Below are 56,727 nucleotides of genomic sequence, written 5' to 3' on the forward strand. Positions count from 1 at the left end.
TGAACGGGCGGCGCCCGGTGCACAGCTGGTAGAGCACCACGCCGAGCGCGTACAGGTCGGCCCGGCCGTCGATGTGCTCACCGGACCAGCACTCGGGGGCCAGGTAGGCCGGGGTGCCGATCACGATGCCGGTGGAGGTCATCGCACCGCCCTGCTGGGTGAGCAGCCGGGCGATGCCGAAGTCCAGCACCTTGGCCTCGCCGGTCTCGGTGATCATGATGTTCTCGGGTTTGATGTCCCGGTGCACCACGCCGCTGCGGTGCGCGGTGTCCAGCGCCTTGCAGACCTGCCGCGCCCAGCGCAGGGCGACGGCGAGGTCCGGCCGGGCCCCGTCGGCCAGCAGCGCGGAGAGCGGCCGGCCCCGGACCAGTTCCATCACCAGGTAGTGGGTCCAGCGCGCGCCGTCCTGCACCCGCCCGTAGTCGTACAGGGTGACGATGTGCGGATGGGACAGGCCGCCGACCGTCCTGGCCTCCCGGATGAACCGGGCGACCGCGTCCTCGTCGCCGGCCTTCTCCTCGGAGAGCACCTTGAGCGCGACCGCCCGCCCGATGGTCTCGTCGTGGGCGGCCCAGACCACGCCGAACCCGCCCTGACCGAGCTCCCGGTCCAGCCGGTAGCGGCCGCCCACGACATCGCCCGCCTTCATGCCTTCCCCCACAAGTCCGCCGGAACAACCCGCCGTTCATCCTGACCGGGTCAGGGTAGCGGCGGGCAACGGTGTTCGGGTGAACTACCCGGGGCGCCGGGCGGCCGTCACGTCTTCGGCAGACCGACCGGGTTGATCTCGGAGGTCTGCACGGCCTCGGCGTCCAGGCCCCAGCGCTTGAGCACCTGGCCGTACGTACCGTTCTTGATCACCTCGTTGATCGCCCCGTTCAGCGCCGCCACCAGGCCGTTGCCCTTCCTGGTGGTGGCGCCGATCTTGCCGAGCACCTCGGCGCCGGCGCCCGAGTAGGTGCCGATCACCTCGGTCTCGCCGGTCTGCACGGCGTGGAAGGCGGTCACCGGGTTGGGGCCGACGTAGGCGTCGATCCGGCCGGAGGAGAGCGCCAGGTAGTAGTCGGAGGAGGCCTGGAAGTACTTGATGTCGGCGGCCTTCAGGCCGTTCTTCACGTTCTCCTCGTTCCAGGCGATGAGCAGCTTCTCCTGGTTGGTGCCGGAGGAGACCGCGACGGTCCTGCCCGCGATGTCCTTGGGTCCGGTGATCTTCCAGCCGCTGCCCTTCTTGGCCTCGAAGCCGAGGATGTCGAGGCGGTAGGTGGCGAAGTCGTACTTCTCCTTGCGGGCCTCGGTGACGGTGATGTTGGAGATGCCGACGTCGTACTTGCCGCTGTCCAGGCCGACGAAGATGTTCTCCCAGGAGACCGGGTTGAACTCGACGTCGAGGCCGAGCACGTTGCCGATCAGCGAGGCGATGTCCGGCTCCACGCCGATGATCGTCTTGTCGTCGTTGGCGTAGAAGTCCAGCGGCGGCGTGGTGCCGAGCGAGTCGACCACGGTGAGTTTGCCGCGCTTTCTGATCTCCTCCGGCACCAGGGCCGCGAGGGCGTCCACCTTGGGCGTGGTCACCCGGTTCTGCTGGGGCGTCAGGTTCACCGTGGCGCCGTTGGGCGCGGTGCTCCCCTTCGCGGGGGCGAGTTCCGCCGCGGCGTCCGAGGAGCTGCCGCAGGCGGCCAGGGTGAGGGCGGCGGCGAGCGCGGCGGCGGCGGTCACGAGGGCGCGACGGGGTAGGGACATGGCGGGGCTCCTGCCGGTGAGAGGGGTTCGGTGGGTCGTCGGTGGGTCGTCGGCGATGAGTCGTCGGTGAGTCGTCGGTGAGTCGTCGGTGGGTCGTCTTCGGTGGATCCTCGGCGGGGGTCAGAGGACCTTGGCCAGGAAGGCCCTGGTCCGCTCGTGCCGCGGCTCGTCGAGGACCTCGCGCGGCGGGCCCTGCTCGACCACCACACCGCCGTCCATGAAGACCACGGTGTCGGCGACCTCGCGGGCGAAGCCGATCTCATGGGTGACCACGATCATCGTGGTGCCGGCCTGCGCGAGGTCCTTGATGACGTCCAGCACCTCGCCGACCAGCTCCGGGTCGAGCGCCGAGGTCGGCTCGTCGAACAGCAGCACCTTCGGGTCCAGCGCCAGCGCCCGGGCGATCGCCACCCGCTGCTGCTGGCCGCCGGAGAGCTGGCGGGGGTAGGCGGAGGCCTTCTCGGCCAGGCCGACCCGTTCGAGCAGCTCCAGCGCGCGGGCGCGGGCCTCGGCCTTCGGCCGGCCCAGCGCGCTGACCGGCGCCTCGGTGAGGTTCTCCAGCACGGTCAGGTGCGGGAAGAGGTTGAAGTTCTGGAAGACGAAGCCGATGTGGGTCCGCTGCCGCAGGACCTCGCGCTCCTTGAGCTCGTGCAGCCGGTCCCCGGAGCGGCGGTAGCCGATCAGCTCGCCGTCGATCGCGACGAAGCCCCGGTCCACCTTCTCCAGGTGGTTGATCGAGCGCAGCAGGGTGGACTTCCCGGATCCGGAGGGGCCGAGCACCACCGTCACCGAGCCGGCCGGCACGTCGAGGTCGACGCCGCGCAGCACCGCGTTCGGGCCGAAGCTCTTCCACAGGCCGCGCACCTGCACCATCGGCGGCGCCGGCGGCTCCCCGGCGGCGGGCCGCGGGGCGGCGGCTTCCTCGGCGGCGGGTTCCTTGGCCGCGGGTTCCTCGGCGAGGGTGGTCACGAGCGTCCTCCGGTGGCGACGGCGGTGGCGGTGCGGGCGCGCAGGCCCCGGGCGAGCGCCCGGGCGCGCTGGAGCGGGGTGGGCGGCGGGGTGCGGTCGGCGCCGCGGGCGAAGTAGCGCTCGACGTAGTACTGGCCGATCGACAGCACGGTGGTGAGCAGCACGTACCAGACGGTGGCGACCATCAGCATCGGCACCACCCGGCCGGTGCGGCCGTACACCACCTGCACCTGGTAGAAGAGCTCGCCGATGGCCATCACGTAGACCACCGAGGTGCCCTTGAACAGCGAGATCACCTCGTTGGCGGCGGACGGCAGGATGCCCCGCATGGCCTGCGGCAGGACGATCCGCCAGGCCTGGCGCCAGCGCGGCACGCCGAGGGCGGCGGCGGCCTCGCGCTGGCCGGGGTCCACGGCGATCACCCCGCCGCGGATGATCTCGGCGGCGAACGCGGCCTGGTGCAGCCCGAGGCCGAGCACCGCCGCGCCGAGCGCGCCCAGCACGCCGACCGTCTCGAACTCGCCGAAGGTCGGGCCGAACGGGATGCCGAAGCCGAACCGCTTGTAGAGGTAGGAGAGGTTGAACCAGAAGACCAGCTGGACGATCAGCGGGATCGAGCGGAACACCCAGACGTAGCCCCAGGCGACGGTCTGCAGGATGAGGCTGCGGGACAACCGCATCGCGGCCACCACGGCGCCGAGCAGAAAGCCCAGCACGGTGCCGTAGGCGGTGAGTTCGACGGTCCGGCCGACCGCCCGCAGGATGGTGTCGGCGGAGAAGAACACCCGGAAGGTCGCCCAGTCCCAGCCGGGGTTGGTGGCCAGGCCGTGGGCGAACTGGGCCAGTACGACGACGGTGGCGAGGCCGGCCGCCCAGCGCCAGGGGTGCCGGGTGCGGATGGTGCGCAGCCCGGCCAGCTCGCCGAGGTCGAGCGGGGCGGCCGCGCCGGCGGTGTCGGCGGCTCCGGGTCTGCCGCCGGGTTTCGCGAGGGGTTCGGTGGTGGTGGCGGTGCTCATGGGGGACTCCTCCCAAGGGGCCCTGGACAGGGGGTCACTTGTGCTCGGGCGGGCTGATCTGCGACTCCTTGACGGCCGAGTCCGTCACCCCCCACTTCTTGAGGATCCGCTCGTACGTGCCGTCCTTGATCAGCTCGTTGACGGCGGCCTGGAAGGCAGGGGCGAGCGGGGAGCCCTTCTTGAACGCGAAGCCGACGTCGAGGCGGTGGAACTCGCCGAGGAACCGGGTGCCGGAGGCCTCCTGGGCCGCCTGGTAGCGCAGGCCGTTGATGGTGGACATCACGACGTCCACCCGGCCCTGCTGGAGGCTGGTCAGCGTGGCGCCGCTGTCGCTGAACGCCTTGACCTCGTAGGGCTTCTTCCCGGCGTCGGTGCAGACGTTCTTCTTCGCGTTGAGCGTGGTCTCGAAGGTGGTGCCGGCGCCGGTGCCGATGGTCAGCCCGCAGAGCTGGAGCAGGTCGGTGATCGGCTGGACGGAGGTGTTGTCCTTCTTGACCGCGAAGCCCTGGCCGTCGTCGATGTAGGTGACGAAGTCGATCGTCTTCAACCGGGCCTCGGTGACCCCGAAGTTGCCGGTGCCGACGTCGTACTTGCCGCTGCCGAGCGCGGGCAGGATGGTCTCGAAGGCCGCCTCCTCGCGCTGCACGGTCAGGCCGAGCACCCTGGTCACCGCGTCGGCGAAGTCGATGTCCAGGCCGGCCGCCTTCTTGGTGGCCTGGTCGGCGTAGAAGGCGGAGGGCGGGGTGCCGATCGAGGAGCCGAACTTGACCGTGCCGGCGGCGCGGACGTCGGCGGGCAGCAGCGCGGCGGCGGTGTCCGACTTCTTCACGCCGGAGACGAGGTCCTCGGCGGCGGCGGAGACGGCCTGCTGTCCGGGGCCCGCCGCCGCCGGCTTCGGGTCCGAGCCGCACGCGGCCAGCGCCAGGACCGGCAGCAGGGCGGTGGCCGCGAGCAGGCGGCGGCGGACGGTGGTGGTTCTCACGGGTACGGGTGCCTTTCGGGGTGGGGCAGATCGGCGTGCATCAGGGGAGGTGCTTCTCGAACGGCAGCGGGCCGATGGTCAGCGGGTCGGCGGTGACGTCGAACAGCGCGGTGTAGCCGTTGGCCAGGTAGAGCCCCCTGGCCTCGGGCTGGAGCGGGCCGGTGGTGAGGAAGATCCGGCGGTAGCCGGCCGCGACGGCGGCCCGCTCCAGTTCGGCCAGCACCCGGGTGGCCAGGCCCCGGCGGCGGTGCGCCGAGTGCGTCCACATCCGCTTCACCTCGGCCGTCCGCGCGTCGTAGCGCTTGTACGCGCCGCCGGCCACCGGCTCGCCGTCCTCCAGCAGGAGCAGCAGGACGCCACCGTGCGACTCGGCCCAGCTGTCCGCCGGGTAGCGGGTCATCTCCTGGTGCGCCTCGGGGCCGTAGCGGCGGACGTACTCCTCGGTGAGCTCGCGCACCAGCGGCTCGGCGAGCGGGTCGTCGATGCGCACCCGGCGGACCTCGACGTCCAGGGCCGGGGCGCCGGCCGGGCCCGTCACGCCTGGACCGCGATCAGCTGGTGCCGGTCGCGCTCGGCCCGCTCCGCCCCGGCGGCCTCGGCGGCGGCCTTCGCGGCGTCCCGCTTGGCGACCTCCTCGCGGACGATCGGGATCACGTACCGGCCGAAGTCGATCGCGTCGTCGACCAGGTGGTAGCCGCGCGCGGAGAGGATGTCCACGCCCAGGTCGTAGTAGTCGAGCAGCGCCTGGGCGACCGTCTCGGGGGTGCCGACCAGCGCGTTGGAGTTCCCCGCCCCGCCGGTGGCGGCGGCGGTCGGCGTCCACAGCGCCCGGTCGTAGCGCTCGCCGGCCTCGGCGATCTCCAGCAGGCGCTGGGATCCCGTGTTCTCGGGTGTCGCAGCCTCGGGGGCGGCGCCGGCCGGGCGGCCGCGGCGGATCAGCTCGCCGCCCTCCCGGCGCGCCCGGATCGCGTCCACCGTCCGGTGCGCCTTCTCCCAGGCCAGCTCCTCGGTCGGCGCGATGATCGGCCGGAACGCCACCTGGATCCGCGGCACGTCGTCGCGCCCGGCGGCCTTCGCCGCCTCCTTCACCCGCTCGATCTGCTCGGCGGTGCGGGCCAGCGGCTCGCCCCAGAGGCAGAAGATGTCCGCCTCGGCGCCGCCGGCCGCGTACGCCGCCGCCGAGGAGCCGCCGAAGGAGACGCCCGGGCGCGGCTGCTGCACGGGGAAGACGTCGGAGACGAAGTCGTTGAAGCGGTAGTGCGCGCCCTCGTGGTCGAAGGGCTCCCGGCTGGTCCAGGCCTTCTTGACGATCCCGATGTACTCCCGGGTCCGGGCGTACCGCTCGTCCTTGGTGAGGAAGTCGCCCTCGCGCCGCTGCTCGTGGTCGCTGCCGCCGGTGATGAAGTGGACGGTGAGCCGGCCCCGGCTGATCCGGTCCAGGGTGGCGAAGGTCTTCGCGGCGAAGGTCGGGTAGGAGACGTTCGGGCGGTGGGCGAGCAGGATCTGCAGCGTGTCGAGGTGCGAGGCCAGGAAAGCGGCGGCGGGCGCCGGGTCCGGGGCGCCGGAGCCGTAGGCGAACAGCACCCGGTCCCAGCCGTGGTCCTCGTGGGCGCGGGCCAGCCGCAGGGTGTAGTCGCGGTCGAACGCGGCGGTGGTCCTCGCGGCGGTCTCCGTACCGTCGGCGGTGGCGGCGATGCCGAGGAATTCGACGGGCATGGTGGCGGAACCTTTCGGGTCGTGCGCAGTCCGGTGGGCTGCGGGTGGGCAGGCCGGAGAAAGCCCTGGCGGTGAGGCGGGCCGGGCCGTGGTGCGGTGAGGGCGGCGGGCACGTGACGGCCCGCGGGCGGACGGGGCGACTGCCGGAGCGCAGCGCGGTGCGGAGGAGGAAAAGGGGGGCGGCGGCAGCGCGCCGATGACGAACCGTCAGAAGGCGACGGCTCTCCCGGCCCGGGACGGGGCACCGAGGGAGGTCCCTGCGAGGGAGGACGGGGCCGGGCGGACGGCCCGCTGCCGGGTCAGCCGCGACACGCCGCGGACCACACCCGACCGAAGTCGATGTGGTCGCGGGTGACCAGGGGCTGCTCGGCGTACATGGCCTCAAGTTGAGCAGCGAACCGCGCACGGCGTCAACCACCCTCCATTACCGCTCTGTTGCGATCTCCTGTCGCCGTGCGAAGCGTTCCGCGGCCGGGCCCGGAGACCGTTCCCCACCCTTGACACCGGCCGATCGCTCACGCGTACGATCGCGGCCGGAGTGCAGTGCACCGCCGGCCGTGTTGAGGGACGCGGGCCGGCCGCAACGGCCGTACGTGACCACGCCGTACCCCGCCCCGTGCGCCCGCCCGCGCGCATCTCCGCCCTCCCGCCTGGAGCCTGAGCATGGCCACCCCGCCGGACGTCCTGCCCGCCCCCGCCCGCCCCCTCGCCGAGTCCGCCACCCCTCCGCCCGCGACCGCCCCCGGGACCGTTCCCGACGCCGCGGCCGCCACCGCGCGGATCGTCCCGCGCCGCCGCCCCGGCCAGTGGGTCTCCGCCGCCGTCGCCCTGCTGCTCTTCGCGATGGTGGTCAACTCGCTCGCCCGCAACAAGGCGTTCCAGTGGGACGTGGTCGCCGACTGGTTCACCGCCGCCTCGGTGATGAACGGCCTCACCCTGACCCTGTGGCTGACCGCCGTCACCCTCGGCCTCGGCTTCCTGCTCGGCACCGTCCTCGCCACCATGCGGCTGTCCGCCAACCCGGTGCTGCGCACGCTCAGCTGGGTCTACATCTGGATCTTCCGCTCCACCCCGGCCCTGGTGCAGCTGCTGCTGTTCTTCAACATCGGCGCCCTCTACCCGACGCTCGGCCTCGGCATCCCGTTCGGCCCGGAGTTCCTCACCGTCCGCACCGTCAACCTGTTCGGCCCCACCCTCACCGCCGTCGTGGGCCTGACCCTGCTGGAGGCCGCGTACGCCGCCGAGGTGGTGCGCGGCGGCATCCTCTCCGTCGACCGGGGCCAGCTGGAGGCCGCCTCCGCGCTCGGCATCGGCCGGTGGCGGGTGATGCGCCGGATCGTCGTCCCGCAGGCGATGCGCTCGATCGTGCCGACCGCCGGCAACATGCTGATCAGCGCGCTCAAGGGGACCAGCATCATCAGCGTGCTGGCCGTCTCCGACCTGCTCTACTCGGTCCAGCTGGTCTACCTGCAGTCCTACCAGGTCATCCCGATGCTGATGGTCGCCACCATCTGGTACATCGTGATCACCACGGTGCTGTCGATCGGGCAGTACTACGTCGAGCGGCACTACGCGAAGGGCGCCACCCGCGAGGGGCTGCCGCCCACCCCGCTGCAGAAGGCCCGCGCCGGGTACCGGCGGCTGCGCGCCGCCGCCGGTACCCCGGCCGAGGGGGTGGCCCGGTGAGCGCCGTCCTGGTCATCGTCGGCGCCGGGCCGCGCGGCACCGGCGTGCTGGAGCGGATCGCCGCCAACGCGCCCGAACTGCTGCCCGCGGACCGGCCGCTGCACATCCACCTGGTCGACCCGCACCCGCCCGGCGGCGGCCGGATCTGGCGCCACGAGCAGTCCCCGCTGCTGCGGATGAACTCGATGGCCGAGGACGTCACGATGTTCACCGACGAGCGCTCCACCATCGACGGACCGGTGCGCCCCGGCCCCTCGCTCGCCGAATGGGCCGCCGACCCGCGGGCCTTCGCGCCCTACCGGGAGAGCGCCGACCCGGACGTCCGGGCCGAGCTGCGCACCCTCGCGCCCACCGACTTCCCCACCCGGCGGGCCCAGAGCGCCTACCTGGACTGGGTGTTCCGGCGCGCCGTCGCCGACCTGCCGCCGCACGTCACGGTCACCGTCCACCGGGACACCGCGCACCGCGTCGAGGGCCCGGCCGACGGGCCGCAGCAGGTCCACCTCACCGACCGGGTGCTCACCGCCGACCACGTCGTGCTCACCCTCGGCCACCTCGACGCCGCCCCCGACCCCCGGTACGCCGCCGACGCCGCCTTCGCCGCCCGGCACGACCGCTTCCACCTGCCGCCCGCCTACTCCGCCGACGCGGCCGGCGACCTCGACCGGATCGCCCCCGGCGAGCACACCGTGCTGCGCGGCTTCGGGCTGGCCTTCGTCGACCTGGTCTCCCTGCTCACCGAGGGCCGGGGCGGGCGCTTCGAGCCGGACGGCGCGGGCGGCCTGGTCTACCACCCCTCCGGCCGCGAGCCCGTCCTGCACGTCGGCTCGCGGCGCGGCGTCCCCTACCACTCCAAGACCTCCTACCGCCTCCAGGGCCCGCGCCCGCCGCTCCCCCGCTTCTTCGACGCCGCCGCCGTCGACGCCCTGCTCGACCGGCCGGGCCCGCTCGAACTGCGGCGCGACGCCTGGCCGCTGATGGCCAAGGACATCGGCTTCGGCCACTACCACGAGCTGTTCCACGCCCACCCGGAGCGCACCGCGCTGCCCTGGCCGGAGTTCCTGGCCGGCTACGACGCCCACCCCTGGGCGTCCCCGGAGCTGCGCGCCCTGGTCGAACGGGCCGTCCCCGACCCGGCCGACCGGCTGGACCCGGAACGCCTCGACTTCCCGCTCGCCGGCCTCGAACTCGGCTCCACCGAGGAGCTCCAGCACCACCTGCGCCGCTACGTCACCGAGGACGCCGACCGCCGCGCCGACCCCGCCCACAGCGCCGACCTCGGCGCCTTCCTCGCCCTGCTCTCGCTCTTCGGCCAGCTGCCCCGGCTGCTCGGCTCCGGCCGGCTCACCGCCCGCTCGGTGGCCGAGGAGGTCGACGAGTGGTTCTTCGGCTACTTCAGCTACCTCGCCTCCGGCCCGCCCGGCTTCCGGCTGCGCCAGCTGCTCGCGCTCTCCGAGGCCGGGGTGGTCCGCTTCCTCGGCGCGGGCATCCGGGTCGACCGGGACGAGCCCACCGGAACCTGGCGGGCCTCCGGCGCCACCGTGCCCGGCCACACCGTCACCGCCACCGCGCTGGTCGAGGCGTACCTGCCCAAGCACGCGCTGACCCGCACCCGCGACCCGCTGCTGCGCGACCTGTACCGCACCGGGCGGATCACCGAGGAGGTCGTCGCCGACCCGGAGTACACCCACCGCTCGGGCCTGCTCACCATCCGCCCCGGGGACAGCCGGGTCCTCGACCCGGCCCTCGACCCCACCCTCGACGGCGGCGCGCACCCGCGCCGCACCGCCCTCGGCCCGCACACCAGCCTGCGCGCGGCCGCCGCCTTCGCCCGCCCCCGTACCGACTCGCCCGGCTTCCGCCAGAACGACGCGGCCGCCCGCGCCCTGCTGTGCGCGCTCGCCCGCGCGGACTCGGCGGTTCCGGTCTAGGAGCCGCCTCCTGGATCCTCGCCGGGGCCGCGTCACGGCCCGTAGATCTCCTCCACCAGGTCCTCGGCCGTGACGTGGTCCGGTGCGGCGAGGATCCAGTCGCCGATCTGCTTCACCCCGGTGCCGCGCTCCAGCGTGGTCAGGCAGGCGTTGGCCTCCCGGTCGGAGGCGAAGTCCCAGGCCAGCAGGCGGCGGATCAGCACCAGCGCCTCGCCCGGGTGCATCCGCGGCCGCCGGCCGGGCCGGCTCCGCCCGGCCGGGGCCGCCGCCAGCCGCTGCTGGTAGCCGGAGAGGTCGTGCCAGGCCTGGACGGTGGCCGGGTGCTGCTCGCCGAGCGCCCGGGCGAGGTCCGGCAGCAGGGTGCGCAGCTGGAGCACCGCGCCGTCCAGGTCGCCCCGGTTCGCCGTGTACACCGCCAGGTCGTGCCGCGCCTTGAGCACCCGCGGGTCGTGGCCGCCCCAGGCGGTCTGCAGGTCCGGCAGCAACTGGACGAGCCGGCGCAGCGCGCTGACCGTCTCGCCGCTCTCGCCGATGCACCACACCAGGTGGTAGCGGGCGGCGAGGGTGTCCGGGTCGGTCCCGCCGAGGGCGAGCCGCATGTCCTCGGTGACCGTGGAGAGCAGCCGGATCGCGCCGTCGAGGTCGCCGGCCCGGCTCAGGAACCAGGTGAAGTCCCGCCAGGCGGTGAGGGTCTCGCGGTCGGTGGCGCCGAGTGCGGCCACGGCCTCCTGGGCCACCGCCTGGAGCTGCACGGCGGACTCGCCGGCCGTCGCCGCCCGGAACGCGGCGCTGCGGCGCGCGCGCAGGGCGGCCCGGACGGCCTCCTGCGGCGGGGGCAACGGGGGTGCGGCGGGCGGGGCCGGCGCGGGTGCGGGCGCGGGTACGGGCGGTCCTGCGGTCACCGGCGGGGTGGTCAGCGGCGGCAGCACCGGTCCGACGGACAGCGCCGTCGGCGTCGGCGGCCCCGCCGTACGCCCCGCCGTCATCCCCGCCGTCCGCCCCTCCTCCAGCTCCGCCAGCCGCCGCTCCACCGCCCGGGCGTCCGGCGGGCGCCCGGACGGGTCCTTGGCGAGCAGCTCCGCGACCAGTCCGGCCAGCTCCGCCGGCAGCCCGAACGGCGCCGGGTCCAGCACCGGCGGCGGCTCGTTGAGGTGCTGGTACATCAGCACCGGCGTCGAGTCCCCGCCGAACGGCCTTGCCCCGGTGCACAGTTCCACCAGCACGCAGCCGAACGCGTAGAGGTCCGCCCGGCCGTCCACCCGGCCCCCGGTCCAGCGCTCCGGCGCCATGTACGCCGGGCTGCCGATCACCGTCCCGGTGGTGGTCAGCCCGCCCGCCCCGGTGTCGAGCTGCGCGATGCCGAAGTCCAGCACCTTCGCCGCCCCGGCGTCGGTGACCATGATGTTGTCGGGCTTGATGTCCCGGTGCACCATCCCCGCGTCGTGCGCGGCGGCCAGCGCCGAGCAGATCTGCCGCCCCCAGCGCAGGCTGAGCACCGGGTCCGCCGGGCCCTCGCGGAGCACGGCGGTCAGGGTGCGCCCGGTGAGCAGCTCCATCACCAGGTACGTCACCCGCCGGCCGGCCAGCTCGCCCTCTCCGAGGTCGTGCACGGTGACGATGTGCGGGTGGGAGAGGTTCCCGGCCGCGCACGCCTCCCGGACGAACCGCAGCGCCGCCTTCTGCTGGTCCTCGCCGTGGTGGTTGATGACCTTGACCGCCACCGGCCGCCGCATCCGGGTGTCGAAGGCCCGCCACACCACGCCGAAGCCGCCCTGCCCCAGCCGTTCGACCAGCTGGTACCGCCCGTCGAGCACGTCGCCGACCATCGCCCGCCCACCCCCGGCCCATCCGGCCCCATCGAAGCACCTGAACTCTATCCACGCCGCCGATCCCGCCAACCTCCCCCTTCTCCGCCCTGCCGTCCCCGGGCCCCCGGGTGCGAGGATGAGATCAGGCGCCGCGACGAGGCGGCGGCCCCACGCACAGCCGAGGAGCGCAGTCATGGCCAAGCAGGCCCCGCAGAGCGACCCGGCGCAGGACGCTCCCCAGGTGTCCGCGCGCCAGCACGCGGCAGCCGGGCTGCCCGCCGTCGGCCACAGCCTGCGGATGGCCACCGAGCAGATGGGCGCCCGCCGCACCCTGAGCACCCTGCTCAAGGTCAACCAGCCCGACGGCTTCGACTGCCCCGGCTGCGCCTGGCCGGAGCCGGGGAAGACGCACACCGCCGAGTTCTGCGAGAACGGCGCCAAGGCCGTCGCCGAGGAGGCCACCGAGCGCCGGATCCGCGCCGAGTTCTTCGCCGCCCACCCCGTCGCCGAACTGGCCGAGCGCTCCGGCTACTGGCTCGGCCAGCAGGGCCGGCTCACCCAGCCGATGCTCCTCGACGAGGGCGCCACCCACTACGCGCCGATCTCCTGGGACGACGCCTTCGCGCTGATCGCCGAGGAACTGCGCGCCCTGGACACCCCGGACGGCGCCGCGTTCTACACCTCGGGCCGGACCAGCAACGAGGCCGCGTTCGCCTACCAGCTGTTCGCCCGCCGGCTCGGCACCAACAACCTGCCGGACTGCTCCAACATGTGCCACGAGTCCTCCGGCTCGGCGCTCACCGAGACGCTCGGCGTCGGCAAGGGCAGCGTCAGCCTCAAGGACCTCTACCAGGCCGATCTGATCATCGTCGCGGGCCAGAACCCCGGCACCAACCACCCCCGGATGCTCTCCGCCCTGGAGCGCGCCAAGCGCGCCGGGGCCACCATCGTCAGCGTCAACCCGCTGCCCGAGGCCGGGCTGGAGCGCTTCAAGAACCCGCAGCAGGCGCGCGGCCTGGTCGGCCACGGCACCAAGCTGACCGACCTCTTCCTGCAGATCAGGCTCGGCGGCGACCTCGCCCTGTTCCGCGCCCTCAACCAGCTGATCGTCGAGCAGGACGCCGTCGACCACGCCTTCGTCGCCGAGCACTGCCACGGCTTCGAGGAGTTCGCCGCCGAGGCCCGCACCACCTCCCGCGAGGAGGTGCTCACCGCCACCGGCCTGCCGTGGTCTCAGATCGAGGAGCTGGCCCGGCTCACCGTCGCCTCGAAGAAGGTCATCGTCTGCTGGGCGATGGGCCTCACCCAGCACAAGCACGCCGTGCCGACCATCCGCGAGGTGGTCAACTTCCTGCTGCTGCGCGGCAACGTCGGCCGCCCGGGCGCGGGCGTCTGCCCGGTGCGCGGGCACAGCAACGTCCAGGGCGACCGGACGATGGGCATCTTCGAACGCCCCACCGCCGCGTTCCTGGACGCCCTCGGGCGCGAGTTCTCCTTCGAACCGCCGCGCGAGCACGGCCTGGACTCCGTCGACACCATCCGCGCCATGCGCGACGGCCGGATCGGCGTGTTCTTCGCGATGGGCGGCAACTTCGTCGCCGCCACCCCGGACACCGAGGTCACCGAGGCGGCGATGCGCCGCTGCCGGCTGACCGTGCACGTCTCCACCAAGCTCAACCGGTCCCATGTGATCACCGGCGCCCGGGCCCTGATCCTGCCCACCCTCGGCCGCACCGACCGGGACGTCACCGCGCTCGGCGCCCAGTTCGTCAGCGTCGAGGACTCGATGGGCCAGGTCCACTCCTCGCGCGGCGGCCTGCGCCCGCCGGCCCCCGGCCTGCTCTCGGAGACCGCCATCGTCTGCCGGCTCGCCCGGGCGGTGCTCGGGCCGCAGGACACCGTGCCGTGGGAGGACTTCGCCGCCGACTACGACACCCTGCGCGACCGGATCGCCCGGGTCGTCCCCGGGTTCGAGGACTACAACGACAAGGTCCGCCGGCCCGGCGGCTTCACCCTCCCGCACGGCCCGCGCGACACCCGCACCTTCCCCACCGCCACCGGCAAGGCCAACTTCACGGTCAACCCGCTCACGGCCCCCGAGGTCCCGGAAGGCCGCCTCCTCCTTCAGACCCTCCGTTCCCACGACCAGTACAACACCACCATCTACGGCCTGGACGACCGCTACCGCGGCATCAAGGGCGGGCGGCGGGTCGTCCTGGTCGACCCGGCGGACGCCATCGAACTGGGGGTCGCCGACGGCCAGTACGTCGACCTGGTCAGCGAGTGGAAGGACGGCGTGGAGCGCCGAGCCCCCCACTTCCGCGTCGTCCACTACCCGGTCGCCCGCGGCGGCGCGGCGGCGTACTACCCCGAGACCAACGTCCTGGTCCCGCTGGACTCCACCGCCGACGTCAGCAACACGCCCACGTCGAAGGCCGTGGTGATCCGCTTCGAGCCCGACAGCGGCGCCGATGCCTGACCCGACGCCTGACCGGATGCCTGACCCGACGGTCCTCCACCCGATGCCGGAGCAGCCCCGCGTGGTGCTGCTCCGGCCGCTGGTGACCTCCCCGCTCATCGAGGTCGGGGAGTTCACGTACTACGACGACCCGGACGACCCCACCGCGTTCGAGACCCGCAACGTGCTGTACCACTACGGCCCGGAGCGGCTGGTCATCGGCAAGTACTGCGCCCTGGGCACCGGCGTGCGGTTCATCATGAACGGCGCCAACCACCGCACGGACGGCCCGTCCACCTTCCCGTTCCCCATCATGGGCGGCGCCTGGGCCGGCCACTTCGACCTGCTCACCGGCCTCCCCAACCGCGGCGACACGGTGGTCGGCCACGACGTCTGGCTCGGCAACGGCGTGACCGTGATGCCGGGCGTCCACATCGGCCACGGCGCCATCATCGCCACCGGCTCCGTGGTCACCACCGACATCCCCGCCTACACCATCGCCGGCGGCAACCCCGCCCGCGTCATCCGCCCCCGCTACGACGAGGCGGACATCACCCGCCTCCTCACCGTCGCCTGGTGGAACTGGCCCACCGACCACATCACCGCCCACGTGCGGACGATCATGTCCGGCACCGTAGAGGCTTTGGAGGCCGCCGCCCCGGAGTAGGAACTCACCGCTGCCCGAGCGGGCAGGGCGGGGGCGTCTCCGAGGTGGGGTTGTGGGTGCGGGGGCAGGAGACGGCGGCGAGGGAGCGCAGTTGCCGGGTGGGGGTCCAGTACATCCACACGACATCGTGGGGGTAGGCGGCGAGGAAGGCGCGGGCGTGGTCGAGCCGGAGCGTCCGGGAGAGGTCGGTGTCCAGGGCGGGGGCGTCGGCAAGCCGCTTGCCAAGCCAGTCCAGGGCGCTCGCCGGGTCGTCGGTGGTGAGGCTGATCCGGTCGGCCGGCTTGGCGAGCCAGTGCATCACCTCCAGAGGCGGAACCGGACTGTTCCAGGCCGGCCGCCTGCCGTTCTGAGGTTCGGGCGGCCGCCGTTCGACGTCCTCGGGCCGCTTTCCGCCCGCCCAGGCGTAGCAGTGCCAGTGGAGCCCGGTCCTGTGCCAGTGATCCATGCGCGCCTACCCTTGGTGGATGGGTCGGCCCCGCCCCCAATTGGCGTGGGGGCGGGGCCGGTTCGTTCCGGGTGTGTCAGACCGCCGTGTCGAACCGCGCCGGGTCGATGCCCGCCGCCGCCAGTTCGGCCGTGCTGAAGCGCAGTTCCACGCCCGGACGCTTGGTGTCACCCATCACCCACAGTCCGCCCACGACGCCGGGCACCTCCCGCAGGGTCGCGCAGGTCTCGTGCTCCGACTGCGGGTTGCCCCCGCACGCCCGGTACACGGCCACCCCGGCCGGAACCTCGATCTCGTACAGGTCGATGTGCTTCGACACTTCCACCTCCCGTGAATCGACGGGAGCCACAGCGGTTCCCGTCGAGCGGCCACCAACCTAGAGGCGTGGAGTCGGCACTACGAGGCGGTTTCCTGTTCCCTCAAGAAGTCGTCCCGGATGCCTTCGACCAGGCTGCGCATAGCTTCCCCGGCCAAGGCTCCGGCCATAAATCCGTCGAACTTTCGAATATAGGCCTCGACGTCCCGCGGATCGGTGACCGTTATCTCGGCGTGAACGGTCTCGACCGTGACCATGCGGTCGTCCCGGATGACGAAGGAGTGCGCCGGCACGTCGGACTGTCGCACGTCGAGCGGTACGACCCGAACGTCCACATGGGACATCCGGGAGGCGGAAACGATGCGGTCCAACTGCGCGGCCATCATGGCCGCCGGAACGAGACGCCATCGCAGGACGGGCTCGGTGATCACGAGTCGCAGAATCTTGGTGGTGTCGTAGAGAGTCGACTGCCGTGCCAATCGCGCTGCTACTGCGCGCGACAACTGATCCTCACCGAGCCCCTTCCGCCCGAACACCGCCCGAACGTATTCCGGGGTCTGCAGCAATCCGGGGACGATGGAGGGCTGGAACAGCCGAATCAGCCCGGTCGACTCGTCCAATGCCTTGATCTGCTGTTGCTTCCGATGGTGACCGAGTCGGCGGACCAGACGCCATGCCGTGGTCTCGGTGGCCTCCGCCCGTGCGACGGCCATGTATTCGGCCTTGACCTCGTCCGATACTCCTATGGCGGTGAGGATGCGCTCCACATCCACGACGGTGGGAGCCACCTTGCCGGTCTCGATCTTGCTCAGCTTGCTCGCAGACATGACGGCGCCACGGGCGACGGCCTTGGCCTCCTTGCCGGAAGCCTGCCGAAGCGCCCGCAGCGCCGCGCCGAGCTGTGTTCTGTTCACGCGCCGTGCCGGGCCCACCATTCCGGGAACGGCACGGAGTGTGCCATCGCGGTGTCGCGGTACGCCCTGAACTCATCGAGCCGTGCGGTGTCGGGGAAGTCGGCGCCGAGGTACTTGCCGTGGCCGTCGTAGTTCATCGCGGCCACGGTCTCATCGTCGAAGAGCCAGAAGTCAGGTGCCTGCGGGACGGGGTTCTCCTGGTCGGTGGTGTCCAGGATGAAGAACTCCTCTCCGGCCGCCATGTTGCGGTGATACCCCCACGCGAGTTCGAAGCGGAGGTAGTCGGTGAGCGGGCGCGAGAGGACGTGGACCCGGTACATGCGCTTCCCCGAACGGGTGGCCTCGGCCACCGTCCCGACCCAGCCGGCGGTCCGGTAGTCCTCCGGCTGCTCCTCCCCGGCGAGGAAGGCGTGAAAGGCGTCCACCCCACCGGACTGGCTGTAGTCGTCGAGCGTCTCCAGCCGGAACGCCGTCTGTTCGAACGCCGAGAACCAGTCCCCCAGGGTCCTAGATGAGGTTGTCACGGACGGCCTTTCGGATGAGTTCGACAGGGATCTCGACCAATGACTCGTGAGCCGGAATCCGGAGACCGTGCGGTGATCCGATCCCCCTGAACAGCGAGGGTGCCACGATCCGTCAGGTACAACGTCGGGCAGTCTCCGTCATCACATGAACCTACAATCCGCGTCAGCTCCACTGCCGCCTCCTCGGTGGCCCGGTGTCACGACAATGGTCCCGAGACCCCAGACCGGCCGACAAGAGGTTGCCGTTTCCAACACTGGAAACCACCCCACCTCTGAACCGGTGCCCCTCGCTCGGGCCGAGCGAGGGGCACCGGGGTCAGGCGCGGTGGTCGAGTTCGCCGGCCTTGATGGCGTTGAGGAGGCCAGCGAAGGTCTCCAGGTCGGCACGAAGGACGACGTGGCCGTCGTCGGACTCACGGATCTCTACCGTGCACCGATCCGCTGTACGGACCTCGATACACGCATTACTCGACCCGGAGTAGCTGGACTTCTGCCATATGGGGCTACCCATGCTTGCGCACTACCTCACTCTTGACGGAACGGATGAAGTCTCGCGACTCCCCCTCCGACAGAGCTACCGAGGCCACACTGGCCAGCACCTCACGATAGTTCGACAGATCGGAAGGGGTATCGAAGAGCGGACAACCGAAGCTGATGTCGATCTGCACGGTGTCCAGCTCGGGGACCGGCCCCTCGGCATAGACGAAGTTCTCACTGGGGCCAGGTAGCGCTTCAACATCGAACGGCACGACGCGGATGGAGACTACCGGGTCCTCCGAGTCATCAACGAGGACTTCGAGCTGGTCGGCAAGCACCTTCGGTCCGCTGAACTGCATGCGCAATGCCGCTTCGTGGATGAATGCCGTGTAGGGCGTTGCGCCTGATCGAACGGCCTGCTGCCGCTGCAGCCTGAATGCCATCCTGAGGTCGACATCGGCCGATGGCAGCGGCGGAACAGCACGGGCGAACACCGATGCCGCGTACGCGGGCGTCTGGAGCAGCCCGGGAAGAAAAGTGATCGAGTAGGTGGAAACCCTTCGGGCATGCCCCTCGATCGCCGCAACGTCCAGCAGGTCGGTCGCAAGGCCGTCGCCGTACGCCTCCCACCAACCGGCGTCCGGCTGCTTGATCATGTCCGCGAGCGCATCGACCAAAGGCTTGTTGGTGCAGACGCAGGCGGCTGCGATCTCTCGCAGCCGCTCCACGCTGACGGCCGACTTGCCGTTCTCCATCTGAGTCACCAGAGCGGGAGTCACCCCGAGCAGGCGGGCGAGCTGGCTGCCGCCGAGGCCGGCCGCCTCTCTCATCCTCCGGAGCTCGGCGCCGAGGCGGCGTTGGCGAAGGGTTGGCTTCTGACGAAGGGCCATGGCGTCCTCTCAGGCGGTTCCGACGCCAGTGTGCCGTGCCGCCCACAACGAGAGCCACCGGGGTCCGGGTAGGCGGCCTCAAGGGGTGGAGCATCCCCCTTCAGGGGGAACTTCCCGCACATGGATTAACTTTAAGAGCCGATGCGCTATGGTCGGTCTCACAATGATCCGACGGATCGTCAGTAATGCCTGTTCGCTCGGGCAGTAGGCGCATGCTGCCCATTCGCACCGCAGAGCAGCCAGGTCCGGACTGGCCTCGTTCACGGTGACGCATCCGTCGATACTCCTCCCCTCTTGCCTCTTCCCATGGAGGTCTGCCATGCGTGCCCTCAACCCGCCCGACTGCACCACCGTCCGCGCCGAGCTCCGCTCCCTCCTCCACACCGCCGGCTGGCCGCCCGACACCATCACCGACGCCGAACTCGCCTTCCAGGAACTGTTCGTCAACGCGTGGCAGCACGGCCTCTCCCCCGCCCCCGGCGTCCTGGTCTCCCTCCTGCCGACCACCCTGCGGGTCTCGGTCTGCGACAACAGCCCCGACCTCCCCGAGCCCCCTACCCCCGCCGACCCCTACGCCCTCTCCGGGCGCGGCCTCCACCTCGTCCAGGCCCTCACCCACCGCTTCGGCGCCACCCCCACCAAGACCGGCAAGATCACCTGGTTCGAGCTGGACGCCGCCGCGTGAACGCCCCCATCACCCCTGGCGACACGTACCTGCGCACCTACACCGAGCCCGAGGCCACCGCCCTCCTGCGCGAACTCCACGAGCGCGGCAAGCCCTTCGGCATCCAGTGGGGCTCCGCCACCGTCAACGGCACCACCACCGACGGCCGCCTCCTCATCGACTTCGGCGACACCTCCCTCGCCACCCTCCTCAACCTCCTCGAACTCCTCCGCGAAACGAGCCGAAGGTGACCGCCTTCCTCATCGGCGCCGCCTTCGCCGCCCTCCTCGCCCTCGCCCTCACCACCGTGATCACCGGCGTCATCACCGCCCTCAAGATCGGCCCGCCCCCGCCGCCCATCACCCGCCACGGACGCTGGGAACTCCGCACCCTCCCAGACGGCACCCCCGAATACGCCTGGATCGCCCGCCAGGCCGGTTACTTCAGCCCCGAAACCAACCCCCACAACCACAAGCCCCACGGCCGCCACCGAACACCCCGGTAGCCACCCGGAGTGGGAAGTCGGACCGGCCGACTTCCCACTCCCCCAGCCAGACCGCCCCAGGGAATCGGCCGCGAACCGCCGTGAAGTCGTCGGCGAACCCGCCCCTCCTCGGACCTCGGAGTAGGAGGTCGAACGGGCCGACTTCCTACTCTGGTGGCCCTCGCTCCGGCCGAGCGAGGGCCACTGCGGTTCTCCGGTGGCCCCTTGCGCGCGGCAAGGGGCCACCGGGAGCAGAAACCGCGGCGTGCCTCGGAGTAGGAGGTCCGCCCTGTCGACGTCCTACTCTGGGCCCACCCCATCCGCCTGCAACGCGGGGCGGGAGGAGGTGTGGTGGAGGCGGGCTCTACGGGTGCGGACATGACGAGGCCGGGCTTCGAGAGGGTCTCGAAGCCCGGCCTCTGCGGGTCAGTTCTGGGTGGGCGAGAGGGTCCCGGAGGCGGAGGCGGAGGCGGAGGCGGAGGCGGTGCCGGAGGCGGTGCCGGAGGCCTTGGCGCTGGAGGAGCCGGTGGCGGTGGGCGAGCCGGTGCCGGTGCCGGTGGCGGTGGGCGTCGGGGTGTCGGTGGGCGTCGCCGTCGGCGTGCCGGTACCGGTCGGGGTGGAGCTCGGGGTGGAGGAGGGGGTCTCGGTCGGCGTGCCGGTCGGGGTCCCCGTGGGCGTCCCGGTCGGCGTGCCGGTGGCCGACGGGTCCGGCGTGGTGCTCGGCGTGCCGGTGGCGGACGGGTCCGGGGTGGTCGGCGCGGTGGGCGTGGACGGGTCCGTGCCCGGGGTCGGGGTCACCGGCGGCACCGGGACCACCGGGACCACCGGCGGCACGGGCGTGCCGGGGTCGACCGGCGGCTGGTTGAACGGGCTGGACGCGATCGGGGTGACCGAGTCCCAGCCGGCCGGAAGGTCCGGGACCTTCCACGCGCCGCCGGCCTCGTCGGCCGCGCCGTCCGGGTCGGGCCGCACCGCGCCGAGGATCGGGTTGGCCCCGATCGGCCCGACCTTGACGTACGAACCCGGCCGCGGCGCGTGCACGACGAGCCCGCCGCCGATGTACATCGAGACGTGCGTGGCGCCCTCGAAGTAGATGATCAGATCGCCGGGCCGCAACTGGTTGAGCGGGACGTGCTGGAGCTGCGCCCACTGCTCCTGGCTGGTGCGCGGGATCGGCTTGCCGGCGTGCAGCCAGGCCTGCGAGGTGAGCCCGGAGCAGTCGAAGACGTCCGGCCCGGCGCCGCCCCACACGTAAGGCTTGCCGAGCTGGGCGAGCGCCCAGGCGACCGCGGCGCGGCCGGCCAGCGACGGGGTGCGCTCGCCCTTGCCGAGCACGCCGCTGGCGAGGAAGGCGAGCTGGGCCTCGTCGGCCTTGGCCTTCTCGACCTGCTCCAGCTCGGCGCGCTGGGCACCGGTGAGCGAGGAGACCAGCTGCTCGACGGCGGCGAGGTCGGCGGCGACCTTGGCCTTGGCGGCGTCCTGCTGGGTGACCAGGGTCTGCGAGGTGGCGAGCGCCTCCTCGTTCTGCTTCTGCAGCCCGCTCAGCGCGTCGCGGTCGGAGGTCAGCTTGTTGAGGAACTCGTTCTGCGAGCGGCTGGCGGCGGCGAGCAGCTCGGCGATGGTGACGGCCTCGTACGGGTCCTTGGAGAGCAGCAGCTCGGCGTAGGCGGACGCGGAGCCGTTGCGGTACTGGGCGGCGGCGAGCTGGGCGGCGATGTCGGTGCCGGCGTCGACCTGCTTCTGCTGGCGCTCCAGCTTGGTCTTCAGCTCGGCGAGCGAGGCCTGCTGGGTGGCGACCCTGTCGACGGCCGCGTTGTACTGCTCGGTGGCCGCCTCGGCGCCCTGGTAGAGCGCGTGCAGCTGGTCGAGCAGCGGCCCGAGGGTGGCCTTGGCCTGGGCGAGCGGGTCACCGGCGGCGTCGGCGACCGGAGGAGCGGTGGGCGCCGTCGGGGCCGGGTCGGCCCAGGCCGCACCGGCGGCCAGCGGCAGCGACAGCGCGGCGGCCGCGAGCACGGCGCCGCAGCGCAGCGCGGCGCGGACCCAGGCCGGCCGCCTGCCTCCCGGGGTTCCGGATGCGCCCGTCGGCCGTCCGTCCGTCAGTTCCGCGCGCCGTGCCGCCCCGCCCATGGACCTCGTCCTCCCCGCCCGCCCGCGCTCCGGCGTCCCCGGACCTCCGGCTGATCCTGCCACGGGTTACTCGCCGGAAACAGACCGCGCCCGTACGGCCCGATGAATTTTTCGCCCTGCCTGTGAGGCAGCTCTCAGCAAATGGGGCGAAGCGGACGGATCTCCACTAATGTCCTGCTCAGCACGGCGGACGCCACCCATCGGAAAGGTCCCGGCAACCCCTCCGACACCGTCGGAACCTCGATTCCGATGCCAGTTCACCTTCCGTTCACCAAGCGTCCCTACCGTCGCGCACGACACCAACGTCAGTGCGACAACTACGACGATTGTTTGGGTATGGAACACATCTCGTTCCTGGTGGCCGTTGTGATCATCACCGCGCTCGCCTTCGACTTCACCAACGGGTTCCACGACACCGCCAACGCGATGGCCACCTCCATCGCGACGGGAGCCCTCCGGCCGAAGGTCGCGGTCACCATCGCGGCCCTCCTCAACTTCGCGGGCGCGTTCCTCTCCGTGAAGGTCGCCACCACCATCTCCGGCGGGATCGTCAACGAGAAGACCGGTGTCCATCCGGAGATCATCTTCGCCGCACTGGCCGGTGCCATCCTCTGGAACCTGCTGACCTGGCTGCGCGGTCTGCCGTCCAGTTCCTCGCACGCGCTCTACGGCGGCCTGATCGGCGCCACCGTGGTCGGCGTCGGCGCCAACGGCGTCAACTTCGACACCGTGGTCAGCAAGATCCTCATCCCGGCGATCGCCTCCCCGCTGGTGGCCGGCCTGGCCTCCTGGGGCGCCACCAAGCTCGCCTTCGCGATCACCCGCAAGAGCAGCGAGCAGACCGTCGGCAAGGGCTTCCGCACCGGCCAGATCTTCTCCTCCTCGCTGATCTCGCTGGCGCACGGCACCAACGACGCCCAGAAGACGATGGGCATCATCACCCTGACCCTGGTCTCGGTCGGCGCCCTGCCGAAGGGCGCGCTGCCCCCCACCTGGGTCATCGTCTCGGCCGGTGCCGCGATCGCGCTGGGCACCTACATGGGCGGCTGGCGGATCATCCGCTCGATGGGCAGCGGCCTGGCGGACATCACCCCGCGCCAGGGCTTCGCCTCCGAGTCGGCCGCCGCGACGGTCATCCTGACCTCCTCCAGCATGGGCTTCGGCCTCTCCACCACCCAGGTCTGCTCCGGCGGCATCATGGGCGCCGGCCTCGGCGGCCCGAAGGCCGAGCTGCGCTGGGGCATGGTCCGCCGCATGGTCTACACCTGGGGCCTGACCCTGCCCGCCGCCGCCACCGTGGGCGGACTCGCCGCCTACCTGGCCGAGCGGGGCAACTGGGGCGTCGTCCTGGTCGGCGCCGTCCTGGTGGCCGGCTCGGCCGCGATGTGGGTCGTCTCCCGCCGCCAGCCGGTCGGCGCGGACAACGTCAACGCCGCCTCCGACGTCACCCCGGTCGAGGCCGGCCCGGCCGCCGTGCCCACCGTCCCGAACCCCGCCTCGCCCCCCGCCTCGACCACGGTCGCGGCCTGACCGCCGCCGGCTGAGGAGCTCGAAACACCATGCACATCAAGTGGAACGCCCTGGCCCAGACCGCCGGTGTCAGCTTCGGCATCACCGTCACCGTGGTCGCCGTCTTCGCGCTCGGCATCCTGGCCCTGTCCCGCCGCGAGGCCGCGCTCACCGCGCGCCGCGAGGCGGCCGGCCCGGGCGCCCCGGCGGCCGGCGGCCGGCTGGCCCTGGCCGGCGCGTACGCCTGCTTCGCCGTCTGCGGCGCGGCCGTCCTCTACGGACTGAGCCTGATCGCCAACAAGTAGCAGCAGCCGAACGTCCGAGGGCCGGGAGCAGCGATCCGCTCCCGGCCCTCCGGCGTACCCGGCCCGGCGTGCTCAGTCCTGGCCGGTGCGCAGCACGGTCTCGCGGATGAACAGCACCGTGACGAAGGCCAGCAGCGCGAACGGCGCCGCCACCAGGAAGATCACGCCGACGCCGTGCCCGAACGCGTCGGTGACCAGCGGAACCAGTTGCGCGGGCAGCTTGTGCAGGTCGGGGATGCCGCCGCCGAGCGAGCCGCCACCGCCCGCCGGAACGCCCGCGTCGGCCAGGTTCTCGGCGAGGTAGTGCCCGACCCGGTTGGTCATCAGCGCGCCGAGCGCCGAGACGCCCATCGCGCCGCCCATGGTGCGGAAGAAGGTGACGACCGAGCTGGCCGCGCCGAGTTCCTCGCGCGGCACGGTGTTCTGGACGGCGAGCACGAGGTTCTGCATGGTCAGGCCGAGGCCCACGCCGGTGACCGCCATGTAGACGGAGAGCAGGCCGTAGTTCGTGTCGGCCCGGGCGGTGCCGAGCAGGCCGAAGCCGATGGCCAGCAGCAGCGTGCCGCTGACCAGGTAGGCCTTCCACTTGCCGTACTTGGTGATCAGCTTGCCGGCGACGGTGGAGGAGACGGCCAGGCCGAGGATCATCGGCAGGGTCATCAGGCCGGCCACCGTCGGGGACTTGTCCCGGGCGAGCTGGAAGTACTGGCTGAGGAAGGTGGTGGCCCCGTACATCCCGATGCCGACCAGGACGCTGGCCAGCGCGGCGAGGGTGACCGTCCGGTGCTGGAACAGGTGCGGCGGGATGATCGGCTCGGCCGCGCGGCGCTCGACGACGACGGCGAGCGCGCCGAGCAGCAGTCCGCCGCCGACCATGACCGCGGTCTGCCAGGAGAGCCAGGCGTAGTTCTTGCCGGCCAGGGTGATCCAGATCATCAGCAGGCTGACCGCGGCGGTGATCACCAGGGCGCCGAGGTAGTCGATCTTCACCTTGCGCTTGACCACGGGCAGCTTCAGGGTGCGCTGCAGCACCAGGATCGCGGCCAGCGCGAACGGGATGCCGACGTAGAAGCACCAGCGCCAGCCGAGCCAGGGGGTGTCGACGATGACGCCGCCGATCAGCGGGCCGCCGATGGTGGCCAGCGCGAAGACGGCGCCGAAGTAGCCGCTGTACCGGCCGCGCTCGCGCGGCGGGACCATCGCGGCCAGGCAGATCTGGGCGAGGGCGGTGACACCGCCGGCGCCGATGCCCTGGAGGGCGCGGCAGGCGATCAGCTGACCGGTGTTCTGGGAGAGGCCGGCCAGCGCGGAGGAGGCGATGTAGATCACCAGGGCGATCTGCAGCAGCAGCTTCTTGCTGGCGAGGTCGGAGAGCTTGCCCCAGATCGGGGTGGAGGCGGTGAGGGTGAGCAGGGTCGCGGTGATCACCCAGGTGTAGGCGGACTGTCCGCCGTGCAGGTCGGTGAGGATCCGCGGCAGCGCGTTGGAGACGACGGTCGACGAGAGCACGGCGACGAAGAGGCCGAGCAGCAGGCCGGAGAGCGCCTCCATCACCTGCCGGTGCGTCATCGGTTGGTCGGTCGTGGCGGCGGCTCCGGTCGAGGCAGGCGTGGTGGTGGCGGTCATCAAGGTCCTTCGGAATAGTTGCCTGAAGCAACCATAAGCGCGGATGGTTGACTTGGGCAACATTCGTCAAGAACAAGTAAAGCCCGGACCGATCCCGGCCCGGGCCCGTGCGCCCACCGCTCAGCCGGTGGGGGCGGCCGCCTCGCCGACCACGTCGTTGAAGCGGTGCAGCAGCTCGGCGAAGCGGACCACGTCCTCCTCCGGCCAGCCGCCCATCAGCTCCTGGATCCGGGCCATCCGGGCGGCCCGGGCGGCCAGGTAGCGCCGCCGGCCGTCCTCGGTGAGCGAGACGCGCGCGGAACGGCGGTCCAGCGGGTCCACCTCGCGGGCCAGCAGCCCCAGCTCCTCCAGCGCCCGGATCTGCCGGCTGATCGTCGCCTTGCCGACCGCGAAGTGCACGCCGACGTCGGTCACCCGCACCGGCCCGGCCTGCTCGACGTAGCCCAGCAGGCTGTACGCCATGCCCTCCAGTCGCGGGTGGACCCGCCGGGACAGCTCGGCCACCCGGGCCCGGCCGCGCCGGAACAGCACGCCCACCTCGCGCTCCACCGCCAGCAGCGGGTCCTCGTCCTGACCCTGACCGGGGCCTTCGTTCGGCGTACTCACCGCGCAAGTATCCCGCAGCACATTCGGACCGCCCCCGGCGCGGGAGAAACCTCCGCGAAACTAGTTCATGCTATTAAGTACCCGGTTTCCCCCGATACGCAAGGAGATGTGCATGACCGCCCCAGGGCAGCAGGAACCAGAGCCCGCCGAGGCACCGGAGCACGCGTCCGAGCCGGCGCCGAGGAAGGGCTTCGCGGCCGAACTGAAGGGAGCGGTCACCCCGCGTGCGGCGTTGCTGGTGATCGGCGTGCTGCTCCTCCAGCTGGGCTTCGTCACCTCCTACGTGGGCGCGCTGCACCAGCCGAAGCCGCACGAGCTGTCGATCGCGGTGGTCGCCCCGCCGCAGGTCGCCCCCAAGCTGGTCCAGGGTCTGGAGTCGATCCCGGACGAGGCCGTGAAGGCCTCCACCGCGCCGGACGCGGAGAGCGCCACCGAGCAGATCAAGGACCAGAAGATCTACGCCGCGCTGGTGGTGAACCCGGCCTCCACCGAGGACGTGTTGCTGGTCGCCAACGCGCGCGGGCCGTCCGCCGCCCGGGCCGCCGAGACCATCGTCACCGGACTGGAGAAGAGCCAGGGCCGCACCGTCGTGGTCCAGGACGTGGTGCCGCTCGCCCAGGGCGACGCCAACGGGCTCTCCTCCTTCTACCTGGTGATCGGCTGGTGCGTCGGCGGCTACCTGGTCGCCTCGATCCTCGGCGTCAGCGCCGGTGCCAAGCCGGCCAACGCCAACCGGGCGCTGATCCGGCTCGGCACCCTGGCGCTGTACTCGGTCGCGGCCGGCATCGGCGGCGCGCTCATCGTGCAGACGATCCTGGACGCGCTGCCCGGCTCGTTCTGGGCGATGTCCGCCCTCGGCGCGCTGGTGGTCTTCGCGGTCGGCGCCTTCACCATGGCCCTGCAGTGCCTGTTCGACATCATCGGCATCGGCATCGCGGTGCTGATCTTCGTGGTGCTCGGCAACCCGAGCGCCGGCGGTGTCTTCCCGCCGCCGATGATGCCGCCGTTCTGGCGGGCGATCGGGGCCTGGTTCCCGAACGGCGCCGGCACCGACGCGGCCCGCTCGATCGCCTACTTCGACGGCACCAACCTGACCCAGCCGCTGCTGGTCCTGCTGGTCTGGGCGCTGGTCGGCGTCGGCGTCACCTTCGCCGCCGTCCTCAACCGGCCCTCGCACGTGGCCCGCGAGCTGGTCAAGAGCTGAGGCGCCGGAAGAGCCGGGGCGCCGGAAGAGCCGAGGCCTCGGGAAGCCCGGGGCGGCTGGAGGCGGGGCTCAGACCGCCTCCAGCCGCCCCGGGTCCGCGAGCAGCGAGCGGACCACGCCGACCGCGGCCCCCAGCAGCGGGCCGCGGCGGCCCAGCCGGGAGACCGTCAGCCGCTCGCCCGACCAGGGGCGGACGGTCACCCGGGCGGCCAGCTCGGCCCGCATCGCGGGCAGCAGCCAGGGCGCCAGCTGGGCGTAGCCGCCGCCCAGCAGCACCTCGGCCGGGTCCAGCAGGTTGACCGCGCCGGCCGCGGCGATGCCCAGCGCGGTACCGGCGCCGTCCAGCGCCCTCAGCACCTCCCGGTCCCCCGCCTCGGCCCGTTCGGCGAGCAGCGCCACCCAGTCGCCGCGCACGCCCTCCAGCCCGGCGGCGCGCAGCACCGCCGCCTCCCCCGCGTACTGCTCCAGGCAGCCGTGCGCCCCGCACGCGCAGCGCGGCCCCTCCGGGTGCACCGGGACGTGGCCCAGCTCGCCCGCGTAGCCGTGCGCGCCGCGCAGCAGCCGGCCGTCGACGACGATCGCCGAGCCGATCCCGGCCTCGGCCGAGACGTGCAGGAAGTGCTCCGGCCCGTCGCCGAGCCACAGCTCGGCGAGCCCGCCGAGGTTGGCCTCGTTGTCGGCCCGCACCGGCAGCGCGGCCAGGTCCGAGGCGTGGGCCGCGCGCAGCGCGAGCCGCATCTCGGCGGCGGCCCCGACGTCCCGCCAGCCCAGGTTGGCGGCCCGCTGGAGCAGCGCGCCGTCGGCCGCGACCAGTCCGGGCACGGCCAGCGCCAGCCCGGCCGGGCGCAGTCCGGCGTCGGCGGCGGCCCGGCGGAGCAGTTCGGCGAGGTCGGCCATGACGGCGGCGGGCTCCCGGCCCCGGTTGCGGATCTCCTGGCGGCGCCAGGAGCGGACCTCGCCGCGCAGGTCGACCACGCAGGCGCCCAGGTGCTCCACCCCGATCTCGGCGCCGAGGCCGGCCGGGCCGTCCCGGTTGAGCCCGAGCGCCGTGCCGGGCCGGCCGACCTTGCCGCTGGGGGCGGCCGGGCCCTCCTCAACCACCAGTCCGGCCGCGATCAGCTCCTCGGCGAGCGAGGAGACGGCGGCCCTGGTCAGCCCGGTCTCGGCGGCCACCTCGGCGCGCGAGCGCGGGGTGCGGGCGATGACCCGCAGCACCAGCGCCAGGTTGGCCCGGCGCATCCCCTGCTGGCTCGCCGGCCCGCCCACCAGGGGGCCCTCCGCCTCACGCATCGCCCTCACCCGCCCCGGCTTCCGCCGCCCGCAGCCGCGTGCCCTCCCCCACCCCGGCCACGGACTGCTCCACCCGGGTGAACACCCAGCGCTGCATGGCCCAGAAGCGGAACAGCATCGCCACGAAGGTGCCCAGCACCATCCCGCTCAGGAAGTCGGCGACCTCCTGGGCGAGCGGGCCGACCCTCGGCTCGCGCAGGTCGAGCAGGTAGCGCGAGACGATCAGCGGCAGGTCGTTGACGGCCACGGCGACGGCGCTCACCAGCAGGAACAGCAGCGGTTCGCGCCGCCGCCAGGAGGAGCGGAAGCTCCACCGCCGGTTGAGCAGGTAGGAGACGGCGGTGCCGACCACCGTCGCCACGGTGAGCGCCACCACCGGTTTGCGCTCCAGCACGGTGAGCCGCAGCGCGTAGTTGATCAGCAGCGTCAGGGCGAAGCAGCCGCTGCCGACCAGCAGGAACTTCACCAGCCTGCGGTGCCGGACCAGGAGGGGGCGCACCCGCTCCGGCACCCGGGCCAGCACGCGCTGGGTCAAGGACGGCACCCTCGCAGTCTGGCACGCGCACCGCGGCCCGTCCCGTCCGGCGGACCACCGGACGGGACGGGCGCGGCGGGCGGCGGGCCGGGGCCGTCAGGCCGCCGCCACCAGCACGGCGGCCGGCTCCAGGGCCAGCTCCAGCACCTCCCGGACGTCCGCGACCGGGTGGACGGTCAGCCGCTCCAGCACCTCGGCGGGCACGTCGTCCAGGTCGGCCTCGTTCCGCTTGGGCACGATCACCGTGGTGATCCCGGCGCGGTCGGCGGCGAGCAGCTTCTGCTTCACCCCTCCGATCGGCAGCACCCGCCCGGTCAGCGACACCTCACCGGTCATCGCCACGTCCGGGCGCACCTTGCGCCCGGAGAGCAGCGAGGCCAGCGCCGTGGTCATGGTGATGCCGGCGCTCGGGCCGTCCTTGGGGATGGCTCCGGCCGGGATGTGCAGGTGCACGCCGCGGTCGCGCAGCGAGGTGACCGGCAGCTCCAGCTCGGCGCCGCGCGAGCGCAGGTAGGAGAGCGCGATGTGCGCGGACTCCTTCATGACGTCGCCCAGCTGGCCGGTCAGGGTCAGCCCGGTGCCGCCGGTCTCGGCGTCGGCGAGCGAGGCCTCGATGTAGAGGACGTCGCCGCCCGCCCCGGTGACCGCCAGGCCGGTGGCCACGCCGGGCACCGCCGTGCGCCGCTCGGCGGGCTCCTGGGCCGCCTCGGGGACGTGGTGCGGCCTGCCGATCAGGGCGCGCAGGTCGTCGGCGCCGATCGCGGCGGGCAGCTCGCGCTCGCCCAGCTCGTTCTGCGCGGCGACCTTGCGCAGCACCCGGGCGATGGCCCGTTCCAGGTTCCGCACGCCGGCCTCGCGGGTGTACTCGCCGGCGAGCCTGCGCAGCGCCGGCTCGTCGACCGCGACCTCCTCGTCCTTGAGTCCGGCCCGCTCCAGCTGGCGCGGGAGCAGGTGGTCGCGGGCGATGACGACCTTCTCGTCCTCGGTGTAGCCGTCCAGGCGGACCAGCTCCATCCGGTCGAGCAGCGGCTCGGGGATGGCCTCCAGCACGTTGGCGGTGGCGAGGAAGACCACGTCGGAGAGGTCCAGCTCGACCTCCAGGTAGTGGTCGCGGAAGGTGTGGTTCTGCGCCGGGTCGAGCACCTCCAGCAGGGCGGCGGCCGGGTCGCCCCGGTAGTCGGAGCCGACCTTGTCGATCTCGTCGAGCAGGACGACCGGGTTCATCGAGCCGGCCTCCTTGATCGCCCGGACCAGGCGGCCGGGCAGCGCGCCGACGTAGGTGCGCCGGTGGCCGCGGATCTCCGCCTCGTCCCGGACGCCGCCGAGCGCGACCCGGACGAACGTGCGGCCCATGGCGCGGGCCACCGACTCGCCGAGCGAGGTCTTGCCGACGCCGGGCGGGCCGACCAGGGCCAGCACCGCGCCTCCGCGGCGGCCGCCGACCAGCCCGAGCCCCTGGTCGGAGCGGCGCTTGCGGACGGCCAGGTACTCGACGATGCGCTCCTTCACGTCGGCCAGGCCGGCGTGGTCGGCGTCCAGCACCGCGCGGGCGCCGGCGATGTCGTAGGAGTCCTCGGTGCGCTCGTTCCAGGGCAGCTCCAGGACGGTGTCCAGCCAGGTGCGGATCCACGAGCCCTCGGGCGACTGCTCGCTGGAGCGCTCCAGCTTGTCGACCTCCTTGAGCGCGGCCTCGCGGACCTTCTCGGGCAGGTCGGCGGCCTCCACCCGGGCGCGGTAGTCCTCCTCCTCGTCGGCCGGCTCGCCGTTCAGCTCGGCCAGCTCCTTGCGGACGGCCTCCAGCTGGCGGCGGAGCAGGAACTCCTTCTGCTGCTTGGCGACGCCCTCCTCGACGTCCTTGCGGATGGTGTCGTTGACCTCCTCCTCGGCGAGGTGGTCGCGGAGCAGGCCGAGCGCGTACTCCAGTCGCGCGACCTGGTCGGCCTCCAGCAGGACCTTGAGCTTCTGCTCGGGGGTGATGAAGGGCGCGTAGCCGATGTTGTCGGCGAGCTCGCCGACGCCCTCGATGGCGGCCACCCGATCGACGACCTGCCAGGCGCCGCGCTTGCGCAGCCACTGGGTGGACAGGCTCTTGTACTCCTTGACCAGCTCGGCGGCGCGCCCGGCCACCGGGGTGCCGGCCGAGGACTCCCGGAACGGCGTGGTCTCCACCCAGAGCGCGGCGCCCGGTCCGGTGGTGCCGACGCCGATCCGCACCCGGCGCACCGCGCGGACCAGCGCGGCCGGCTGCCCGATCGCGTTGGGGCCGTCGGCCAGCCGGCCGACCTGCTCGACGGTGGCGAGGGTGCCGACCGCCGCGTACGAGCCGTCCACCCGCGGGACCAGCAGGACCTGCGGCTTCCCGGTGCTGCCGGTGGCGGCGGCGCGCGCGGCCTCGACGGCGGCGCGGACCTCGGTGTCCTTCAGGTCCAGCGGAACGACCATGCCCGGCAGGACGACCTCGTCGTCGAGCGGCAGCACGGGCAGGGTGAGCGGTGTGGACGTCGATGCCATGATCTCTCCCCAGTCAGCGAACTTGAGTCGACCTGACTAAGGCCTGGCGCCCGCCGGTTGTTCCCCGCACTTCGTTCGCCATGAGCGAACGCGAAACCGGCCCTGGTGGCACCGTCAAAAACGGCGGCCCGGGACGGCTCGGAAGCGGTCCAGCACCGCGGCCCGGCCCGGCGAGGGCGCGGGCGCGGAGGCGGGCGCGGAAGCCGGGCGGGGGCGCTCGCCGGCCGTCCCGAGCCGGGTGCGGTGCGGCCGGTACCCGTCCCAGCGGCGCAGCCACCGCCACAGCACCACTCCGGCCAGCAGTGCCACCGGGTGGCCGACCCCGGTCACCAGGTCCCGGTCGGCGGCGATCTGCTCGGCGATCAGCGCGACGGCCAGCCCCAGCACGACCGTCCGCCCCGCCGGGCGCAGCAGCCCGGCCAGCGCGCCGAGGCTGGCCAGCACGCCGTAGCTGACGCCGATGTCCAGGTAGTCCATCGCGGCCGGCTCCAGGTGCCCGCTCTCCACCGCGACGATCACCACGCCCTGGGAGAGCAGGGTGGCGCCGATGTGCCCGGCGGCGAAGACGGCGGCCGCCCGGCCCGGGCCGACCCGGCGCTCCAGCGGCGCGACGGTGAGCGCGAAGGCCCACAGGTAGGGCACCCAGTCCGCGCCGGCCACCCAGAAGCCGCTCAGCAGCAGGGCGCGCAGCGGGTGCCGCAAGAGGTTGTGCCCGTCCGAGCTGGACGCCTCCTGGAGCCGGAGCACCAGGTCCGGGTCGGCGAGCTGGGCGAAGGTGGCGGTGGCCCCGACCACGGCGAGGTAGCCGAGCGCGAAGGGGTTGCGCCGCGGGGTCGGCACCCGGGCCAGCAGCCAGTCGACCGCCCCGGCCCGCAGGCCGTGCCGGAGCATCCCGTACGGCGGCACGCCACGCCCGGCGCGCACCTGTCGCTCCGTCACGTCGCCTCCGCTCCACCGTCCGCAGCCGTCGCCCCCGCGCGTGTCCAACGTACCGGCGCGTACCGGAAATCCCACCCCCCGCGATTTGTCGTGGTCACGGTACGGCCGGCGCCTGGGAGCGGGCTGGGAGAACGCTGAACGGGGCCGGTCCGCCGGACGGCCGCATTGGTCCAGACCATCTCCCCCCACCCGGGGGCCCGTCCCCGCTGACCGGCGGCTTGGCGTCAACTGATGTGCATACGTACCGTTACGGAGTGAAAAAACGCCGGGTAAGGTATCGGCCCGTGCCCACTTCCGAGTGGGCCCGACAGTCGGCCCGGCAAACCGGCCCGCGGGCCGGAAATGCCCGGTCCACCTGCCGGGAAACACCCGCTGTCCGTACGCTGCGAGGTGTGCGGGAGAAGTGAGCGGCGCGTGCGCCCTCGCCGATCCCTCGCACGCGACGGGACGGCGGACCCGGCACAGTCCACGACGGAACAAGACTACGAGCGGAGCCTTCGCCATCCCCACAGATGGCCGGCCCGCAGCCCTGGGGGCGGTGGCGTGACCGTGACAGAAATTCAGCAGGACAACCAGAACGCCGGCGGCACGGTGAGCAGTCAGCGCAGAGTGCTGGTGGTCGAGGACGAGCCCACGATCGCCGAGTCCATCGCGGCCCGGCTGGGCGCGGAGGGCTTCAAGGTCGCCGTGGCCCACGACGGCCCGGGCGCCGTCGACGGCTTCCACACCTGGCAGCCCGACCTCGTCGTCCTCGACATCATGCTGCCCGGCTTCGACGGCCTGGAGGTGTGCCGCCGGATCCAGGCCCAGCGCCCGGTGCCGGTCCTGATGCTCACCGCGCGGGACGACGAGACGGACCTGCTGGTCGGCCTCGGCGTCGGCGCCGACGACTACATGACCAAGCCCTTCTCGATGCGCGAACTGGCCGCCCGGGTCAACGTGCTGCTGCGCCGCGTCGAGCGCGCCCAGCAGGCCGCCCGCACGCCCGCGCTCGGCAGCCTGCGCTTCGGCGAACTGGAGATCGACCACGTCCAGCGCCGGGTCCGGCTGGCCTCGGGCGACGTCCACCTGACGCCGACCGAGTTCGACCTGCTCGCCTGCCTGGCCGCCCAGCCGCGCGCCGTGCTCACCCGCGAGCAGCTGCTGGCCGAGGTCTGGGACTGGACGGACGCGTCCGGCACCCGCACCGTCGACAGCCACGTCAAGGCGCTGCGCCGGAAGATCGGCGCCAGCTGGATCCGCACCGTGCACGGCGTCGGATACGCACTGGAGGCCCCGCTCTCGTAGCGCTCGCCTCCGGACACCGGGCCGCCGGGGGGCCCGTGTCCCGGACCGCCGTGCGCACCCACGCGGGGGATCACAGGGGACCAATGACCTTTCCACAGCAACGCAACGGAGACCTCGACGGCAGCCGGCCGCCCACCCTGGCCGCCCGCGCCGCGAAACGGGTCTGGGCCGACATCCGGCCGCTCGACCCGGTCCGCTCGATCAAGGGCAAGCTCGCCCTCCTGGTGATCGTGTCGGTCTTCCTGGCCACCGGCATGGTGGTCGTGGCGATCCGGTCCGAGACCCAGATCCGGATCATCATGATCTTCTCGATGATCGCCTCGCTGCTCTTCATGCAGTTCCTCGCGCACGGGCTGACCGCCCCGCTGCGCGACATGACCGCCGCCGCCCGCGCGATGGCCTCCGGCGACTACAGCCGCCGGGTGGAGGTGAACTCGCGCGACGAGATCGGCGAGCTGGCCGCCACCTTCAACCAGATGGCGGCCGACCTGGAGGCCGCCGACCGGCACCGCCGCGAACTGGTCGCCAACGTCTCGCACGAGCTGCGCACGCCGATCGCCGCGCTGCGCGCCGTGCTGGAGAACGTGGTCGACGGCGTCGTCCAGCCGAACCCGGCGACCCTGGGTGCCGCGCTGGAGCAGACCGAGCGGCTCGGCCGGCTGGTCACCCACCTGCTCGACCTCTCCAAGATCGACGACGGCGTGGTCGCCCTGGACGCCCGCCCCTTCGAGGTGCGCGAGTTCCTGGACGGCGTGCTGCGCGGGGTCACCGTGGACGGCGCGACGGCGGGCGGCGCGTTCTCCCGGCGCGGCGACGTCCGGCTCGCGCTGGAGGTGAGCCCGGTGGGCCTGACCGGCGTCGCCGACTCGGAACGGCTCCACCAGGTGGTCGCCAACCTGGTCGACAACGCCTGCAAGCACTCCCCGCCCGGCGGCACCGTGACGGTGCGCGCCCGGCCCGGCGAGGGGCCGGGCGCGCTGCTGCTGGAGGTCGAGGACGAGGGTCCCGGCATCCCCGCGGCGGACCGGACCAGGGTCTTCGAACGGTTCGGCCGCAGCGGCACCGCGACCGCCGCCGGACCGGGCGCGGACGGCGGGACCGGCCTGGGCCTGGCCATCGCCCGCTGGGCGGTGGACCTGCACGGCGGGCGGATCGAGGTCGCCGAGGCCGCCCGCGGCTGCCGGATCGAGGTCCGGCTGCCCGGCCCGCGCTGACCGGGCCCCGGGCGAAGCGGACGAATGTCACAGATCCGACACAGAGCCGCCCCCGGGGCCCAAACCCTCCTTTGTCCTATTTTGTCTGTATTTGGTGGGCGATCAGAACCGGTCGGTTCCCCTCCGGCACGGCTTTCTAACGCACATTTTCAGCCAAACCGCAGGTCAGGACTGTGATCTGGGCGACGCCTGCCCCCCGGGGACTGCGCGATCACTGGTCGGAGGCGTAGCCTTAATCCCCGCTGTCCAAACATCCCAAAAGGAAGCGGAAGAGGGCGGTTGCCGCCGTGTCGCCACAGTCCCCTGAACACCCCAACAGCTCGGCAAGTTCCACTGGCTTCGGCCCCAATGAGTGGCTCGTCGACGAGATCTACCAGCAGTACCTCCAGGACCCGAACTCGGTCGACCGAGCCTGGTGGGACTTTTTCGCCGACTACAAGCCCGGTACCGAGGTGACCCCAGTGACCCAGGCCGCGACCCAGGCCGGCGCTACGCCGACCCCCGCCGCCGCCCCCGCGCCCGCCGCCGCGCCGGCCGTTCAGGCCCCCGCCGCTCCGGCCGCTCCCGCGCCGGTGCAGCCGGCCGCGGCCCCGGCTCCCGCGCCGCTCGCCGCCGCCCCCGCCGCTCCGCCGGCCCCCAAGGCCGCCGCCCCGGCGCCGACGCCCGCCCCCGCGGCCGCCGGCCCCGAGCTGGTCCAGCTGCGCGGCCCGGCCAAGGCCGTCGCGACCAACATGGACGCCTCGCTGGAGGTGCCGACCGCGACCTCGGTGCGCGCCGTCCCGGCCAAGCTGTTGATCGACAACCGCATCGTCATCAACAACCACCTGCAGCGCGCCCGCGGCGGCAAGGTCTCCTTCACCCACCTGATCGGCTACGCCCTGGTCCAGGCCGTCAAGGCCTCCCCGGGCATGAACCACAGCTACAAGGTGGAGGACGGCAAGTCCTACCTGGTCAAGCCCGAGCACGTGAACCTCGGCCTGGCCATCGACCTGGTCAAGCCGAACGGCGACCGCCAGCTCGTCGTCGCGGCCATCAAGAAGGCCGAGACCCTCGACTTCTTCGGCTTCTGGCAGGCCTACGAGGACATCGTCCGCCGGGCCCGCGCCAACAAGCTGACCATGGACGACTTCACCGGCGTCACGGTCTCGCTGACCAACCCCGGCGGCATCGGCACCGTGCACTCCGTGCCGCGCCTCATGCAGAACCAGGGCACCATCGTCGGCGTCGGCGCCATGGAGTACCCGGCCGAGTTCCAGGGCTCCGCCCCGGAGACCCTGGCCCGCCTCGGTGTCTCCAAGATCATGACGCTGACCTCGACCTACGACCACCGCGTCATCCAGGGCGCGGCGTCCGGCGAGTTCCTGCGCACGATCCACCAGCTGCTGCTCGGCCAGAACGGCTTCTACGACGAGATCTTCGAGTCGCTGCGGATCCCGTACGAGCCGGTCCGCTGGGCCACCGACGTGGCCACCACCCACGACGACGAGGTCAACAAGACCGCCCGCGTCATGGAGCTGATCCACTCCTACCGGGTCCGCGGCCACCTCATGGCCGACACCGACCCACTGGAGTACAAGCAGCGCAAGCACCCCGACCTGGACGTCACCACCCACGGCCTCACCCTGTGGGACCTGGAGCGCGAGTTCGCGGTCGGCGGCTTCGGCGGCCAGCGGATGATGAAGCTGCGCGACATCCTCGGCCTGCTGCGCAACACCTACTGCCGCACCGTCGGCATCGAGTACATGCACATCCAGGACCCGAAGCAGCGCAAGTGGCTGCAGGACCGCCTGGAGAAGCCGTACACCAAGCCGGAGCGCGAGGAGCAGCTGCGCATCCTGCGCCGGCTGAACTCGGCCGAGGCCTTCGAGACCTTCCTGCAGACCAAGTACGTCGGCCAGAAGCGCTTCTCGCTGGAGGGCGGCGAGTCGCTCATCCCGCTGCTCGACGCCACCATCGACGCCGCCGCCGAGCACCGCCTCGACGAGGCCGTCATCGGCATGGCCCACCGCGGGCGCCTCAACGTGCTGGCCAACATCGTCGGCAAGCCGTACGGCAAGATCTTCGGCGAGTTCGAGGGCAACCTCGACCCGAAGTCGATGCACGGCTCCGGCGACGTGAAGTACCACCTGGGCTCCGAGGGCACCTTCACCGGCCTGGACGGCGAGACCATCAAGGTCTCGCTGGCCGCCAACCCCTCCCACCTGGAGGCCGTGGACCCGGTCGTCGAGGGCATCGCCCGCGCCAAGCAGGACATCCTGGACCAGGGCGGCACCACCTTCCCGGTGCTGCCGATCCAGATCCACGGCGACGCGGCCTTCGCCGGCCAGGGCGTCGTCGCGGAGACCCTGAACATGTCGCAGCTGCGCGGCTACCGCACCGGCGGCACCGTGCACGTCGTGGTGAACAACCAGGTCGGCTTCACCGCCGCCCCGGCCTCCAGCCGCTCCTCGATGTACTGCACCGACGTGGCCCGCATGATCGAGGCCCCGATCTTCCACGTGAACGGCGACGACCCGGAGGCCGTGGTCCGCGTCGCGCGGCTCGCCTTCGAGTTCCGCCAGGAGTTCCACAAGGACGTGGTGATCGACCTCATCTGCTACCGCCGCCGCGGTCACAACGAGGCCGACAACCCGTCGTTCACCCAGCCGCTGATGTACGACCTGATCGACAAGAAGCGCTCGGTGCGCAAGCTGTACACCGAGGGCCTGATCGGTCGCGGCGACATCACCATGGAAGAGGCGGAGCAGGCGCTCCAGGACTTCCAGGGCCAGCTGGAGAAGGTCTTCGCCGAGGTCCGCGACGCCGCCCAGGCGCCGGCCGCCGCGACCGGCGGCAAGCCGGTCGCCGACTTCCCGGTCACCATCCGGACCGGCATCTCCCAGGAGATGGTCAAGCGGATCGCCGCCTCCCAGGTCAACCTGCCGGACTGGCTGACCGTCCACCCGCGCCTGCTGCCGCAGCTGCAGCGCCGCGCCTCCTCGGTCGAGGACAACACCATCGACTGGGCGATGGGCGAGACCCTCGCCATCGGCTCGCTGCTCATGGAGGGCCACCCGGTCCGCCTGGCCGGCCAGGACAGCCGCCGTGGCACCTTCGGCCAGCGGCACGCCGTCCTGATCGACCGGGCCACCGGCGAGGACTACACCCCGCTGCAGTACCTCACCGAGGACCAGGCCCGCTACACCGTGTACGACAGCCTGCTGTCCGAGTACGCGGCGATGGGCTTCGAGTACGGCTACTCGCTGACCCGCCCGAACGCGCTGGTCATGTGGGAGGCGCAGTTCGGCGACTTCGTCAACGGCGCGCAGACCATGGTGGACGAGTACATCGCCTCCGCCGAGCAGAAGTGGGGCCAGCACTCGGGCGTCACCCTGCTGCTGCCGCACGGCTACGAGGGCCAGGGCCCGGACCACTCGTCCGCCCGCCCGGAGCGCTTCCTCCAGCTGTGCGCGCAGAACAACATGACGGTCGCCATGCCGACCCTGCCGTCGAACTACTTCCACCTGCTCCGCTGGCAGGCGCACAACCCGCACCACAAGCCGCTGGTCGTCTTCACCCCGAAGTCGATGCTGCGCCTGAAGGCCGCGGCGAGCGCCACCGAGGAGTTCCTGTCCGGCTCGTTCCGCCCGGTCATCGGCGACTCCACCGTCGACCCGGCGCAGGTCCGCAAGGTGGTCATCACCGCCGGCAAGTTCTACTACGACGTCGAGGCGGCCCGCACCGAGCGCGGGATCACCGACACGGCGATCGTCCGGGTCGAGCGGCTCTACCCGCTGCCGGTGGCCGAGCTCCAGGAGGAGCTGGCCCGCTACGGCGACGACGTCCAGTTCGTCTGGGCGCAGGAGGAGCCGGCCAACCAGGGTGCCTGGCCGTTCATCGCCATGAACCTGGTCGACCACCTGCAGGTCGTCATCGGCCGCAGCGCGGGCGGCTCGCGCCTGCGCCGCGTCGCCCGCACGGCCTCCTCGGCCCCCGCGGTCGGCTCGGCCAAGCGGCACGGCGCCGAGCAGCAGCAGCTGCTGGAGGAGATCTTCACGCTCTGACCCCCGGTCGGTCGCGCGGATCCCGGCACCTCGGCCCCCCGTCCCCCTGCACTCCAGGGGAACGGGGGGCCGCCGCCGTTCCCGGGGCCGGGGCGGTCTCCGGCACCGGGCACGCCGGTGCGCGGGCCGTGTGCGAAGGTCCCAGCTCTGCAACCAAACCGGCACCGACCTGCGCGGCGTTCTGACGGGTCGGTAGGTTATGCCTCGCCAGACCGCCGTCCGGGCGCCCGTCGCGCGCCCGCCGCCGCCGGTCCGGTGGACCTCACCGCTCTCCCAGGGGGATCAACCGCATGACCGCCGACACGCCACGGGACGCCACCGCAGCACCGCTCCCGCCGGTCTTCCAGCCGCTGCTTCCGGACGACCCCCGGGAGGTCGGCGGCTACCGGCTGTTCGCCCGGCTCGGGGCCGGCGGCATGGGCCGGGTCTACCTCTCGTACACCCCCGGCGGCCGGCCGGTGGCACTCAAGGTGGTCCGCCCGGAGTTCGCCGAGGACGGCGAGTTCCGCCGCCGGTTCGCCCAGGAGGTGTCCAACGCCCAGCGGATCCACGGCCTCTACACCGCCCAGGTGATCGACTCCGGCGGCCTGGACTCCGACGCCCCGTGGCTGGTCACCGCGTACGTGCCCGGCCCGTCCCTGCAACAGGTGGTGCGCGAGAACGGCGCGCTGCCGGTGCGCACCGTGCTGCTGCTGATGGGCGGCATCGCCGAGGCCCTGCAGGCGATCCACAGCGTCGAGGTGGTCCACCGCGACCTCAAGCCGGCCAACGTCCTGGTGGCCGGCGACGGCCCGCGGGTGATCGACTTCGGCATCGCCCGGGCCGCCGACGCCACCGCGCTCACCGGCACCGGCTACCGGATCGGCTCGCCCGCCTTCATGTCGCCCGAGCAGGCCCAGGGCCGCCCGGTCACCCCGGCCACCGACGTGTTCGCGCTCGGCGCGCTGGCCGCGTACGTGGCCGGCGGCGCGGCGCCGTTCGGCGACGGCCCGGACACCGCCGTGCTCTACCGGGTGGTGCACGAGCAGCCGGACCTGGACGCCGTCCCGGCCGGGCTGCGCGAGCTGATCCTGCGCTGCCTCGCGAAGTCCCCCGAGGACCGGCCGAAGCCGGCCGAGATCATCGACATCGCCCGCAACCACCCGAGTGTCGGCGGGCAGCTGCGGTTCTCCGACGACTGGCTGCCCAAGCAGGTCAACACCGAGATCACCCGCCGCTCGGACCTGCCGAAGACGCCGCCCACCCCGCTGCCGGCCGCGCCCGCCGCACCGCCCGCTCCCCCGGCCGGCCCGCCGAGCGGCGCGTCCTTCGCCGCGGCCCCGCCGGCCGCGCCCCCGACCCACCAGGCCACCGCGCCGTCCTTCGGCCCGCCGCCACCCGGGTTCGGCCCCGCCGCGGCGGACACCCCGCCGCCCGGCTTCGTCCCGCCGCCGCTCGGCGCGTACGGCGCCGCCCAGCCGCCCGCCGAGGCCCCCACCGGCCCGCTGCTCGGCACCCCGCCGACCGTCCAGCTGCGCCCGGAGCCGCCGTCCTACGACACCCCGCCGCCCGGCCCGGTGGTGACCGACACCCCGGCGCCCGCGCCGGAGCCGGCCCGCAAGGGCGGCGTCTCGTGGAAGGTGCTGCTGACGGTCGCCCTGGTGATGGCGCTCGGCGGCACGGCCGGCGGCGTGGTGCTGATGTCCAAGATCGACAAGGGCGACGACAAGCAGAGCAGCGCCCAGGACAAGCCGGCGGGCGACCAGCCCGCCGCCCCGCCGGCCGCCACCACCCCGGCCGCCACCACCCCGGCCGCGACCACGCCCTCCGCGACCGCCACCCCGAGCCCCACCTCGGCGGCGGTCAGCGCCGCGCCGAGCACCTCGCCCTCGGCCGGCGGGGTCACCGCGCCGGCCCGGCCGGCCGGCTACCAGCCGGTGATCGAGAAGAAGCCGCTCTCCATCCCGGCCGCCGAGTACTCCAGCGAGGCCTACCGGATCGATCTCACGGCCGGCACCGTGGTGCCGCGCGGCTCCGACCTGAAGTGGGGCCTCGGCCTCAGCCGGGAGTCCACCTCCAGCGGCAGCCGGGCCGACTCCTTCGAGAGCGTCGGCGACAACAAGTCCGACTTCGCGGTGATCACCGAGACCGCCATCACCCCCGAGCAGTGCGCCATCGCGATCGACTCCCGGCCGGACACCGACCTGACGTTCAACCGGGTCACCCCGGGCCGGCTGCTGTGCATCCGCGACCGGGTCACCCGCAACATCGCCATCGCCGCCGTGGACGTCGCGGACCCCACCACGGGCGCCGCCAAGGTCACCCTGAACACCTACCGCGCGAGCTGACCCGGTCTATCCTGACCAGGTCTTATCCCCATCGGACCGGAGCGACCCGTGTACTTCACCGACCGCGGCATCGAGGAACTGGAGAGCCGGCGCGGCGACGAGGAGGTCACCTTCGAGTGGCTGGCCGAGCGCCTGCGCGAGTTCGTCGACCTCAACCCGGACTTCGAGGTCCCGGTCGAGCGGCTGGCCACCTGGCTGGCGCGGCTCGACGACGAGGACGACGAGTGACCGGCTGACCCGGTGAACGGCCGCCGAAAGGGCCCGGAGGCAACCGCCTCCGGGCCCTTTCGCATGCCCCCGTAGGGGCTGACCTCCGGGTCCGCTCCGGGTCGGCCTCCGGGTCGGGCTCCCTTGACTTCGCCGTCACGCGATATATCGTCTTTACGAGAGAACGCGATACATCGCGAGTCCGAGAGGGAGGCGGCGGAGATGAGCCAGTGGACGGTCGAAGGACCCGAGAAGATCACCATCGAGGAGGCGGTCCGGACCCTGCAGGTACGCACGGTCGACGGCACGGTCAACGTGGTCGCCGCCGAGGGCCCCGCCCGCCTGGAGGTCACCGAGCTCACGGGCGAGCCGCTGCACGTCACCCTGGTCGACGGCGTGCTCACCGTCACGTACAAGGACCTCAGCAGCTGGAACGAGTTCGGCGACGTCCTCAAGTCGGTCGAGTCGGTGAAGGGCTTCTTCTCCTCCTTCAAGCGCAAGCGGACCGCCGCGGTCAGCCTGACCGTGCCGGCCGGCACCGAGGTCAAGGTCGGCACCGTCTCCGCCACGACGACGGTCTCCGGCTTCACCGGGCACGTCTCGACGCAGACCGCCAACGCCGACATCACCCTGGTCGGCCTGGCCGGCCGCACCGACGCCAAGACCGTCACCGGCGACGTCGACGCCCAGGCGGTGGCCGGACAGCTCCGGCTCAACACCGTCTCCGGCCGGCTCACCGTGGTCGCCGGCACCGCCGAGAAGGTGACCGCCAACGCCGTCACCGGCGCGGTCACCCTGGACCTCGCCGCCGCCACCCCGACCGAGATCAAGGTCAACACGGTCAGCGGCGCGGTCGGCGTCCGGCTCCCCTCGCTGGCCGACACCAGGGTCGAGGCCGGCACCACCAGCGGCGACCTCTCCTCCAGCTTCGAGCAGCTCAAGGTCGGCGGCAGCTGGGGCACCAAGCGCCTCTCCGGACAGCTCGGCGACGGCAAGGGCAGCCTCTCGGTCACCACCGTCTCCGGCGCGGTCACCGTGCTGCACCGGCCGGACGCCGAGGACGACGCCCAGGCCGTCATCCGGGAGCTGCCCGCCGCGGACGGCCCGTCCACCGGCCCCGACCTCACCAAGGAGTCCTGACATGACCCCCGTCTTCGGCCACGGCCGGCTCCGGCTCTACCTGCTGAAGCTGCTCGACGAGGCCCCGCGCCACGGCTACGAGGTCATCCGCCTGCTGGAGGAGCGCTTCCAGGGCCTGTACGCGCCGTCCGCCGGCACCGTCTACCCCCGGCTGGCCAAGCTGGAGCAGGAGGGTCTGGTCGCGCACAGCACCGAGGGCGGCCGCAAGGTCTACCGGCTCACCGACGCGGGCCGCGCCGAACTCGCCGCCCGGCAGGGCGAGCTCGACGAGCTGGAGCTGGAGATCCACGACTCGGTGGCCCAGCTGGCCGGGGCGATCCGCGAGGACGTCCGGGACAGCGCCCAGGACCTGCGCGAGCAGCTCTGGGGCGCGGCCGAGCAGGCCCGGAGGAACGCCCCGCGACCGGAGGCGGCGGACGGGGACGACGACGGGAACGGGGCCGGGGACGGCGGCGGCAACCCGTGGGCCGGGCCCTGGGGCGACCAGGCCGCCTGGCAGCGCGCCAAGGAGGAGTTCGCCCAGTTCAAGCGGCAGGCCAGGGAGCAGGCCAAGCGGGCCAAGGAGCAGGAGAAGGCCGCCAAGGCCAAGGCCAAGGCGGCCGAGGAGGAGGCCCGCCGGCTGCGCGAGCAGTCCAGGGCGGCCCGGACGGCGGCCCAGCAGGAGGCGCTGCGGATCAAGCGCCGGGTCGAGCAGCAGGTGCGCGACCACGCGGCCCGCGGCGACTGGTCGACCGGACTGGCCGAGGGGCTCTCCGAGCTGACCAAGGGGCTGGCCGGGCTGGCCGACGCCGCCCGCTGGGGCCACCCGGCGGACGATCGGACCGCGCCCTCCGCCGGCGCGCCCACCGCGGAGCGGGTCACCGTCACCCGGATCGACCTGGACAAGGACGAGCCGGCCGGCGGGAGCCCGGCCGACCTGCCGCCGTGGACCGCCACCGACCCGGCCGGCGACCCGGCCCGGGAGCTGGAGCGGCTGCTCGACCGGTTTCGCGACCAGGTCCGCGACGCGGCCCGGGACGGCGGGGTGACGCCCGAGCGCCTCGCCGAGGCCCGCGGCGTGCTCGGCGCGGCCGGCGAACGGCTGAAGCGCCTGCTCGGCTGAGCCGGCCCCCGGACGCCCGGTACCCCGCTGCGGGGTACCGGGCGCCGGCGCGTCGAAGGTCCGTCAGGGGCCGCCGGGGCCGTCAGCGGGCCGTCAGGGGGTGAGGACCAGCTTGCCGAAGACGTCGCCCCCGGCCAGCCGGGCGAGCGCGTCCGCCGCCCCGGCCAGCGGAAGCACCGAGTCGATCACCGGCCGGACACCGGTGGTGGCGCAGAACGAGAGCAGCCCGGCCAGCTCCTCCTTGGTGCCCATGGTCGAGCCGACCACCTTCAGCTCCAGGAAGAAGATCCGGTTCAGCTCGGCGGCCGGCGGGTTGGGGCCCGAGGTGGCACCGGAGATGACGATCGTGCCGCCCGGGCGCAGCGACTTCACCGAGTGCGACCAGGTGGCCGCGCCGACCGTCTCCATCACCGCGTCCACCCGCTCGGGCAGCCGCGCCCCGCTCGGGAAGGCCGCGTCGGCGCCCAGTTCCACCGCCCGGGCGCGCTTGGCCTCGTCCCGGCCGGTGACCCAGACCCGCAGGCCGGCCGCCTTGCCGAGGACCACCAGCGCGGTGGACACCCCGCCGCCGGCGCCCTGCACCAGCACGGTGTCACCGGGCTTCACCCCGGCGTTGGTGAACAGCATCCGATAGGCCGTCAGCCAGGCGGTGGGCAGGCAGGCGGCCTCCTCGAAGGAGAGGCCGGCGGGCTTGGGCAGCAGGTTCCAGGTGGGGACGGCCACCTGCTGGGCGAAGGTGCCCTGGTAGCGCTCGGTCAGGATCGAGCGCGGCTCGTCCGGCCCGACCCCGTGCCCGCTCTGGCCGATCACGGAGTGCAGGACCACCTCGTTGCCGTGCTCGTCCACGCCGGCGGCGTCGCAGCCGAGGATCATCGGCAGCTTCTCGGCGGGCAGGCCGACCCCGCGCAGCGACCAGAGGTCGTGGTGGTTCAGGCTGGCGGCCCTGACCGTGACCACGCTCCAGCCCGGGTGGGCCCGCGGTTCGGGGCGTTCGCCCAACTCCAGCCCGCTCAGCGGGTCGTCGGCGTCGATTCGTGCGGCGTAGGCGGCAAACATGCCCCGGACACTAGCCAGAACGGCCCCGGCCCCGGAACAACGCGGAGCTGTGACGCGTGTCCCGGGGCCGGGAGGGAGACCGTGCGAGGACCGTTACCGGCGCGCGACACCCTCGGCGCGGGCGGCCTCGGCGACGGCCTTGCTGACGGCCGGCGCGACCCGCTCGTCGAACGGCGAGGGGATGACCTTCTGCGGCGTCAGCTCGTCGGCCACGACGCCGGCCAGCGCCTTGGCGGCGGCCAGCTTCATGCCCTCGGTGATCCGGGTGGCCCGGACCTGCAGCGCGCCGGCGAAGATGCCCGGGAAGGCCAGCACGTTGTTGATCTGGTTCGGGAAGTCGCTGCGCCCGGTGGCCACCACGGCCGCGTACTTGTGCGCGACCTCGGGGTGGATCTCCGGGTTCGGGTTGGCCATGGCGAAGACGAACGCGCCCTCGGCCATGGTCGCGACGACCTCCTCCGGCACGGTGCCGCCGGAGACGCCGATGAAGACGTCGGCGCCGGCCATCGCGTCGGCCAGACTGCCCTTGAGGCCGGTGCGGTTGGTCAGCCCGGCGATCTCCGCCTTGACGTCGGTGAGGTCCCCGCGGCCCTCGTGCACCACGCCCTTGCGGTCGCAGACGGCCACGTCGCCGATGCCGGCGGCGAGCAGCATCTTGGCGATGGCGATGCCGGCCGCGCCGGCGCCGGAGATGACCGCGCGCAGCGAGCCGATCTCCCGGCCGGTCACCTTGGCCGCGTTCCAGAGCGCGGCGGTGGTGACGATGGCGGTGCCGTGCTGGTCGTCGTGGAAGACCGGGATGTCCAGGGCATCCTGGAGCCGGCGCTCGATCTCGAAGCAGCGCGGGGCGGAGATGTCCTCCAGGTTGACGCCGCCGAAGGAGGGGGCCAGCCGGACCACGGTCTCGACGATCTCGTCGACGCCGGTGCAGGCCAGCGCGATCGGGACCGCGTCCACGCCGCCGAACTGCTTGAACAGGATCGCCTTGCCCTCCATGACGGGCAGCGAGGCCTCCGGGCCGATGTCGCCGAGGCCCAGCACGGCGGTGCCGTCGGTGACCACGGCCACCGTGTTGGACTTCCAGGTGTAGTCGTTCACCAGCTCGGGCTGCTCGGCGATGGCCGTGCAGACGCGGGCCACGCCGGGGGTGTAGGCGAGGGACAGGTCGTCCGCGTCGCGCACCGGGACGGTCGCCCTGACCTCCATCTTGCCGCCGCGGTGGAGCGCGAACACGGCGTCGACCGGATCGTCGGTGTCCTGGGTAGTGCTGTGGATGATCTCCGCTGCCACGATGACCTCTTCGTCATTGATCGAGCGAGGACACCCGGCCGACGGAGCGGACGACCCGGCCGGTTCCGGCATCCGGCGACCGGTGGCCGGTAACCGGAACCCGGGAACGCCGAAGCGTCCCCGGGAACGACTGGGTCGGGGCGCCGCCGTCGGACGGACGCCCTCGGATGAGGGTGTATGGATTTGTCTGCGTCTGGTCCGCGCTGTGCTTCCGGGCCGAGCGTAGGTCGGACGAGGGCATCGCACCCATGCCTTTTCGTCCAAGTCACATGGTTGTCGTACGCCTCACAGCCACCTGGGGCGCCAGCCGCCGTGAGAACCGGGCCCCGGCTGCGGCGATGGCACACGCGCACGCGCACCCGCAGGAGTGAACGCAGACGCGGAGGGGAGGCCGGTGCCTCGGATACGGAGTCGTCGTCCTGGACTTCCGTTCCTGCGCACCCCGGGCCTGTTGCGGCCCGGCGGTCTGGTTCGAGCGTCGGGGGTCACCCGGTACCGAATTCTGACACACCCGGCCACGGGCCGGGCAGACCGGGATGGGAGGATCCGTTCTTCCGCCATCTCGCGTACACCTCCGCGACGCCGCGGCGCCGTCCCCTCCCTCCCACAGGAGCAGAACCGATGCAGCACCACCGTGCCCCCTCCCGCCGGCCGACCGTCGCCGCGCTGGCCCTCGCCACCACCGGAGCGCTGCTGCTGAGCGGCTGCGGCGGGGACGACACGGCGGCCAAGGACCCGGTCCAGCAGATCCGGGCCAAGCTGCCGAAGGCCCAGCAGTCGGCCAAGGTGCTGCGGATCGGCATGGACGTGAACTACCCGCCGGTCGAGTTCCGGGGCGCCGACGGCAAGCCGGACGGTCTGGATCCGGACATCGCCGCGGCGCTCGGCCGGATCCTGGACCTGCGCGTCGAGTACGTCGACACCCCCTTCGACAAGCTCCTGCCCGGCCTCCAGAACAAGCAGTACGACGTGGTGATGTCCGCGCTCAGCGACATCCGCCAGCGCCGGGAGGGCGTGGACGAGAACGGCAAGTCGACCGGCCCGGCGGTGGACTTCGTCGACTACTTCATCGCCGGCACCTCGATCGTGGTCGCCAAGGGCAACCCGAAGGGCGTCCGCACCCTGGACGACCTCTGCGGCAAGACCGTCGCGGTGCAGTCCGGCACCACCCAGGACGAGATCGCCGCCCGCCAGGTCACCGCCTGCACCCGGGCCGGCAAGCCGCTCACCGTGCACGAGTTCGACACCGACGCCAAGGCGCTGGCCGAGGTCGCCGCCGGCACCGCGCACGCCGTTCTGAACGACTTCCCGGTGGCGGCCTGGGCGGCGAAGAACACCGACGGCGGCAACCGCTTCGAGGTGACCGGCGCGCAGTCCCGCTCCAACCCGTACGGGATCGCGCTGCGCAAGGAGGACACCGAGCTGCGCGACGTGCTGGCGAAGGCGGTCGACCAGCTGATCCGCAGCGGCGAGTACGACAGGATCCTCGCCAAGTGGAACGTCGCCGCGGGCGCGGCCCAGAACGCGGTGGTCAACGGGGGAATCTGAGTCCGTCCGGGCGGGGCCCGGGCGGGGCTCCGGTCAGGTGGCAGAGTGATCCGCATACTTATGCACAGGGTGACAGGGACACGGTATTCGTCCGAATAGCGGACGGCGCGGCCCCTCGTTATCCGATTTTGATCTGAATGAGGGCCACCCGACCGTCATCAGATGGCAGGATTCCCCCCATCTCGGATCGAGCCGACCACTGGTCGAGGCGGTTCGGTCAACGCCCACCTCGGCGGACGGTGGCGGAGACGCGGTACCCGGAACCACCCCTGCGCAGTTCTCCACGCCCCACCCGTACAGCGCCGTACGGCATCTGCTGCCCCGGTACGCCGCTCCCCCGCGGCGTACCCGCCCGACCTCTCCCTCAGGAGGAGATCCCCCATGATCGCCCGCACCCAGCGCACCCGCCTCCTCGCCACCGCGGCGGTGCTCGCGTCCGCGTCGCTCGTGCTGACCGCCTGCGGCAGCAGCAAGTCCTCCGACAACGGCGGGGGCGCCGGCGCCAACCCGAGCGCCAGTGTCGCCGCCGTCACCGCGGACCCGGCGCTCGCCCCGCTGGTCCCCGCCGACGTGAAGAGCGCGGGCAAGCTCGTCGTCGCCGCCGACGCCTCCTACGCGCCCAACGAGTTCAAGGACGACAAGGGCAACCTCGTCGGCCTCGACGTCGACCTCGCCGGCGCGATCGCCAAGAAGCTCGGCCTGACCGCCGACGTGCAGAACGCCGACTTCACCTCGATCATCCCGGGCATCACGGCGAAGAAGTACCAGCTCGGCATGAGCTCCTTCACCGACACCAAGGAGCGCGAGCAGACCGTCGACATGGTCACCTACTTCACCGCCGGCAGCGCCGTCGCGGTGAAGAAGGGCAACCCGGACAAGATCGACCCGAAGGACCTCTGCGGCAAGAAGGTCGCCGTCCAGACCGGCACCACCCAGGCCCAGGAGATCACCGACGTCCGCAACCCGGAGTGCGCCAAGGCGGGCAAGCCGGCCATCCCGAACGACGGCGACAAGTTCACCCTGCAGACCGACGTGACCACCGCGCTGGTCTCCGGCCGCGACCAGGTGATGATGGCCGACTCCCCGGTCGTCGACTACGCGATCAAGCAGACCAACGGCCAGCTGGAGAAGCTCGGCGAGACCTACGACAGCGCGCCCTACGGCGTCGTCGTCGACAAGGGCTCGCCGCTCGCCCAGGCCGTCCAGGGCGCCGTCCAGTCGCTGATCGCCGACGGCACCTACAAGCAGATCCTGGCGAAGTGGGGCGTCGAGGCCGGCGCGATCGAAAAGTCCGAGATCAACGCCGCCAAGAGCTGATTCCTCGCACCACCACACCCCCTGAGGCCCCAAGGTGAAATCTTCCGAACAGGGGGCGGTGAAATCGGGACGGCCTGAGACCATCAAGGCCGTCCCGGTGCGCCACCCCGGACGCTGGGCCGGAGCCGCCGTCATCGTCGTTCTCGCGGCGATGCTGCTCCACGCCCTGATCTTCAACCCCGCGTTCCAGTGGGACGTCGTCAAGGACACGCTGCAGAACGAGCAGATCCTGCGCGGCATCGTCGTGACGCTGGAGCTGACCGTACTGTCCATGCTGATGGGCGTGGCCGGCGGCGTGCTCCTCGCGATCATGCGGCTCTCGCCGAACCCGCTGCTGTCGGGGACCGCCTGGTTCTACATCTGGATCTTCCGCGGCACGCCCGTCCTGGTGCAGCTGGTGTTCTGGAACTTCCTGGGCGCCCTCTGGCCGAAGCTGTCGATCGGCATCCCCTTCGGACCCGAGCTCTGGTCCGAGTCGACCAACACCCTGATCCCCACCTTCACCGCCGCCCTGCTGGGCCTCGGCCTCAACGAGGCGGCGTACATGGCGGAGATCGTCCGCGGCGGCATCCAGTCCGTCGACGAGGGGCAGAGCGAGGCCGCCCACGCCCTCGGCATGAGCCGGGCGGCCACCCTGCGCCGGATCGTGCTCCCCCAGGCGATGCGGGTGATCATCCCGCCGACGGGCAACGAGACCATCTCGATGCTGAAGACCACCTCGCTGGTCCAGGTCATCTCGCTGTCCGAGCTGTTCACCGCCGGCCACGACATCTACTCGCGGACCTTCCAGACCATCCCGGTCCTCGTCGCGGTCAGCATCTACTACCTGATCATGACCTCGATCCTCACGGTGGGGCAGTACTACATCGAGCGGCACTACGCTCGAGGTGCGAACCGGACGCTGCCGCCCACCCCGCTCCAGCGGCTGCGGCTGCTGTTCGGCGGCAGGCCCACCCCGAAGGCCAAGAACGACGTGGTCCCCGGACTCGAGGGAGGCGGCCACGTATGACCGACCTGACCAAGACCCCTTCCGGCGCCGCCCCGGGCGCCGGCCCCATGGTGAAGGCCGAGGCCGTCCACAAGTCCTACGGCCTGGTCGAGGTGCTCAAGGGCATCGACCTGGAGGTCAAGCAGAGCGAGGTCTTCTGCCTCGTCGGCCCGTCCGGCTCCGGCAAGTCGACCTTCCTGCGCTGCATCAACCACCTGGAGAAGATCAACGGCGGCCGCCTCTGGGTGGACGGCGACCTGGTCGGCTACCAGCAGCGGGGCGACAAGCTCTACGAGCTCAAGGACCGCGAGGTGGCGCTCAAGCGGCGCGACATCGGCATGGTCTTCCAGCGTTTCAACCTCTTCCCGCACATGACCGCGGTGGAGAACGTCATGGAGGCGCCGCTCCAGGTCAAGCGGGAGTCCAAGGCGGCGGCGAAGGAGCACGCCATGGCCCTGCTGGAGCGGGTCGGCCTGGCCGACAAGGCCGGGAACTACCCCTCCCAGCTCTCCGGCGGCCAGCAGCAGCGGGTGGCCATCGCCCGGGCGCTCGCCATGAAGCCCAAGCTGATGCTGTTCGACGAGCCGACCTCGGCGCTCGACCCCGAGCTGGTCGGCGAGGTGCTCGACGTCATGCGCGGGCTGGCCGACGAGGGGATGACCATGATCGTGGTCACCCACGAGATGGGCTTCGCCCGCGAGGTGGGCGACGCGCTGGTCTTCATGGACGGCGGCGTGGTCGTCGAGTCCGGCAATCCCCGCGACGTCCTCACCAACCCCCAGCACGAGCGCACCCGCGCGTTCCTCTCCAAGGTGCTCTGAGGGTGCCCTGAGAGTGCTCCGGGCCCGGTGCTCCGAACCGCACCGCCCCACGGCGCCCGGCAGGCCGGTCCTGCCGGGCGCCGGCGCTTTCCCGCTTTCGCCCTCCGGGTAATAGGCTGGAGGCGATCAGCCCGTTACCGATCTCTGGAAGGACCACCGTGGAGCTCGCCTCGTACGCCGATCTGGCCGTCCGGCTGGTGAACACCGAGGAACCCGGGCGCGGCACCGACTCGCTGACCTCGGTGGAGGCGGTGCGCGGCCTGTTCTCGGACGCCGCCCGGGCCCGCGACCTGGCCGACGAGTCCGACCTGCCCCGGCTGCGGGCCGTCCGCACCCGGCTGCGCGGGGTCTTCGAGGCCGCCGCCGAGGGCGAGGAGGTCCGCAGCGTCGACCTGCTGAACAGCCTGCTGATGGAGTTCCCGGTCAGCCCGCTGGTCTCCGGGCACGACTACCTCGACGAGGCCGGCCGGCCCCGCTGGCACCTGCACCTCGCCGACAACTCCCCCACCGCCACCGCGCACTTCAGCGCCGTGGCCTGCATGGGCCTGGCCGTGCACCTGACCGAGCTGGGCGCCGACCGGCTCGGCATCTGCCAGGCCGCGCCCTGCCGCAACGCCTACCTGGACACCTCCACCAACCGGTCGCGCCGGTACTGCTCGGACCGCTGCGCGACCCGCGCCAACGTCGCCGCCTACCGCGCCCGCAAACGCCTGGAGGCCGCGGCCGCGGCCGGCGGCGCGGAAGGTTAGGGCGCGCCCCGCAGTTCCTCCGGGCGGACCCAGACGCCGAGGCGGCGGGCCAGCCCGGGGACCCTGGCGAGCGGCCCGGAGAGCAGCAGCCGCTCCAGCCGGCGGCCGGGCGCCAGCCAGGCCGGGCGCGGGCGCAGCCGCAGCAGCACCCGGCCGAGCACCAGCTCGTCCGGCACCGCGCCGTAGCTGCGGCTGTCGCTGTCCACCGGCCGGTTGTCGGAGAGCAGCCACCAGCCCTTGGGGCGCCGCCCGTCGGCGCGCTTGACCACCAGCAGGTTCTGCTGGAACGGGTGGCGGAAGACCACCACCGCGCCGGGCCGGATCCGCGCGCCGTACCGCACCAGGAGCTGGTCACCGTCACGCAGGGTCGGCACCATCGAGTCCCCCGCCACGTCGATCAGCCCGAACGGCGCGCCGCCCGCCGGGGGCCCCTCCTCCGCTTCCGCGCTCCGTGCCACGACTCCTCCTCCCGGACCGCGTCCCACCGCGTCCCGCTGTCGCACACCAGTCTGCCGCACCGGACACCGCCCGCCGATGTCCGGAATCACCCGGTTCCGGCTCCGCCTTTTGCCCTAGGCCCGCCGCCCGACCGAGAAACCGCAGGGCCCGAAGGGTAATCTCGGGCGCGGGAAGACGATCTAAGGAAGGACTCCCATGTTCTCTCGTCTGTTTGCACCGCGCGCCACCGCCCACGCCCACTGCGACCTGCCCTGCGGTGTGTACGACCCGGCCCAGGCCCGCCTTGAGGCCGAGTCCGTGAAGGCCACCCAGGAGAAGTACCAGGCCAACGAGGACGCGCACTTCCGCGCCCGCGCCATCATCATCAAGGAGCAGCGCGCCGAGGCCGTCAAGCACCACATCTCGGTGCTGTGGAGCGACTACTTCAAGGCCCCGCACTTCGAGAAGTACCCGCAGCTGCACCAGCTGATCAACGACACCCTGAAGGCCGCCTCGGCCGCCAAGGCGTCCACCGACCCGGCCACCGGCCAGGCGCTGCTCGACCTCATCGCCGAGGTCGACAAGATCTTCTGGGAGACCAAGCAGGGCTGATCCCCGCTCACTCCATCTTTCGAGCGCCCCCCGTCCGCACGCCGGACGGGGGGCGCTCGTGTGGTCCCGGCCGCAGTGCTCTCACCCGCTCGCCTCCGGGGCGCTCGGGGCGGGGCGGTAAGGGATGCCTGCCCTTGGCGCTTGTTATGCTGCCAGGGCGTCCCGAGGGGGAAGCCGGTGAGAATCCGGCGCTGACCCGCAACGGTAAACGGTGCCCCGCGCCCGTGAGCCCGATCGCCCGAGGACGCCGACCTCCCGACAACTCGCCGTGGACTGCGAGGGGATGGCGCCCCGGCACACCCGCGCCCGGGCGTGCCGCCCCGTGCCGTGCGCGGCCCGAGGCAAGGCGCGCCCACCAGTGAGCAGCACCGCGACCGCACCGGCCACCGCCGCGGCCCCACCGGGCCCGCGCCGAACACCCGCGGTCCCGCTGGCCGCCGCCCTCGCCCTGGCGCTGCTGGTCTCCCTGGTCTGCGCCGTCGCGGTCGGCTCCTCCGGACTCGGCTGGAGCCAGGTCCTGCGGCTGCTGCGCGCCGGACTGACGGGCGGCCGGCTGGAGGCCGACGAGGCCGCCGCCTACGCGATCGTCTGGGAGATCCGGCTGCCGCGCGCCGTCCTGGCCGCGGTGGTCGGCGCCGGACTCGCCGCCACCGGGGTCGCCGTCCAGGCGATGGTCCGCAACGCGCTCGCCGACCCCTTCGTGCTGGGCATCTCCTCCGGTGCCTCGGTCGGCGCCAACGCCGTGCTGATGCTGGGCGCCTTCGCCTCGCTCGGCGTCTGGGCGCTGTCCGCCTCCGCCTTCGCCGCCGCCCTGCTCGCCATGGTGCTGGTCTACCTGACGGCCCGTACCGCCCACGGGCTCACCCCGCTGCGACTGGTGCTCACCGGCACCGCGATGTCCTACGGCTTCTCCGCGCTGACGGCGCTGATGGTCTTCGCCGCCGCCCGCGGCGAGGCCGCCCGCTCCGCGATGATGTGGCTGCTCGGCAGCCTCGGCGGGGCGACCTGGGGCTCGGTGCCGATCGCCGCCGTCACCGTGCTGGCCGGTCTGGCGTACCTGGCCTGCGCCGCCGGGCGGCTGGACGCGCTGGCGATGGGCGACGAGACGGCCGCCTCGCTCGGCGTGGACCCGGACCGGCTGCGCCGCGAGCTGTTCGTGGTCACCGCGGCCGTCACCGGCACCGTGGTCGCGGTCAGCGGGGCGATCGGCTTCGTCGGACTGATGGTCCCGCACCTGGTGCGGATGCTGGTCGGCGCCGGCCACCGCCGGGTGCTGCTGGTCGCGCCGCTCGCCGGAGCGCTGCTGCTGGTCTGGGTGGACATCGTCTCCCGCACCCTGCTGGCGCCCGCCGAGCTGCCGGTCGGCGTGGTCACCGCGGCCCTCGGGGTGCCCTGCTTCTTGCTGCTGATGCGCCGTCGCGGCTACTCCTTCGGAGGTGGCCGGTGACCGCCCTCCCCACCGCCGCCCTCCCCACCGCCGCCCTGGACCTCGCCGTCGACGGGGTCTCGGTCGACCTGGCCGGCGTCCGGCTGGTGCACGACGTCACGCTGACCGCCGCCGCCGGCCAGGTGGTCGGCCTGATCGGCCCGAACGGCAGCGGCAAGTCCACCCTGCTGCGCTGCGTCTACCGGGCGCTGCGGCCCGCCGCCGGCGCCGTCCTGCTGGGCGGCGACGAGTTGCACGCGCTCGCCCCGCGCGAGGCCGCCCGCCGGGTGGCGGCGCTGCCGCAGGAGCACTCCGCCGAGTTCGACTTCACGGTGGCCGAGGTGGTCGGCATGGGCCGGCTGCCGCACCGGCGCGGCGCCCTGGCCGGGCCGTCCGCCGGGGACGCGGACCGCTGCGCCGAGGCGCTGCGCCGGGTCGGCGCCGCGCACCTGGCCGCCCGGGGCTTCCTGAGCCTGTCCGGCGGCGAGAAGCAGCGGGTGCTGATCGCCCGCGCACTCGTCCAGGAGCCCCGGGTGCTGGTCCTCGACGAGCCCACCAACCACCTGGACATCGCCCACCAGCTGGAGGTGCTGGCACTCGTCCGGGAGGCCGGGCCGACGGTGCTCACCGCGCTGCACGACCTCAACCTGGCCGCCGGGCACTGCGATCTGCTCTACGTGGTCGCGGACGGCCGGATCGTCGCCTCCGGGCCGCCCGCCGAGGTGCTCGAACCCGGGCTGCTGGCCGAGGTGTTCAGGGTCCGCGCGACGCCCGTGCGGCACCCGGTCACCGGCGCCCTCCAGCTCCTCCTCGACCGCCTGCCGTAGCCCCCCGTCCCCGTCCTTCCGCTCGCCCCTTCCCCGAGGACCTCCCATGCGCACCAAGGCCGTTGCCGCCGCCCTGCTCGCCCTCGCGCTCACCGGCTGCGGCGCCGAGATCGCCCCGCGCGGCGACGGCGCCGCCACCGCCTCCGCCCACTACCCGGTGACCGTGGAGAACTGCGGCACCAAGGTCACCTTCAAGGAGAAGCCGGCCCGCACGGTGACCAACGACGTCGGCATCACCGAACTGATGTTCGCGCTCGGCCTGGAGGACCGGATGGCCGGCTACGTGATGCCGGACGACAAGGGCCGGGTGGACCGGGTCGCCTGGAAGGACGCCTACCAGCGCGCGACCTGGCTCTCCAAGGACCGGATCACCAAGGAGATCGCGCTGGAGGCCAGGGCCGACCTGGTCTTCGCCGGCTGGCACTACGGCTTCGACGAGGGCGCCGGCTTCACCCCGCAGACGCTGTCCGGCCTGGGCATCGGCTCCTACGTGCTCAGCGAGTCCTGCCGCAGCGGCAAGGGCCCGGAGCGCGGGGTGATGTCCCCGCTCGACGCGCTCTACACCGACCTGGCCAACCTGGGCGAGATCTTCGACGTCCGGGACCGGGCCGACCGGCTGATCGCCGACTTCAGGGCGCAGATCGCCGCCGTCCCCGAGCCCGCGCACCGGCCGGGCGTCTTCCTGTACGACAGCGGCGAGGACAAGCCGTACACCTCGGGCCGGTTCGCCGCCCCGGAGGAGATCATCGCCAAGGCCGGCGGGCGCAACGTGATGGGCGACGTCGCCGACTCCTGGACCACGGTGGGCTGGGAGAGCGTGGTCCAGCGCGACCCCGAGGTGATCGTGATCAACAACTACGGCACCCCGGACGCCGGGGCGAAGCGGAAGTTCCTGAAGTCCTTCCCGCCGCTGGCCGGCGTCTCGGCCGTCCGCAACGACCGGATCTTCGTCCTCGACTACGTCGACCTGGTCGAGAGCCCGCGCAACCCGGCCGCGATCACCGCTCTGGCCGCCTACCTGCGGACCGTCCCGGCGCCCTGAGCCCGGGGGCCGTCCCACCGCCGTCCGCACCGCCCCGCGGCCGGTTCCGACCGGCGTACGCTCAACAGTACGAGCCGACGGAACCGACCGGAGGAGCGAGAACATGACCACCATGGCCGCACCGTCCGCCTTCGACGTCCGGGCCCTGCGCGAGGGCATCGAGCGCGCCGACGCCCGGGCCCTGCTGGCGCTCTACGCGGACGACGCCGAACTGCGCGTGGTCGACCGCAAGACCCAGCCCAGCCACCCGCTGGTGATGCACGGCCGGGACGAGATCGGCGCGATGCTGGACGACCTCTACGGCCGCGAGATGAGCCACACCCTGGAACAGGTGGTGGTCCAGGAGGACCGCCTCGCCTTCCTGGAGTCCTGCCGGTACCCGGACGGGGTCCGGGTGCTGGTCAGCTCCACCGCCGCGCTGCGCGACGGCCGGATCGTCGACCAGACCTCCGTCCAGGCCTGGGACGAGAACGAACCCGCCCAGTAGGCTCGGGACCATGATCCGCACCACCGTTCCCACCGACGTCCCCGTCATCCACGCCATGATCCGCGAGCTCGCGGAGTACGAGAAGGCCGCCCACGAGGCGGTCGCGACCGAGGAGCAGCTGCACGACGCGCTGTTCGGCGCCACCCCGGCGCTGTTCGGCCTGGTCGCCGAGGACGGCACCACCGGCGAGCCGGTCGGCTTCGCGCTCTGGTTCCTCAACTTCTCGACCTGGCGCGGCACCCACGGGGTCTACCTGGAGGACCTGTACGTCCGCCCGCAGGCCCGCGGCGGCGGCCACGGCAAGGCGCTGCTGCTGGAACTGGCCCGGATCGCCGTCGAGCGCGGCTACTCCCGGATGGAGTGGTCGGTGCTGGACTGGAACACCCCGTCGATCAACTTCTACAAGTCGCTCGGCGCCGTGCCGATGGACGGCTGGAGCGTCTACCGCCTCACCGGGGACGCCCTCA

Annotated in this window: 52 protein-coding genes, 1 pseudogene and 1 riboswitch (2 of these 54 running past the window's edge); of the genes and pseudogenes, 28 read left to right on the forward strand and 25 right to left on the reverse strand. The window is 72.7% G+C overall.

The genetic code is table 11. The features are described from left to right. The 7 genes from ABT093_RS10770 to ABT093_RS10800 all read right to left on the reverse strand — a co-directional run. Positions 1-649, reverse strand: partial view of a serine/threonine-protein kinase gene (locus ABT093_RS10770; protein ID WP_350562644.1) — the 5' portion only. Its footprint begins 548 nt before the window's first position; only the first 649 of its 1,197 coding nucleotides appear in the window; it begins with the start codon at positions 647-649; the stop codon falls past the left edge of the window. Between the two features lie 107 nt (positions 650-756). Further along, entirely contained in the window at positions 757-1,740 is a 984-nt protein-coding gene (locus tag ABT093_RS10775; RefSeq protein ID WP_350562646.1) for an ABC transporter substrate-binding protein, read from the reverse strand. Positions 1,741-1,860: 120 nt separating this feature from the next. Continuing rightward, positions 1,861-2,613 carry an amino acid ABC transporter ATP-binding protein gene (locus ABT093_RS10780; RefSeq protein ID WP_350562798.1) on the reverse strand — a complete coding sequence of 251 codons (753 nt, stop codon included), beginning with the start codon at positions 2,611-2,613 and terminating at the stop codon, positions 1,861-1,863. A 92-nt stretch (positions 2,614-2,705) separates the two neighbouring features. Then, on the reverse strand, positions 2,706-3,725 hold the full coding sequence (locus ABT093_RS10785; RefSeq protein WP_350562648.1) for an amino acid ABC transporter permease: 1,020 nt from the start codon (positions 3,723-3,725) through the stop codon (positions 2,706-2,708). Between the two features lie 34 nt (positions 3,726-3,759). Next, positions 3,760-4,707 (reverse strand): ABC transporter substrate-binding protein, encoded by a 948-nt coding sequence (locus ABT093_RS10790; protein WP_350562650.1) that lies wholly within the window; start codon positions 4,705-4,707, stop codon positions 3,760-3,762. Between the two features lie 40 nt (positions 4,708-4,747). Then, complete coding sequence (locus ABT093_RS10795) at positions 4,748-5,245, reverse strand: GNAT family N-acetyltransferase (RefSeq protein WP_502884189.1); 498 nt, start codon at positions 5,243-5,245, stop codon at positions 4,748-4,750. Continuing rightward, positions 5,242-6,423, reverse strand: a complete 1,182-nt coding sequence (locus ABT093_RS10800) for an LLM class flavin-dependent oxidoreductase (protein ID WP_350562652.1) — start codon at positions 6,421-6,423, stop codon at positions 5,242-5,244. The genes ABT093_RS10795 and ABT093_RS10800 overlap by 4 nt, the downstream gene beginning before the upstream one ends. Positions 6,424-7,086: 663 nt before the next feature. Here ABT093_RS10800 and ABT093_RS10805 point away from each other — a divergent pair. Continuing rightward, positions 7,087-8,109 carry an amino acid ABC transporter permease gene (locus ABT093_RS10805; protein WP_350562654.1) on the forward strand — a complete coding sequence of 341 codons (1,023 nt, stop codon included), beginning with the start codon at positions 7,087-7,089 and terminating at the stop codon, positions 8,107-8,109. Continuing rightward, positions 8,106-10,040 carry an FAD/NAD(P)-binding protein gene (locus ABT093_RS10810; protein ID WP_350562656.1) on the forward strand — a complete coding sequence of 645 codons (1,935 nt, stop codon included), beginning with the start codon at positions 8,106-8,108 and terminating at the stop codon, positions 10,038-10,040. The genes ABT093_RS10805 and ABT093_RS10810 overlap by 4 nt, the downstream gene beginning before the upstream one ends. A 32-nt stretch (positions 10,041-10,072) precedes the next feature. Here ABT093_RS10810 and ABT093_RS10815 read toward each other — a convergent pair whose 3' ends face one another. Continuing rightward, a complete protein-coding gene (locus ABT093_RS10815) occupies positions 10,073-11,866 on the reverse strand; it encodes a serine/threonine-protein kinase (protein ID WP_350562658.1) in 1,794 nt (597 codons plus the stop codon). 175 nt (positions 11,867-12,041) lie between these two features. On the opposite strand from ABT093_RS10815, the gene ABT093_RS10820 reads away from it, so the two are divergent. Together ABT093_RS10820 and ABT093_RS10825 are read left to right on the forward strand one after the other, a co-directional pair. Continuing rightward, entirely contained in the window at positions 12,042-14,327 is a 2,286-nt protein-coding gene (locus tag ABT093_RS10820) for an FdhF/YdeP family oxidoreductase (protein ID WP_350562660.1), read from the forward strand. 16 nt (positions 14,328-14,343) lie between these two features. Further along, positions 14,344-14,973: a CatB-related O-acetyltransferase gene (locus ABT093_RS10825; RefSeq protein ID WP_350562662.1), complete on the forward strand. Its 630-nt coding sequence runs from the start codon at positions 14,344-14,346 to the stop codon at positions 14,971-14,973. A gap of 4 nt (positions 14,974-14,977) precedes the next feature. Here ABT093_RS10825 and ABT093_RS10830 read toward each other — a convergent pair whose 3' ends face one another. The 7 genes and pseudogenes from ABT093_RS10830 to ABT093_RS10860 all read right to left on the reverse strand — a co-directional run bounded on the left by ABT093_RS10830 (position 14,978) and on the right by ABT093_RS10860 (position 18,539). Beyond that, complete coding sequence (locus ABT093_RS10830; protein WP_350562664.1) at positions 14,978-15,418, reverse strand: Rossmann-fold NAD(P)-binding domain-containing protein; 441 nt, start codon at positions 15,416-15,418, stop codon at positions 14,978-14,980. A gap of 76 nt (positions 15,419-15,494) precedes the next feature. Beyond that, complete coding sequence (locus ABT093_RS10835) at positions 15,495-15,737, reverse strand: DUF397 domain-containing protein (protein ID WP_350562666.1); 243 nt, start codon at positions 15,735-15,737, stop codon at positions 15,495-15,497. A 77-nt stretch (positions 15,738-15,814) separates the two neighbouring features. Further along, on the reverse strand, positions 15,815-16,669 hold the full coding sequence (locus tag ABT093_RS10840; protein WP_350562668.1) for a helix-turn-helix domain-containing protein: 855 nt from the start codon (positions 16,667-16,669) through the stop codon (positions 15,815-15,817). Next, positions 16,645-17,172 carry a DUF6879 family protein gene (locus ABT093_RS10845; RefSeq protein WP_350562670.1) on the reverse strand — a complete coding sequence of 176 codons (528 nt, stop codon included), beginning with the start codon at positions 17,170-17,172 and terminating at the stop codon, positions 16,645-16,647. Before ABT093_RS10845 ends, ABT093_RS10840 begins: the two co-directional genes overlap by 25 nt. Continuing rightward, positions 17,156-17,345: pseudogene (locus ABT093_RS10850) on the reverse strand (hypothetical protein). The gene ABT093_RS10845 and the pseudogene ABT093_RS10850 overlap by 17 nt, the downstream one beginning before the upstream one ends. 143 nt (positions 17,346-17,488) lie before the next feature. Continuing rightward, on the reverse strand, positions 17,489-17,683 hold the full coding sequence (locus tag ABT093_RS10855; protein WP_350562672.1) for a DUF397 domain-containing protein: 195 nt from the start codon (positions 17,681-17,683) through the stop codon (positions 17,489-17,491). After that, entirely contained in the window at positions 17,676-18,539 is an 864-nt protein-coding gene (locus ABT093_RS10860; RefSeq protein ID WP_350562674.1) for a helix-turn-helix domain-containing protein, read from the reverse strand. The genes ABT093_RS10855 and ABT093_RS10860 overlap by 8 nt, the downstream gene beginning before the upstream one ends. Before the next feature lie 319 nt (positions 18,540-18,858). Here ABT093_RS10860 and ABT093_RS10865 point away from each other — a divergent pair, with 319 nt between their 5' ends. Genes ABT093_RS10865 through ABT093_RS10875 form a run of 3 tightly spaced genes read left to right on the forward strand, consistent with a single transcriptional unit; the run spans position 18,859 to position 19,708 of the window. Next, positions 18,859-19,224 carry an ATP-binding protein gene (locus ABT093_RS10865; protein WP_350562676.1) on the forward strand — a complete coding sequence of 122 codons (366 nt, stop codon included), beginning with the start codon at positions 18,859-18,861 and terminating at the stop codon, positions 19,222-19,224. Beyond that, the gene (locus tag ABT093_RS10870; RefSeq protein ID WP_350562678.1) at positions 19,221-19,454 is read left to right on the forward strand and encodes a hypothetical protein; all 234 of its coding nucleotides are present in this window, start codon (positions 19,221-19,223) and stop codon (positions 19,452-19,454) included. The genes ABT093_RS10865 and ABT093_RS10870 overlap by 4 nt, the downstream gene beginning before the upstream one ends. Then, positions 19,451-19,708 (forward strand): hypothetical protein, encoded by a 258-nt coding sequence (locus tag ABT093_RS10875; RefSeq protein WP_350562680.1) that lies wholly within the window; start codon positions 19,451-19,453, stop codon positions 19,706-19,708. Before ABT093_RS10870 ends, ABT093_RS10875 begins: the two co-directional genes overlap by 4 nt. 405 nt (positions 19,709-20,113) lie before the next feature. Here ABT093_RS10875 and ABT093_RS10880 read toward each other — a convergent pair whose 3' ends face one another. Further along, positions 20,114-21,814, reverse strand: a complete 1,701-nt coding sequence (locus ABT093_RS10880; RefSeq protein ID WP_350562682.1) for a C40 family peptidase — start codon at positions 21,812-21,814, stop codon at positions 20,114-20,116. Between the two features lie 336 nt (positions 21,815-22,150). On the opposite strand from ABT093_RS10880, the gene ABT093_RS10885 reads away from it, so the two are divergent. Continuing rightward, entirely contained in the window at positions 22,151-23,344 is a 1,194-nt protein-coding gene (locus ABT093_RS10885; protein ID WP_350562684.1) for an inorganic phosphate transporter, read from the forward strand. Between the two features lie 29 nt (positions 23,345-23,373). Further along, positions 23,374-23,628, forward strand: coding sequence for a hypothetical protein (locus ABT093_RS10890; protein ID WP_350562686.1), 255 nt, complete (start codon positions 23,374-23,376; stop codon positions 23,626-23,628). 72 nt (positions 23,629-23,700) lie between these two features. Here the strand turns inward: ABT093_RS10890 and ABT093_RS10895 are convergent, their stop codons facing one another. Continuing rightward, positions 23,701-25,197 (reverse strand): MDR family MFS transporter, encoded by a 1,497-nt coding sequence (locus tag ABT093_RS10895; RefSeq protein ID WP_502884194.1) that lies wholly within the window; start codon positions 25,195-25,197, stop codon positions 23,701-23,703. 177 nt (positions 25,198-25,374) lie between these two features. Beyond that, complete coding sequence (locus ABT093_RS10900; protein WP_350562690.1) at positions 25,375-25,860, reverse strand: MarR family winged helix-turn-helix transcriptional regulator; 486 nt, start codon at positions 25,858-25,860, stop codon at positions 25,375-25,377. 112 nt (positions 25,861-25,972) lie between these two features. Between ABT093_RS10900 and ABT093_RS10905 the strand changes: the two genes are divergently transcribed. Further along, positions 25,973-27,064: an ABC transporter permease gene (locus ABT093_RS10905; RefSeq protein WP_350562692.1), complete on the forward strand. Its 1,092-nt coding sequence runs from the start codon at positions 25,973-25,975 to the stop codon at positions 27,062-27,064. Between the two features lie 69 nt (positions 27,065-27,133). Here ABT093_RS10905 and ABT093_RS10910 read toward each other — a convergent pair whose 3' ends face one another. From ABT093_RS10910 to ABT093_RS10925, 4 genes are all read right to left on the reverse strand, one after another. After that, entirely contained in the window at positions 27,134-28,354 is a 1,221-nt protein-coding gene (locus ABT093_RS10910; protein WP_350562694.1) for an ROK family protein, read from the reverse strand. Beyond that, positions 28,347-28,898 (reverse strand): GtrA family protein, encoded by a 552-nt coding sequence (locus ABT093_RS10915; protein WP_350562696.1) that lies wholly within the window; start codon positions 28,896-28,898, stop codon positions 28,347-28,349. The genes ABT093_RS10910 and ABT093_RS10915 overlap by 8 nt, the downstream gene beginning before the upstream one ends. Positions 28,899-28,985: 87 nt before the next feature. Further along, positions 28,986-31,400 carry an endopeptidase La gene (gene lon / locus ABT093_RS10920; RefSeq protein ID WP_350562698.1) on the reverse strand — a complete coding sequence of 805 codons (2,415 nt, stop codon included), beginning with the start codon at positions 31,398-31,400 and terminating at the stop codon, positions 28,986-28,988. 114 nt (positions 31,401-31,514) lie between these two features. After that, a complete protein-coding gene (locus ABT093_RS10925) occupies positions 31,515-32,339 on the reverse strand; it encodes a rhomboid-like protein (RefSeq protein WP_350562700.1) in 825 nt (274 codons plus the stop codon). A 549-nt stretch (positions 32,340-32,888) separates the two neighbouring features. Here ABT093_RS10925 and ABT093_RS10930 point away from each other — a divergent pair. The 7 genes from ABT093_RS10930 to ABT093_RS10960 all read left to right on the forward strand — a co-directional run bounded on the left by ABT093_RS10930 (position 32,889) and on the right by ABT093_RS10960 (position 43,659). Then, the gene (locus ABT093_RS10930) at positions 32,889-33,626 is read left to right on the forward strand and encodes a response regulator transcription factor (RefSeq protein ID WP_344337269.1); all 738 of its coding nucleotides are present in this window, start codon (positions 32,889-32,891) and stop codon (positions 33,624-33,626) included. A gap of 83 nt (positions 33,627-33,709) precedes the next feature. Continuing rightward, positions 33,710-34,840, forward strand: a complete 1,131-nt coding sequence (locus tag ABT093_RS10935) for a HAMP domain-containing sensor histidine kinase (protein ID WP_350562702.1) — start codon at positions 33,710-33,712, stop codon at positions 34,838-34,840. A 287-nt stretch (positions 34,841-35,127) separates the two neighbouring features. Further along, positions 35,128-38,883, forward strand: coding sequence for a multifunctional oxoglutarate decarboxylase/oxoglutarate dehydrogenase thiamine pyrophosphate-binding subunit/dihydrolipoyllysine-residue succinyltransferase subunit (locus tag ABT093_RS10940; RefSeq protein WP_350562704.1), 3,756 nt, complete (start codon positions 35,128-35,130; stop codon positions 38,881-38,883). A 290-nt stretch (positions 38,884-39,173) separates the two neighbouring features. Continuing rightward, positions 39,174-41,210, forward strand: coding sequence for a serine/threonine-protein kinase (locus tag ABT093_RS10945; protein ID WP_350562706.1), 2,037 nt, complete (start codon positions 39,174-39,176; stop codon positions 41,208-41,210). Between the two features lie 48 nt (positions 41,211-41,258). Beyond that, positions 41,259-41,438 (forward strand): DUF6104 family protein, encoded by a 180-nt coding sequence (locus ABT093_RS10950; protein WP_030309148.1) that lies wholly within the window; start codon positions 41,259-41,261, stop codon positions 41,436-41,438. A gap of 201 nt (positions 41,439-41,639) precedes the next feature. Further along, entirely contained in the window at positions 41,640-42,557 is a 918-nt protein-coding gene (locus ABT093_RS10955; protein ID WP_350562708.1) for a DUF4097 family beta strand repeat-containing protein, read from the forward strand. 1 nt (position 42,558) lies between these two features. After that, the gene (locus tag ABT093_RS10960; protein WP_350562710.1) at positions 42,559-43,659 is read left to right on the forward strand and encodes a PadR family transcriptional regulator; all 1,101 of its coding nucleotides are present in this window, start codon (positions 42,559-42,561) and stop codon (positions 43,657-43,659) included. Positions 43,660-43,752: 93 nt separating this feature from the next. Here the strand turns inward: ABT093_RS10960 and ABT093_RS10965 are convergent, their stop codons facing one another. Further along, complete coding sequence (locus ABT093_RS10965; protein ID WP_350562712.1) at positions 43,753-44,715, reverse strand: zinc-binding dehydrogenase; 963 nt, start codon at positions 44,713-44,715, stop codon at positions 43,753-43,755. Between the two features lie 93 nt (positions 44,716-44,808). Next, on the reverse strand, positions 44,809-46,005 hold the full coding sequence (locus ABT093_RS10970) for an NAD(P)-dependent malic enzyme (RefSeq protein WP_350562714.1): 1,197 nt from the start codon (positions 46,003-46,005) through the stop codon (positions 44,809-44,811). A 621-nt stretch (positions 46,006-46,626) separates the two neighbouring features. Between ABT093_RS10970 and ABT093_RS10975 the strand changes: the two genes are divergently transcribed. The 5 genes from ABT093_RS10975 (at position 46,627) to ABT093_RS10995 (ending at position 51,428) form a co-directional block, all read left to right on the forward strand. Continuing rightward, positions 46,627-47,553, forward strand: coding sequence for an ABC transporter substrate-binding protein (locus ABT093_RS10975; protein ID WP_350562716.1), 927 nt, complete (start codon positions 46,627-46,629; stop codon positions 47,551-47,553). Positions 47,554-47,934: 381 nt separating this feature from the next. Next, the gene (locus ABT093_RS10980) at positions 47,935-48,870 is read left to right on the forward strand and encodes an ABC transporter substrate-binding protein (RefSeq protein ID WP_350562718.1); all 936 of its coding nucleotides are present in this window, start codon (positions 47,935-47,937) and stop codon (positions 48,868-48,870) included. A 97-nt stretch (positions 48,871-48,967) separates the two neighbouring features. Continuing rightward, positions 48,968-49,879, forward strand: coding sequence for an amino acid ABC transporter permease (locus tag ABT093_RS10985; protein ID WP_350562720.1), 912 nt, complete (start codon positions 48,968-48,970; stop codon positions 49,877-49,879). Beyond that, on the forward strand, positions 49,876-50,679 hold the full coding sequence (locus tag ABT093_RS10990) for an amino acid ABC transporter ATP-binding protein (RefSeq protein WP_502884190.1): 804 nt from the start codon (positions 49,876-49,878) through the stop codon (positions 50,677-50,679). The genes ABT093_RS10985 and ABT093_RS10990 overlap by 4 nt, the downstream gene beginning before the upstream one ends. 158 nt (positions 50,680-50,837) lie before the next feature. Next, positions 50,838-51,428 (forward strand): CGNR zinc finger domain-containing protein, encoded by a 591-nt coding sequence (locus ABT093_RS10995; protein ID WP_350562722.1) that lies wholly within the window; start codon positions 50,838-50,840, stop codon positions 51,426-51,428. Here the strand turns inward: ABT093_RS10995 and sodX are convergent. Beyond that, entirely contained in the window at positions 51,425-51,886 is a 462-nt protein-coding gene (sodX, locus tag ABT093_RS11000; RefSeq protein ID WP_350562724.1) for a nickel-type superoxide dismutase maturation protease, read from the reverse strand. The genes ABT093_RS10995 and sodX overlap by 4 nt on opposite strands. 196 nt (positions 51,887-52,082) lie before the next feature. Here sodX and sodN point away from each other — a divergent pair, with 196 nt between their 5' ends. The 6 genes from sodN to ABT093_RS11030 form a co-directional block, all read left to right on the forward strand. Further along, positions 52,083-52,478 (forward strand): superoxide dismutase, Ni, encoded by a 396-nt coding sequence (sodN, locus tag ABT093_RS11005; RefSeq protein ID WP_350562726.1) that lies wholly within the window; start codon positions 52,083-52,085, stop codon positions 52,476-52,478. A 124-nt stretch (positions 52,479-52,602) separates the two neighbouring features. Further along, a riboswitch (cobalamin riboswitch) is annotated at positions 52,603-52,730 on the forward strand. Positions 52,731-52,836: 106 nt separating this feature from the next. Continuing rightward, complete coding sequence (locus tag ABT093_RS11010) at positions 52,837-53,925, forward strand: FecCD family ABC transporter permease (protein ID WP_502884191.1); 1,089 nt, start codon at positions 52,837-52,839, stop codon at positions 53,923-53,925. 35 nt (positions 53,926-53,960) lie between these two features. Further along, the gene (locus tag ABT093_RS11015) at positions 53,961-54,731 is read left to right on the forward strand and encodes an ABC transporter ATP-binding protein (protein WP_350562805.1); all 771 of its coding nucleotides are present in this window, start codon (positions 53,961-53,963) and stop codon (positions 54,729-54,731) included. Between the two features lie 46 nt (positions 54,732-54,777). After that, positions 54,778-55,773 carry an ABC transporter substrate-binding protein gene (locus tag ABT093_RS11020; RefSeq protein WP_350562728.1) on the forward strand — a complete coding sequence of 332 codons (996 nt, stop codon included), beginning with the start codon at positions 54,778-54,780 and terminating at the stop codon, positions 55,771-55,773. Between the two features lie 103 nt (positions 55,774-55,876). Beyond that, complete coding sequence (locus ABT093_RS11025) at positions 55,877-56,260, forward strand: nuclear transport factor 2 family protein (RefSeq protein WP_350562730.1); 384 nt, start codon at positions 55,877-55,879, stop codon at positions 56,258-56,260. 10 nt (positions 56,261-56,270) lie between these two features. Next, positions 56,271-56,727, forward strand: partial view of a GNAT family N-acetyltransferase gene (locus ABT093_RS11030; RefSeq protein ID WP_350562732.1) — the 5' portion only. 20 nt of this gene lie beyond the right edge of the window; the window shows 457 of its 477 coding nt (coding positions 1-457); its start codon is at positions 56,271-56,273; the stop codon falls past the right edge of the window.

It is taken from the genome of Kitasatospora sp. NPDC002551 (assembly GCF_040296005.1).
In the GTDB taxonomy this organism is placed as follows: Bacteria; Actinomycetota; Actinomycetes; order Streptomycetales; family Streptomycetaceae; genus Kitasatospora.

Excerpts from the sequence above, each read along its gene's own strand:
- ABT093_RS10990 (WP_502884190.1), top strand. The coding sequence starts at position 49,876 with ATGACCGACCTGACCAAGACCCCTTCCGGCGCCGCCCCGGGCGCCGGC.
- ABT093_RS10880 (WP_350562682.1), bottom strand. The coding sequence starts at position 21,814 with ATGGGCGGGGCGGCACGGCGCGCGGAACTGACGGACGGACGGCCGACG.
- ABT093_RS10960 (WP_350562710.1), top strand. The coding sequence starts at position 42,559 with ATGACCCCCGTCTTCGGCCACGGCCGGCTCCGGCTCTACCTGCTGAAG.
- ABT093_RS10860 (WP_350562674.1), bottom strand. The coding sequence starts at position 18,539 with ATGGCCCTTCGTCAGAAGCCAACCCTTCGCCAACGCCGCCTCGGCGCC.
- ABT093_RS10965 (WP_350562712.1), bottom strand. The coding sequence starts at position 44,715 with ATGTTTGCCGCCTACGCCGCACGAATCGACGCCGACGACCCGCTGAGC.
- ABT093_RS10945 (WP_350562706.1), top strand. The coding sequence starts at position 39,174 with ATGACCGCCGACACGCCACGGGACGCCACCGCAGCACCGCTCCCGCCG.
- ABT093_RS10830 (WP_350562664.1), bottom strand. The coding sequence starts at position 15,418 with ATGGATCACTGGCACAGGACCGGGCTCCACTGGCACTGCTACGCCTGG.
- lon (WP_350562698.1), bottom strand. The coding sequence starts at position 31,400 with ATGGCATCGACGTCCACACCGCTCACCCTGCCCGTGCTGCCGCTCGAC.
- sodN (WP_350562726.1), top strand. The coding sequence starts at position 52,083 with ATGTTCTCTCGTCTGTTTGCACCGCGCGCCACCGCCCACGCCCACTGC.
- ABT093_RS10825 (WP_350562662.1), top strand. The coding sequence starts at position 14,344 with ATGCCTGACCCGACGGTCCTCCACCCGATGCCGGAGCAGCCCCGCGTG.
- ABT093_RS10785 (WP_350562648.1), bottom strand. The coding sequence starts at position 3,725 with ATGAGCACCGCCACCACCACCGAACCCCTCGCGAAACCCGGCGGCAGA.
- ABT093_RS10815 (WP_350562658.1), bottom strand. The coding sequence starts at position 11,866 with ATGGTCGGCGACGTGCTCGACGGGCGGTACCAGCTGGTCGAACGGCTG.
- ABT093_RS10905 (WP_350562692.1), top strand. The coding sequence starts at position 25,973 with ATGACCGCCCCAGGGCAGCAGGAACCAGAGCCCGCCGAGGCACCGGAG.
- ABT093_RS10955 (WP_350562708.1), top strand. The coding sequence starts at position 41,640 with ATGAGCCAGTGGACGGTCGAAGGACCCGAGAAGATCACCATCGAGGAG.
- ABT093_RS10885 (WP_350562684.1), top strand. The coding sequence starts at position 22,151 with ATGGAACACATCTCGTTCCTGGTGGCCGTTGTGATCATCACCGCGCTC.
- ABT093_RS10780 (WP_350562798.1), bottom strand. The coding sequence starts at position 2,613 with ATGGTGCAGGTGCGCGGCCTGTGGAAGAGCTTCGGCCCGAACGCGGTG.
- ABT093_RS10855 (WP_350562672.1), bottom strand. The coding sequence starts at position 17,683 with ATGGGTAGCCCCATATGGCAGAAGTCCAGCTACTCCGGGTCGAGTAAT.
- ABT093_RS10840 (WP_350562668.1), bottom strand. The coding sequence starts at position 16,669 with ATGGTGGGCCCGGCACGGCGCGTGAACAGAACACAGCTCGGCGCGGCG.
- ABT093_RS10890 (WP_350562686.1), top strand. The coding sequence starts at position 23,374 with ATGCACATCAAGTGGAACGCCCTGGCCCAGACCGCCGGTGTCAGCTTC.
- ABT093_RS10895 (WP_502884194.1), bottom strand. The coding sequence starts at position 25,197 with ATGACGCACCGGCAGGTGATGGAGGCGCTCTCCGGCCTGCTGCTCGGC.
- ABT093_RS10935 (WP_350562702.1), top strand. The coding sequence starts at position 33,710 with ATGACCTTTCCACAGCAACGCAACGGAGACCTCGACGGCAGCCGGCCG.
- ABT093_RS11025 (WP_350562730.1), top strand. The coding sequence starts at position 55,877 with ATGACCACCATGGCCGCACCGTCCGCCTTCGACGTCCGGGCCCTGCGC.
- ABT093_RS10910 (WP_350562694.1), bottom strand. The coding sequence starts at position 28,354 with ATGCGTGAGGCGGAGGGCCCCCTGGTGGGCGGGCCGGCGAGCCAGCAG.
- ABT093_RS10980 (WP_350562718.1), top strand. The coding sequence starts at position 47,935 with ATGATCGCCCGCACCCAGCGCACCCGCCTCCTCGCCACCGCGGCGGTG.
- ABT093_RS10865 (WP_350562676.1), top strand. The coding sequence starts at position 18,859 with ATGCGTGCCCTCAACCCGCCCGACTGCACCACCGTCCGCGCCGAGCTC.
- ABT093_RS10775 (WP_350562646.1), bottom strand. The coding sequence starts at position 1,740 with ATGTCCCTACCCCGTCGCGCCCTCGTGACCGCCGCCGCCGCGCTCGCC.
- ABT093_RS10800 (WP_350562652.1), bottom strand. The coding sequence starts at position 6,423 with ATGCCCGTCGAATTCCTCGGCATCGCCGCCACCGCCGACGGTACGGAG.
- ABT093_RS11020 (WP_350562728.1), top strand. The coding sequence starts at position 54,778 with ATGCGCACCAAGGCCGTTGCCGCCGCCCTGCTCGCCCTCGCGCTCACC.
- ABT093_RS10820 (WP_350562660.1), top strand. The coding sequence starts at position 12,042 with ATGGCCAAGCAGGCCCCGCAGAGCGACCCGGCGCAGGACGCTCCCCAG.
- ABT093_RS10975 (WP_350562716.1), top strand. The coding sequence starts at position 46,627 with ATGCAGCACCACCGTGCCCCCTCCCGCCGGCCGACCGTCGCCGCGCTG.
- ABT093_RS10805 (WP_350562654.1), top strand. The coding sequence starts at position 7,087 with ATGGCCACCCCGCCGGACGTCCTGCCCGCCCCCGCCCGCCCCCTCGCC.